Source organism: [Clostridium] aerotolerans DSM 5434 (assembly GCF_000687555.1).
Classification (GTDB): Bacteria; Bacillota; Clostridia; order Lachnospirales; family Lachnospiraceae; genus Lacrimispora; species Lacrimispora aerotolerans.
Genome location: NZ_JHWJ01000010.1, coordinates 115,343 through 173,013, shown reverse-complemented (window position 1 = coordinate 173,013; position 57,671 = coordinate 115,343). Strand labels below are relative to the sequence as shown.

The window sequence follows — 57,671 nt, the reverse complement described above, 5'->3', positions numbered from 1 at the left end:
AATGCCCTGCGGTCTTCTAGGACCTGGAGCGCCACCTGGGGAAGGGGACATCTTGCTATGGTTGGGTGAAGCACCGTGTGACAGGATATCTCATGCCCCTCATAGACTTCCTTCCACTCTTCCGGCTTTAGTCGGTTTTCCATATGAGTGAGGCCGGAATTTACGTGAAAGGTTCCCTTGATCCCATTGGCGTTAAAAATATCAACAAGTCTCTTATCTTCGATCCTTCCATCGTCATAGCTCATGGTAAGGACTTTATGCCTTCCACCTGGAAAGCAGGTATATATATTTTTCAATGCTCCCGTCATAATGCTCCGTCTCCTGCTACGTTCTCATAATTTAAAACTGCCGCAAAGAATGCAAGAGCCATTCCCTGCCCCCAGCCCTGAATCCATTTCTTTGATATATTCCGGTATCCATCCCGGTCCTTCATCACTGCAGTTCCGCCGGAAACATCAGTCAGTCTTCCATCTGGCGCTACATGGGATAAGACTCCAGTGATGGACTTTTCTATGTATTTGATGTGAAGCGGATTGCCCTTTAAGGTCATAGCAGCCGCGATTCCGGCTGAAGCAGACAGCTCCTCATAGGATTCTTCATCATCAAGGAGCGTTCTCCACAAGCCTTGTTCTGTCTGAAGGAGCTTAAGCGCAGAAAGTTGCTCATTTAAGCTTCCAACGATTTCTAAAAACTGAGGATACAAATAGCATTCCGGAAGAAGAAGGCCTACCTTACTCATGGTATAGGCCGCCCAGCAATTGGCTCTGCCCCAGTAAAAGCCTGACATGTGATCCTTTGTGATGTTATTGTAGCCATGATACCACAGCCCGGTCTTTTCATCCTGTAAGTACTGAATGTGCCAGTAGTACTGGTTTAAAGCGTCTGAAACCAGCTCCTCATCCTTTGTCATAATGCCTACCCGTAGCAGGAAGAACGCCGCCATAAAAAGAGTATCCGCCCAGCACTGCTCCGGAAAATCATTCCCTGCTGAAACCGTATGCTGGAGCACCTGATCCCCGAACCGCAGAGCATCTGTTCTTAGATAGGATACCTTGGAACGGATGATGTCCATATAGGCGTCCTCGTTTGTGGCCTCATATAGCGTAATCAGGCAATGTCCCATGGCACAGGTATTCACTGTCCACACTGGAAGGCCCAGCTCTATGAGCTCATCCACACGTTCCTTTAGAAAATCCAGATAATCTTTCTTTTTTGTAATCTCATACGCTTCTGCAATGCCGTAATAGGCTACGCCGCATGGCCAGTCCCAGGACATATCCATTCGTTTTGTCCGGTCCACGATCCGGTCCATGGCCCCCTCAATACTCGCTCTGTCAAATTTTAATTTCCCCATTTGTTATCCCTCCATATCTGTTCCCATTATAAATGATTTTAGATCTTCTGCCAATAACCCGGCGTAGCAATCAGCTCCTTTTTCTGATAAATGAACCTGATCTTCTATGTAAAGCTCCAGGGCATTTTCCTCCCCTGCTTGTATACAGTATTCTGATGACTTTTGATATAGATTGATAAAAGGAATTCCTTCTTTCCTTGCAAACCGTTCCATCTCTCTGGCGTATTCTGGAAGTAGTTCTTCTATCTCTCCTCTCTCTCCTTCTTTTCTATCTCTGGTAGGACAGATGCAGACAGGAGATACCAGTACAGGCAATGCTCCCTGCTCCCTTGCTGCCCTTACATAGATATTTAGATAGTCAGAGAACTCTGATACCGGCACATAGCGCTCTGGCTTATTTGCGGATGCATCATTATGTCCGAACTGAATGAGAAGATAATCCCCTTCCTTCATTCTCGCCTTTATGTCATCCAAACGTCCTTCCTTTACAAAGCTTTTTGTGGACCTTCCAGCCATGGCGCAGTTATCCACGATCAAATGTCTGCTTTGATACCAGGCCTCGTTGGAAAAACCGGAGTTTTTTTGCCTGCGGACCTCATAAAGGTTTCCTGGGTCCAGATGAGACATAAGCTTTTCCCCTATTCCCATGGTTTTTACCTCCTGGTTCCAATAAGTCTGGTTCGTGGAATCTCCGGCAATAAAAAGTACTGGTCTAGCCTTCATGTAGGGAAGTACTTGGCTCATATCCATATCGGAACCATAGTAAAACTTAGGATAGCATGGCTGGTTGTAACAGTTGTTCTGCCATGCCACACCACAACGGTACTGGGTATCCTGCATTAGGGTAAAGAGCTTGTGGTTTGTAATCTGGGTATTGGTATAGATTCTAATGGCACTGCTGTCTTCCGTCCGCAAAAGCAGCTCTTCCCTGAAATCTCCAAAGATATCAGCCACCAGACAAGGGTTACCTTTAGTTCCGTTATTGGTCTTAGTTCCTAATGGCTCTAACATGGTCTTATGGATAAAATCATTGATTACACCAGTGGGGGATTGTTTTAAATAATCCTCTCCGTCGGTAATCTGGGTGGTTAAATCACCGGACCATCGAATGGACATATTGGTACCGAGGGTCTCTTTTTTCAGCAGTCTTCCATGGCAGTCATAGGTACCGACTCCATTGACCCAGCACTGCAATCCCCTTACCTCTGGAATCACATCTCCCACCATGCACCTGCCTAAATCCTTTGTGGCATATTCCCCGAATATGACTTCTCCGCTTTCTGCATCCCGGAGAGCATATCCATAAGGTGCCTGCTCCGCGCCTTCAAACACATTGAAGATTTCATAGCCTGGTCGGTCCGGGTCAATATCAGCCACATGCATGGCATCTCCATGACCAAGCTTTGCCATTCTACCGTCCGGTAGCTTATCGTGAGAGCTATAGAGCAGACTTCCGTCATGGTCAATACAGGCTGCCCCGTATATAATTTCCATACAGCCGTCCCCGTCTACATCGCAGACAGACAAGGAGTGATTCCCCTGCCCCGCCAGAGAACCATAGACAGGATCTGTCCCTCTTCCACCGTGTGGGTTGTCATCAAATGGATTATCCATTGGCACAAATCCACTATCAACCGTCCATACCTTATGGAATCGGTTTTCAAAAAAGTCGTAGGCAGCTATGGCAGACCTGGTATAATATCCCCGGCAGATGATGAGGTAGGGTCGTTTTCCATCTAAGTAGGCTACCCCGGATAAAAACCGGTCCACCCTATTACATGGCTCGATTCGATTCCCGGAATAATCTCCCCAAAGAAGACCGTCATCTTCCCTGTCAAAAGGAAATGGAATGGTTTCTATCTCTCTTCCATCTCCGGAGAACATGGTTAAATACTCCGGTCCTTCATAGATAAATCCCTCAAATTCCCGAAGCTTATTTCTAGAACTTCTCCTGGGTGCATACTCATCCAGAAAATAATCTGCCAGACGTGCCCCTTCCTCCTGATTTAGTGGATAGAACGCCATCGGCGGTATGTGAAAGCATTCCTCTAAGGTTCCTGGCCAACGACCGCTTTTTACCTCCGGATGATCCTGCCACTGGCAAAAGGTCTGAATGAGATGTTCCCGGTAGTCAGAAGCGCTGCACACATAGGAATCACTGTGGCTGTATCCTTTTTTTCTATCCTCTTCTGGCATGGTGATATAAAAGGAGTTGGTTTCCTTCCCATCCTTCCCAAACAGAGTCATACGGGTTCCCGGAGCAGTTTTTAAGGCTATTTCCGCCTTACCATCTCCATTAAAGTCATAGCACATAAACTGGGTGTAATGAGCACCAGCCCTGATATTTGGTCCCAGATCCAGACGCCATAAGAGAGTTCCATCTAGTTTGTAGCAGTCAATATAGCAAGGCCCTGTATATCCTTTGATAGAAACGTCCTGAGAATTCGACGGATCCCATTTCACAAGGTATTCGTACTCTCCGTCACCGTCTATATCAGCCACCGACATGTCGTTGGCTGAGTAAGTGTATTCCTCTCCCTTTGGCGTCACTCCAGGTGATGGCTTTTTTATAGGAATATCAAGATATTCCTGATCCCAAGCTCTAACAGGATCACAGGCATTATCTTCCACCCCATTGATCACAGAAGCCACCTGGTATCTGTCTGGCTCCCTTCCTTCCCGGTCTAAATAGTTGGTGCTGTCCGTTACCTTTGCCACAGGCTTTCCTTCCCGGTAAACGACAAAGTCTGCTCCGGTCAGCCCCTGTTTCATTTGATTATATCCTGTCACTTCATGAATAAGGAATCGCCAGCTTAAGAAGATTCCTTCTCCTGTTTTTATCGCAACTAGCCCCCGGTTGATTGCCTCTATCTGTTCCTCCTCAAAAAAATGAACGGGAGTTACAAAGGTTTCCTCCTGAACCGTTCCCCTCTCATCAGACTGAACCACCAGGAAATAATGGGGTTTACTGGTCGCCCGCTTAAGCTGATAATGATCCATTCCTTTTGAATCACTCTCAGCCATCAAGCGGTAATTTTCTTTCTCTGTCTCCCGGTCCGACCAATAGACTTTTGCCTTTTTCACACCTTCCATCACTTCCCATGCAATGGTCACGGACTGCCTGGTCATGGCTGTTATTTTTATCATGATTCTCCCCCTTTTTAGGCTTTACGAAAACTGTCCGAGGACATGGTCTCCACTAATTCATCGGCTTCCATTAAGGTCTTTGGCAGCTCACTTCGGATAAACTCTAAGGCGCATATTACGTTTAAGCACCACTGAGCCACAAAGTTGGTACTGATCCATGGAATTTCAGTAAGCTCCTTATGATTTCCTTTGTTATTTTGCCTGATAATCTGGAATCCATTGTGATTTCCTTCACAAATCATGGCATGAAGCAGATGGCGCCAAGTGGTCTTACCAAGGGTTTCATCCTTTAAATACCACGCCCCAAAAGCTCCCATGGCTGCCGCCATAAAAGGAAGAGAAAATTCCCTGTCTCCAATTAATCCGCCGGATTCTTCTAGCTGCTGTTGTCTTGGCAGATAATAAAACCTTCCGTAATCTGCCATCATCTGCTTCCACTCTTCATCTCCCATTAAATCTGACATTTCCATGAAAATTTGGGGCGCTCCCATGCAGATCTGAAGGTGGGTACCTCCTGCTGCCCTCTCTCCGATGTAGCGAAGATGAACGGTCTCCGGATCAAATTCGAAATCAGGTCCTGATATCAGCTTTAAGGGGGCCTTTTTAATGTCCTCCATACCAATCTGGATTTTCTTTAAATACCGGTCATCTAAAAACCGTTCCCACTGTGTCAACCAATTGGCACAAAGAGAAGACCAGTCTGGACCGCTTCTTGCATGACTAGGAAAGACCATTTCTTCTTTCTTATAAAAATCTGCCAAAGGGTCCTTTTGAAGAAAGGTCATCTCATTGTCCTTTAACTCTGAAAAAATGTCCTCCAGCCTATAATCACCTGTCATGTAATAATAATACCGGTGGTGAGCAGCCATGGCAATGCGGGCTTCCTTACAGGGGCACCCCCAATGACGGACGTTGTGGCGAGATCCAAGTCCTTTGTATTTGCCCATATGGTACACATCCACCTCCGAGGCATGACGGGTCAGCTTCTCTGCCAGAGTGAATATCTCCGGACGCCCGGTTCGCAGGAAAGAAAGCCACAGCCATAAGGTGGGAACCAGCTCCGTATTATCCCAGGCATAGCCTCCCATATCGTAACGCCACTGATGACGCTCCGGGTCATAGGTATGCATGAAATCCCCATAATTAAATAGTCCGTACCAGTTTCTCTGCTCCACCTCATTTTGGTAAAACTGTACGGCACAGTCCAGCTGATCCTCAAGCCATGCCTCCACCTCAGTCTTCCGTTCCGGCAAAGACCAGTGACCAAATGCATTCAGATTATGGTAATATTCCGGTTCTCCTGCATACTGGGGTGGATTCGTGACTGCCTTGGAAAAACCTGATAATTCTTCTTCCGTAGGAATCATACTCTTATGAAATGAGATGGAATACTGGCTGGTGGAAGCAATTCCATAAGGAGTAGCACCTTTATAGTCATAGCCCTCGTAATAGACCTGATTATATCCTCTGTCCGTGTAATGTCTGAAATCCATGGCTTCTGCTCCGGGGCTATACAGCCAGATGGTTGCTTCTGCTTCTTCCTTCGTAAGTCCCCGAAAGGTATAACCCGACGGATAGGTCTGCCAGAAATCCCGAATAGAGCAAAGGACACTTCCATTCTCTCCTCCAAAGGCAGCCCCACCCATGGTCCTCTGTCCATGTAGACTATCCAGATAACAGCAGTCTGGGATGGCAGTCTTTTTCTTAATCCGGAAATGGCTGGGACTTTCCTGACAGAGATCATACTCATCCCAAAATGGCATATCCTGCATAACCTGTTCTACGGTTTCTAACTCACTGCCATTTAGCTCCAGGCGCTCACCTCTCATCTGAGCCTTATAAATCTCTGCCGGGACTCTGGGACGCCAGGTGAGAAGCTCTGCCATGGTCTCATGAAATATGCCGTTATCTCCTTCAAACATCACATGACGGTTATACATGGGGCCTGACAAGGGAACTTGAAATGTTAGGCCGATTCCTTTTAAGAAATCCTTATTCTCATCTCCGTCGTATAAAAAGGTATGGGTAAAGGAAAGCTCACTGCTGTTAAGCCCTACATACATTCGAATAATGAATGGAATCTTTTTATCACCGTCAGAAGATACGTGGCTTCCCCGGTATCTTATGACTGTTCTCAAAGGTCCTGTCTCTTCCAGTAATACCTCTTCCACCACTCCCAGATATTTCTTTTCCAGCCTTCCTTTTTCATTCCCTCTTGAAATGGGTACTTCCAATAAAAGAACGGGACAGGCTTTCCCGGCTCTTTTTACTCCATTTACAAGGACTTCATCAAAGAGACAATCTCCGGCATCTGGGATATGGATACAAAGGCTTCCTGCTTTCACTAAATAGCCATTCACTACTTCCTTTACCCGAAGGGCCACGCCACTGTCTTCAGACTCAAAACCAGCCTTTTCCTTTAACAGCACCTCAATGGTTTCCGTCAGTTCATCGGCACATGCAGTATGGGCTGACCATTTGACCGTGCCATCCGGCCAGAACGCTGTGATTCTTGACTGCATGGGAACTGTTTTGCCATCCTCATTTTTAAGCTCATATCCCGTTTCCTTGTTACACGTTCCCTGCTGCCACATACATCCCCATGTGGTATAACCTGTCTTCTGTCTGTTCCCTAGATTATGCAGCTTCACTTTTTCCTCCATCTGCGCCTGTTTGACGCTTCCATTCCTTTCGCACTACGATAAAACAGGCAGTACAGTCCCTGCAAAGGGTCTGTACCGCCTATGTTCAACCACCTCGCAGCATCTACTTCGCAGTATCCTGCTGATATAATTCATTGATTTCTTTTACCAGTCTGTCGCCGCCCCGGTCTAACCACTGCTTTGCTGCTGCATCAAAACCAGCATCGTCGATCTGTCCGCAGATGTACTGGGTTCTGGCATCGTCAATGATCTGCTCGATGTCAGTCCCGACTTCTGCATTGACTCCGGAGTTAGCCAGATATCCAAGTGCCGGGTTATAAATGGCAACTTTTTTATTCTTTGCAATGGCTTCTTCCTGAGCGATTGTGCTTTCCTGTTTCTCCAGGGTCGGACTGGTTGGATTTAAATTTGGAATATAAGCAATGACGGAATTTAATCCTACGTTTGGTGTCTGCTGTACTTCCAGCTTGTTTCTCATCACTACTTTGCCAGCTTCATTTTTATCGTAGGTAACGCCTTCCAGACCGTAATCAGCCAGAACCATCATCTCATCGTCACACATTTTGTCTAAGAAATGAAGACAGTTCTTTACATCATCTTCTGTTTTCGCTCCAGCCTTTGTGATCAGATAAAAGCCGTTAAATCCGCTGGTTGCAAGCGTTTTATCATTGACTGGTCCAACTAAGGTCATGGTAGCTGTTTTCGTAGGATCTACAACAGATTTCACATCGTTTTGGATGTAGTAATTCCAGATTCTCTTTGCTCCGTCCATAACATCAACAAATGCACCTGCTTCTCCCTTTTTACAGGCATCTCCAAAGGTTCCGGAGTCTACCGTTGCCCAGTCCTTACGGATCAGGCCATCGTCATAGATCTTTTTGATCCATTTTAAGGCTTCCCTGAATTCCTTTGTCTGGTGAACAGGAACCAGCTTTCCATCCTGCTCCACCCATTTGTTCCCGGTTCCGAACCAGGTCTGCATAATATCAACCGGACCTACATACTTGGTCATCTCAAGACCATAGGTATCATCTTTTCCATTGCCATCGGGATCTTCATAGGTGAATTTGTAAAGCATGTTATAAACATCTTCTGCCGTCTTTGGCGGCTCTGTAATGCCTACCTTTTCAGCCCAGTCGGTACGGTAGGAAAAGCCGTAGCGGCCGATTTCTCTGGCCCGGTAAAGAGCGATGACCTTACCATCTACAGTAACCGCCTTTAACACATTGGGATCTGCTTTGGAAAGGTTTGGATAGCTTTCTGTATCCTTTAAAAATTCAGTTAAATCCCAGAAAGCGCCTTTCTTTGCCGCATCTACCACATTGGCAGTCAGATCACCGCTGCCGGTAACGATCATAGGCATATTGTCTTTATCCATAAGGACGAGGCCAAACTTCTCCTTGTAGGTATCGTTGGCTTCTCTTCTCCACTCCACCTGGGTATTGGTATACTCCTCGTATTGTTTGATGACCTCATCGGAATGGTCATTCTTTAACTCGGTACCGTAAAACTGAGGAACCATAATGGAGATGCTTGCCTTTCCTCCCTCTGCCCCGGACTGCGCTGCCCCCGCAGACGTCTGCCCGGATTCTCCCGAAGTCTGTCCGGTCGTCTTGCTTCCACACCCCGCAAGTAATACCATGGACCCGGCAAGAGTCACTGCCATAGCTTTTTTCCACACCTTTTTCATCATAACACTTCTCCTTTTAACATTTTATTTATCCTTTTACAGAGCCAACCATAACGCCCTGTGTAAAGTACTTCTGAACGAAGGGGTAAATCAGCAGAATGGGGACGGTAGCAACCACGGTGGTCGCCATCTTAACTGCTTTCTGAGGCGGCATGCCAAAGGCCCCCCAGTCGAAACCACTGTCATTTGCCACACTGGAAGTGAGGAAAATGATTCTTCTTAATACAATCTGAATGACCTCCTTATTGCTGTCAGAGATATACATCATGGCATTGAAATAGGAATTCCAGTGGGTTACCGCATAAAACAGAGCCACGCTTGCAAGAACAGGCTTTGAAAGAGGCAGAATGATTTTAAGAAATGTCTGCCCGTCATTGCATCCATCCATTCTTGCGGCCTCTTCAAGCTCCATGGGAAGCCCCTGGAAGTAGTTCTTTATAATGATCATATTAAAGGGATTGATTGCTCCTGGAAGCCACAATGCCCAGAAGGTATTCTTTAGATGCAGCACGTTTGCCACCAGCATATACATAGGAACCATACCGCCTGTAAAGAGCATGGTGATGATTACCATGTTGGTGAAAAACCTTCTTCCCTTAAAATACGGTCTTGACAGCGGATAGGCAAGGGTGGCGGATAAGGTCATATTGATGATAACTCCCACAAAGGTAACAAATGCAGAATTCATAAGCCCTCTGATGGCATCGCCTGTCTTAAATATGTACTGATACGCATTTAAGGAAATGGTACGGGGAAACAGAAAGAATGCCCGTTCAGTCAGCTCCCGCTCGGTAGCAAAGGAGCCTGCCACAATGTATACAAATGGAAGCAGTGTGATCAGTGCAAATGCCCCTACAAACAGGTAAATCAGTATCTGTACCAGCTGATCTCCAGGACTTCTTTTTATCTTTAACGCTTTTGTCTTAGCCATTTTAAAACCTCCCGATCAATAAAATCCTGATTCTCCAAACATTTTCGCCAGCTTATTTGCCCCCAATACCATGATCATACTGACTACAGATTTAAACATGCCTGCTGCCGTTGCCAGGGAATAGCTGCCGTTTACAACACCCTTTGTATAGATGTAGGTATCAAACACATCGGACACTCCCCGGTTCATGGAATTTTGCATCAGAAAAATCTGCTCATACCCAGTATTTAATATGGTTCCGACACGCAGGATCAGCATAATGACAATGGTGGAACGGATCGCAGGAAGCGTAATATGCCACATCTTCTGCCACCGGTTGGCTCCGTCTACTTCTGCTGCTTCATAAAGCTGAACATCAACGCCAGACAGTGCCGCAAGGAAAATAATGGTTCCATAGCCGGTTTCCTTCCACATGCTCTGACCCACGATCATGGAAACAAAGAGCTTTGGATTAGACATAATATCAGGAGCATGGCTCCTTCCAAATATTTCTACCAGCCAGTGGTAAACCAGACCATCGGTGGTGCTAAATAGCTGGGCGGTTAAGGCTGCCACGATTACCATGGAAATAAAATGAGGAATATACACCATGGTCTGTGCCACTCTCCGAAACATCATGTTCTTGATTTCATTTAACAGAAGCGCCAGAATAATGGGTGCCGGAAAATAAAAAATCAAGTTCGCGATGGAGATTGACAATGTATTTGTTAAAACCCGGACAAAATCAGGCCCAGTGAAAAACTTTTGAAACACAGACAGCCCTGCAAATGGACTGTGAATAAATGCCCCCAGCATCGTATCTCCGTTATAAGGGCTGAATTCCTGAAATGCCATGATCAGTCCGCCCATGGGCAGATAACTGAATACCAGCATGTAGATAACTCCGGGAATTATCATAATATACAGCCACTTATGAGCTTGCAGCGCTTGCTTTATGGTTCCTGCCCTGGACTTCGCTTTTATAGGCATTGCGTTCTGACTCATTCTCTCTCCTCCTCCACTTTTTGGGGGACATCTCTTTTGCCTCCCCCCTTGGTGAAGTTATCGTACATCACACTTCCGGCTTTTGTAAATAATCATTATCAAACCTGTTTATTTCCATAAAAATAGCCCCGATCCCCTGTGAATCACAAGGTTTTATCGGGGCTTGTACCACTCGATTATCATTTTATTTCCAGGGCTTATCCTATTCTTTATGCTCTTTCCGGTAAGCCGAAGGGGTTGTCCCTACCTGGTTTTTAAAAAAGCGGATAAAATTCTGGACGTTATTATAATTTAATCTGGTTGAAATATCTGCGATAGAGTCTGTGGAAGTCAAAAGCATGTACTTAGCCATTTTAAGCTTTTCTTCATTGACCATGTCTGTAAATGACAATCCCTTTTCTTTCTTTAATACCCTGCTGATATAATTGGGATGGTAGCTTAAGGAATCGGCACATTCATTCAGGCTTATATTTCCGTTCTTGTCTTTGATCATTCTTGTTACTTCTTTAACAATATCAGAAGAGCCTGCAGCTCTCGCCTCAGAAAGGGCTGCCATCACAGGATTAAATATCTCTTCCATGATAAATGAGACCAGTTCCTTCTGCCCGTATACATTAGAAGCCCTAGTCAGAACGTTATACTGGTCACTTCCAAAGAGATCGGTAAGGGACAGGGAGGCTCTGGCCGGAATATCAAGGACAGCCGTAAGCAGCCTGGTAATATAGAACGTCCGCTCCATACCGGAAGCGCCTTTCATCTCCATTCTGCTCACAATCAGCTCCAGAAGCCTTCTTGCTTCTTCCTCATTAAAGCTGTCCACCGAATGGATCAGTTCATCCTCCATAATCATATCGTAGACATTGCCAGCCGGGTCCATGAGAGAATAATCATCGTAAAGGACCAGAGAAGAACCATTTTCATTGCGGTCATGGTTCTTGCTGTGAAGCGCCTCAGAGCATTCCTCGTAGGCTCTGCCTGTATGAGTCAGCTTATGAAAGGTACGGCTGATGCCAAATGCCACCGGATAACCGTAAATCTCCATCACATGGTCCTTGATCTGCTTATAGACAAGAGCTGTTTTATTATCCACCTCAAGATCATCATTTTCTCCAATGATAAAAAGAGCCATATGCCCATAGATGACAGGGGATACGAAAAATGCCTCTCTCACTCCTTCCGGCAGATTCATTAAGACCTCCCGGTTGATCTTATCTCTTTCTTCCCTTGTCACCGGCGGCTGCTTTTCTTCAAACTTACAGGATATAGCAATCAGCCGGTAAGAGCTCCAGGCTTCCATTCCATACTTTTTCATGGTCTCCTGTATCTTTTCCATGCTTAACTCACCCTTTAACAAATTGGATAAGAAAAGCTCCCGAATCTGCGCATTCTGGTCATCTACAAACTTTTGAAGCATGAGCACCGGCTTAGAAAAAGCGGCGGCAGATACTCTTAAGGCAATAAGAATAACTCCAAAAATACCAATCATAGCGATGGATGCAAGCACAAAGGGGATTCCTCCCCGGTTCATCTTCGCCGTATCCACGCCAGTGATGTAGGTAAGACCATTTCCTCCCGATTCCATGACGCTTAAACGGAAGTTTTTCCCTCCCCCAGAGGCATAAGTCCCGCTTTTTGCCCCTCCGCCTTCTAAAGAGGCACGATACGCCTTTGTAAGGGCTGGATTCGTCTCCATCAGCACTTTTCCATTGCTTAACACAGTCACATCGTAGCCAAGCTTTCGGTAAGGCTCAGATAGGTTCTCCAGCCGTTCCGTATCCAGACGGACCGTCAGTACGTAAACGGTACCCACACTGCTGTACTCTTCCTTTACAACAAGAAGCTCACCTGCCGTGTCCACAAAGCCGGATTCCTTTACCGTGCCCTCATAAGGGCTGGCGGTATCCATCCGGTTTAACCAGTAAAGGGACAGAGGGATCTCCTTTTGTTCTTCTAAAAAAGCTTCTACCTCTGATAAGTTTTTTAAATCCTTGATGGGATACATCCCGTATTTGTTTAAGACCCAGCCCTCTTTTACATTTATGAAGTTGTAAAAGCTCACATATTTCGAGAGAAAGTAATTTCCCTGAAGCATGTTTTGGGCCTGCTTTAATTCCTTATACTTGGAATAAGGTACTTCCTCCTGGTTCACCAGCCATTTGACTGATGTGCTGCCGGTGCTGTCCAAGTAATATTCCCGAATGGAGGAAAATACATTTTCATATTCGTTTGCAACACTTTTGCAGTAGGAATCAAGAGCCTGTCCGCTCTTACTGTTCTCCCCCTTAACATAGATATAGTAAGATACGATTCCCATAACAATCAGAGGAATTGTTACCAGCAAAAGAAACTGCAAAAACAAGCGGTTCTCGTATTTTACATTATTCTTCAATTTCTTTTGTCCTGCTCTTCCTGTTCTCGTTCCAATAGGCAATATCATCGCCCTCTGTTACCCCGTCTAAGATAAGATGAAAGCCAGCAGCCTGTATGGCCGCCTTACCTTTCCCTTTTACCTGATACCAGCCATCTTCTCTCTCTTCCCACTCGTCTCTTTCTCCCTGCCCATACCCGCTTAAGGCAGTAAACCTGATGGTCCTTGTGGTTACAGCGTCCTTCCATACCGCCTTCTGAGTCAGAAAAGAAGCCGAAAAGCTTCCTCTTGCTGCCTCTTTAAATTCTCCGTCTCTTTCCACTTCAATGACGTAGTCCTTTACGCATCCCTGGTGCATCCGGTCCTTTTGATCCGGCACCATTAGAAGTCCTGAGACAGCTAACGGCTCCTGTAAGCAGATATCCACGGAAATCGGATAATTCTCTTTTTCTATCCACACAGACGTGTTGGGATTCTCCTCCGATAAGGAGGACAGACTAGTGACCCCTGCCTCATTTTCCGGAACATAGCGGGCCCCTAATTCCTTCATACGGCCATTAGGGAAAAGGTGCTTTTCAATGGCTGCAACAGGAATCTCTTCTTTTGGCGCAAACTCCTCTGAAGCGGCATAGGACAAAAGAGCCTCCTTAAAGTGGTAGGCCGCCGGCCTTTTTTCAAAGCTCCCCTCCAGACTGGCGCTCACGAGAAGAAGCCTTCCATTCCCTACCCTTCCTTCTATTAAAAGTCCAAGGGACAGGTTCCGGTTCCAGTCATCAATGGCCCGTATCACAGGCTCGAAGCCTTCCGGCATCTCATCAAGCAAAAAGCCTCTGGAGCTTCCTAAGATATCCTCCCACTGCCAGCCACCGTGTTCCTCCGTGGGAAACCGGCGAAAGATGGGATGATCCGGATTCATCATAAGCCCAAGGCTTCGGCACCAGCCTGGTCCCATCTGGCTGTTCCAGAACACAGGGCGGATGGATAGAGGGGGGCAGTCAAAATCCAGCTGGGATAAAAACGGAGAAAATACCACTCTGCCACCGGATAAAAGAGCTTCCTTTGCCTCTTCCCATCGTCTGGTAAATAGAACATGTTCCCTTTCTTTTCCCTCTTTCTTTGGATAGACGTAAAGAGGCCAGCTATTTTCCGTCTCTTCCATAAAAAGAGTCAGCTTAAGCTTTGCTGGTTCTGTGATATAAGATAGGTCTAAAGAAAGAGTGCCAACCGGAATATTTTTCCCGGCAGAAGCAGTGACTTCTTTTAATTCCCCCTGCTCCATCACTAAAACTCCCTTACCCAGCTCTTCCTTTTCAAGCTTCCAGGTAATAATGCTATCCTTTAAATCTTTCTTTCCAAAATGGCACAGCTCCACCGGAATATTAACTGGTTCCGTATTCTTTATTACATAAGAAGATATCCTGGCTAATATCACGGTTTCCTGGTTGAACTGCTTAAACTCGTCCGCAGTCACATATCCTTTATTCTCCCAGAAGGGATCTAAAACACCTACCAGCGCAGTCCCCTGCCCCATGTAATCGTGAAGGTCCAGCATCTCGTACCCATAGATATGTGGAGTCCTTAAATTAGCCTCAAATTCTTCCTTGTACATCATCACCTGATTTTTGCCGGAGCAGCGGACAAAGGTCTGATTCAGTTCCAAAAGCTTTTTCGCCCTTGCATTCTCCCGAAACACCTTATAATTTCCGGGCTTAAGATACCCGGTAAATTTATCAATCACAGAGAAATCAGGGTAAGCACACCACTGACCCATCTCATGACTGATGACAGGCAGCCTGGCACCTTCCAGAGATGCTCTGTAATCTTTTCCCTTAAACCCTTCATGATTGCGGATATTTCCTCCCAGCAGCGGCCCATAAGCCGAACGATGGAAATAGATATAGTCTGTTCCTGTAATGTCCTTAGGAGGCACATCATAAAACCAGCCAGACTGAGCCGTATAAAGCCGCCTGCCTTCATAGCCCAGACTTTCATCAAAGCTTCTTGTCTCCTTCACCCATTGCTTTAATGGCCCATACCAGCTTCCAGAGGGCTCATTGGTGGGAGAAAACAGGGCAAAGGAAGGATGGTGACCAAACTGCCTAAGAATCCTTCTGGTCTCCTCTTTCAGCACCTCTTCCATAGGAATGCCATCATTAAATATATTCCACATACCGCACTCCGGCTGTAAATAAATCCCTTCCTCATCTGCCGCCAAAAAGGCTGCCTCCGGCGGACACAGGGAATGGCACCTTATGAAGTTAAATCCCCATTCTTTTATAAGCTTCATAAGGTTTTTCCACCACTTAAGGTCTGTGGAGGGGTATCCGGTAAGAGGATAATCACCGCCAAAATGAGTTCCCCGAAAATACTCCGGACGGCCATCAACAAATATCATGCCATCTTTCACTTCTATAGTTCTTTCATGGGCTGCTCCATAGGCTTTGCGTTCCCTGTCCCGTTTTTCTATCTCCCCACGGCTCAAAAGGAGAATATCTCCCGCCATCCCATTCCAGGAAGCGCCAAGGGCATCGGATACTCCATGGCCGTCCGGCCTGTAAGGGTACTGAAACCGGTTATCAATTAAGACGGTGAGGGTATGAGCGCCTTTTTTCAGCCTGCCAAGATTTATCTCGTGGGCCGTACAAAGAGAACAGTCACTTCCCTTGTATTCCCCGTCCACCCAGGCGTAAGACCGCCACCTGGTCAGTTCAATATGTAAATAAATCTCGTCCCCGGATTCTTCCCGAATCTCAATCTCCCGTTCATACCAGGCCAGTCCAATAAAATGCCTTGGAGGCTGACAGAGAAATGGAATGGATACCTCCTCATCCTGGGCGAACTGGTACTCTTCTCTTTCATACCAGAAGGGGTCATGAAGACCGCTGACCCACTGGGTATCCTTTTTAATCGTATCTCCATAGCCCTGCCCCTGGAGTATCCCCGGAAGAATGACAGGCCCATCGGCTTCTCGATCTGGTTTTACTGGCGGCTCTTCATGGATCTGCTCTGTAAATTGGTCACACCATAAACTCCAGTTTCCTGACAAGTCCATCAACATAGCTCATACACCTTAAAATTACGATATTCTGCAGTCAGCGGCGCCAATTGGCGAAAGCCAATTTTACCGCCCCTTATCAGCTCCCCAAATAAGGTATCATCGTCAAATTCAAATATCTCAAGACCGTTAATGGAAAACCGGATGTTGCGGCTGTATTTGCGGACCTCCATACGATAGAAATCATTGCAGTCATTTGCCCCTGGAATCGGATCTGCCCCCTGAGCCACAAGATGAAAGCCTCTGCTTTTTCTTAAATTGCAGGTATGAAAGCTCCTTTCATCCGGTTCCTTTCTTCTAAAATATGAAATATGAAAGGCATCCATATCTCCACTGTGATACTGGGGATATTCCCCTGTCCTTTTTGAAAGGGACGGGTCAAATAAATCCTTTCCCCCATTCCCGGAAGCCCCGAAAAACAAGATGCACAGTCCTTCATCAGTAATGGGCTTAAACTCCCAGGTTATCTTTATATTTTCCGGAAATTCCTCCGGGCACCATAGTACATAGTTTGCCTGCTGCCCCATCCCATGATCCAGTTCATTTTTCAGGCACATGGTATTATTTTCAAAGCTGATTCTGGCTTTCCCCTCCAGAATAAAACCTTTGATATCTTCTTCTTTGGAAAGGGGATTGTCATAGATCAGTTTCTCTTCAATCAGCTGAATATATCCTGCTGTATCATTCATTGTTATGCTTCCTCCAATCATTTGTTTTTTTACACTCCACTGGATAATTATACCTCTGCTGGATATTATTCTCAACCGTTTCAGAACGCTATTTTATCTTTCCAATCATTGCTAATTATGGTAGACTTATGGCATACATACATGGAGGAGGAAGCTGCATGCAAATGCAATACACCCAAACGATAAGCAACCAGAGCATTCTTGGAATTATACGCCGTTTTTGCAGCTACATAGACACAAGACTTACAGAACATGGCACTCACGTAGCCTATATCATTTTCAGAATGATAAGTAAAACAGGACAGTATTCCCATGAAGAGCTTCGGGACATCTGCTTTGCAGCACAGATTCATGACATTGGAGCATTTAAAACAGAGGAAGTTTCAAGAATGCTTCAATTTGAGACGAAAGACGTATGGAATCATTCCTTCTATGGGTTTCTTTTTGTCCATTATTTTTCTCCTTTAAAAGAGCTGGCACCGGCAATACTTCTTCATCACATCGGCTGGAAACATATGAAAGACCAGGATCATTTAAGCGATAAGCTAAAGGATCTGGCACAGCTCATACATATCGCGGACCGGATTGATGTTTCCATGTCCTTGGGGCACATGACCTGGAAAGATACCTTTCGTGCTTTAGAACAGGGAACGGAGACTATATTTGCCCCTCACATATTAGAACTGGCATCTCTTCTTGATTTTAAGGGCACCATTGACGAGGAATGGAGACAGGATAAAGAATACGCAGATTTTTTAACCCAAATTCCTTTATCCGGAGAAGAGATCACCGCATATCTAAAGATGCTTGTATTTATTATCGACTTTCGAAGCCATTACACCGTGACCCATACCATAGCCACCACCAGCATCAGTTACGAGCTTGGACGCCTGGCCAGTTTCACGGAGGAACAGCTGAACCTGGTCTTATGCGGGTCTCTGCTTCATGATTTAGGTAAGATTGCAATCCCCGTTGATATTTTGGAATCTCCAGGGAAATTAAACAAACAAGCCATGTCGGTCATGAGAACACACGTGGACCGGACCGAAGAAATCTTTGGGGGCCTCATTGACGATTCCATTGTCCGCATCGCCCTGCGCCATCATGAGAAATTAAACGGAACAGGATATCCAAAGGGCCTTACCGCCAAGGAGCTGACAAAGGAAGAGCGTCTGGTGGCGGTTGCAGACATCATAAGCGCCCTTACAGGAACAAGAAGCTATAAAGAGCCCTTTCCTAAGGACCGCATACGGACCATACTGATTAATATGAAACGAGATGGTTACCTGGATTCTGGAATTGTAGATATGGCGGTCTGGAATCTGGATCAGATTCTTGATATGACGAAAATACGGTGCCGCCCGGTTCTTAGCATTTATGAAAAGCTTTGGAAGGAGTACGACCAGTTCTTAGAGCTGAATTCCAGTCATGACAAAATACGGTTTGCCCTTTCCATTCAGGAGCCAATATCCCCAGTCCTATGGCCATAAAAATAGCCGGTATGGGAGGAAATTCCTCCTGATACCGGCCAACTTTTATTTAACAAATACTCTTACAAACTTCTTTTTGCCACGTTTTACAACGACGCCTTCTCCGGAGAGCTGCTCTTTTGTAAAGAGAGTCTTTACATCGGTCACTGCTTCTCCCTCTACGGTTACGCCGCCCTGTTCCACGTTACGTCTTGCCTCGGAACGGGTTGGTGCCAGACCAGACTTTTGTACGATGGTAAGAATATCAACGCTTCCATCTACAAAGTCAGCTTCTTCCATCTCCCATGCAGGCATATCTGCCGCATTGCCGCCGGCAAACAGCTCTTTTGCACTCTTTAAGGATTTTTCCGCTTCCTCTTCTCCATGAACCAGCTTCGTCAGCTCATAAGCAAGAATCTCTTTTGCCTGATTTAACTGGCTTCCCTCCCAGTGATCCATCTCATTGATCTGCTCAATGGGTAAGAAGGTGAGCATGCGGAGGCATTTTAATACATCGGCATCGGCTACATTTCTCCAGTACTGGAAGAAATCGAATGGAGAAGTCTTTTCCGGATCAAGCCACACGGCGCCAGACTGAGTCTTACCCATCTTCTTTCCTTCGGAATTTAATAGAAGGGTAATGGTCATGGCATGTGCGTCCTTGCCTAATTTACGGCGAATCAGCTCGGTACCGCCAAGCATGTTGCTCCATTGGTCATCACCGCCAAACTGCATATTACAGCCGTAGCGGTTAAACAGCTCATAGAAGTCATAGCTCTGCATGATCATGTAGTTAAACTCCAGGAAGCTGAGTCCCTTTTCCATACGCTGCTTGTAGCATTCTGCCGTAAGCATACGATTCACAGAGAAATGAGGTCCTACTTCGCGAAGCATATCAATATAATTAAGCGCCATCAGCCAGTCTGCATTGTTGACCATAAGGGCTTTCCCTTCTGAGAAATCAATAAAACGGCTCATCTGCTTTTTAAAGCACTCACAGTTGTGCTGAATGGTCTCAATGGTCATCATCTGGCGCATATCGCTTCTTCCGGAAGGATCACCGATCATAGCGGTTCCGCCGCCCAGCAATGCGATCGGCTTGTTACCAGCCTCCTGAAGACGCTTCATCAAACACAGTGCCATGAAATGTCCTACGTGAAGGCTGTCAGCCGTTGGATCAAAGCCGATGTAAAATACGGCCTTTCCTTCATTGACCATCTTGCTGATCTCTTCCTCATTGGTTACCTGGGCAATCAATCCCCTGGCTTTCAGTTCTTCGTAAATTGTCATAGCTATTCTCCTTAAATAAATAAAAATAAACCCCGTCCTATCAAAAGGACGAGGTTAAAATCTCGCGTTACCACCTTAAGTTCATAAGCAGCTCACACTGCTTACCTCTTTAAGTACCTGCTTCGATACTCTAGCACGTTAACGGGTGCAGGAATCCGTCACAGCCTACTGGGCAATTGCCGTTGGGTGTGAAGCTCAAAGATGTATTCACAATCCGTTTCCCATGCGCCTCTCATCTTCCGGCTGCTTTCTGTATGGTCCTTCGCACTGCTACTTGTTCTTTTCAACGCTTTTATGGCGTATGAAGTTAATGATTAGTATATGTTTTTTTCCACGGTTTGTCAAGGTATTTCCTTCAAATGTCCTTTAAGTTCTTTTTGTGCCGGTACATATCGATGTCAGCATTTAAAATCGTATTATTCAGGTCGTCGCCCAAACGGTATTCTGCCACCCCATAGGAAAAACAGGGACGAATTCCCTGAATCTCTTCACACTGCTCCTGGGCGGCTTTTAAGACTTTTTTCATCTCATCCGCATTTAACCGGTTGCTTAAAAGGACGAATTCATCTCCCCCAAAGCGGTACAGCCACATGTGCTTTCCTTTTGTCTTTAATATGGCGGAAGCAACGCTGCAGATTGCCGCATCTCCGCTGGAATGGCCAAATTCATCATTGATATTTTTTAAGTTGTCAAGATCGATCATCGCCATAGTGCATTCTGAATGACGGTTGATTTTCTCCAGCTGTTTTTCATAGGCAATCCGATTATAGGTGCCGGTAAGCGGATCGTATAAGATCTTCTGTGTGGTCATAAGCAGAAAATATAGAATAACGAAGGCCTCCGAAGCACTCCATACCATAAAATGCAAATGAAACACAATCTCTGCCATGATGGCAAGTCCAATCACAACCAGAAAAAGAAGTAAAAACAGAGTCTCCGTCTTGCGGTTTGGCTTTCCCCTCTGCCTTGCGGAACAGAAAATCAGAGAGGAAAGGTAAAAGCCAGAAGCCACAAAGGTAATAAAGAACAGGGGACCTCTTGTATATATATTTTCTCTGCTAACATGAAAAATAAACCCCATCCAGATACTTAAAATGGAAAATACAATATTTATGACCATAGGCAGATAAAACCATGCGGGAAACCGTTTGGAATCTTCCGTCTCGTAGATCAGCACAAGGATCATGGGCAGGCAGGGACTTATGGCAAAATTGATAAACGTTGTCAAGGTTCTAAGTTTAAAGCCCTCTACCGTAGATAAGCCGCTGAAACAATAATCTGCCCAGGTATCTGCTATCACCAGAAAGATCAGGCCGACTTCCCAAAGAAACAGCCTTTTGATTCGTTTTGAAAAAAGCTTGTCTGTAATCACCATTACCGCAAAAACCAAAAGAGCAATGGCAGGGGCATAATATGATTGCAGTGCATCCAAAAACATGGGATCCTCCTGAACAATAGAATTAATACATATGTCCATCGTAGCACCTAATCCGATCTTTTACAATTTAATAATCTTTCATTTATATGAAAATTTGTTTATTATTCCGTATTTCCCTAAATAAAAGAGGAATTCCCCTGCCGCATGAAGCAGCAAGGGAATTCCATTTACATATCTAGCCCTTTACCCAGGCACCGTTTTCACCCACCCGGTGACCATCTGGAGTGACTGTATTCATCAGGCATTCGCCGTTCTGGCTTAAATAATACCAGTTGTTATTGACAAGGACCCAGCCTGTTGCCATGGATCCATCCAGATTCATATAGTACCATTTTCCTTCGGTCATCACCCAGTCTGTCTTCATGGCTCCGCTGGTCTCCATATAGTACCAGACACCCTGAACCTGATTCCAGCCGGTTGTCATATATCCCGTTTGTCCGAAATAGTACCAGACACCGTTTACCTTTGCCCATTCCTCCTTCGGATAGGTACCGTCTGCCTTTTTCAGTCGCCAGCCGGACTGATCCATCTCCCAGTCTCCCTTTGTCTCATTGGAAGACGTCTTGATTCCATAATCCCGGCCAGAGTCAGAATCTCTGTCTTTTCCTGGTTTTACAGGCTCTGGATTTGGTTCTGGCTCAGGATCCACTGGATCTACAGGATCCGGCGTATCCACACCGATTCCTGGTAATTTTGCTCCGGCACCTGCTTTATCGATCTTACTTCCCTTTACAGGACGTAAGAAATCACCGAATTGAATTCTTCCATCCTGACGGTAAAAGCAATCTGCCGGATTTAAAGATCTAAAGTTCTCTTGCCCCACTGCATTGGTTCCGCTTTGGTAGAGATAATTATTCTCTATCACCTTTGCAGATATCTTATCGTCGTAAACCTTCTTTAAGGAAGCACTGAATGCTGCAGTTCGGAATGAAACGTTATTTCTAACTGTACCATCAGCTGTCAGTTCCCCATTTGCCCCTTTTTTATAAGGACTTGGACGCATAATATAATTAAAACGGACGTTATCAAATGATGTATTATTTTCAATCGTCAGTTCTCCCGGATTAAAGTTATCTGTGATTCCATCCAGGTTGTTATGGAATGCTACGCTGTTCCTTAAAATATGAGGTACCTCGCGGCCCTCTCCGCCTAGCTTAAATCCATTGTTACCATTGTTATAAGCCACGCAGTTTTCAATAATGGTTCTTCCGTTGGGGCCATCTGCAAGAGTGTTGTAGGTATCCCAGCCATCATCTGCATTGTCGTGAGAAACACAGTTTAAGAACCGGTTGTCATCTCCTGAGCCGGATTTTGATGCAAATCCGTCTGCATTGATTCTGGAACCGTCCACATTGTCAAATGCTTCACAATTTTCTACCAGGTTGTAGGAAGGCCATAAGCTTCTGCTTCCTCTGCTCTTTGTTATGGTAAGACCAGCGTCGCTTGATGTATTATGAATCAGGGAATCCTTTAATACATTATGGCTTCCGTGAATCATAACGCCTCTGCTTCCTTCGATCTTTTGACCATCCACATCAAGTCCGGTCACGTCCCAATAATCCGCGTCAAGCACAAAGATTTTACTGCTGCCGGTAACTTTTACAGCGCCCTGAGCAGTTAAAGCTTTTCTTGCGTCTTTATTTCCAGAAGAGGCCATTGGTATGGTGAATGAATGATAGGTTCCTTCTGCCATATATATGGTTCCTCCCGGTACCAGACGGTTGATAGCTTCTTTTATGGACAATGGATTTTCCTTGGTTCCAGCGGCCTCATCAGTTCCTTCTGGAGATACATATAATTCCTTACCATAGTTATCCCTTTTCACCTTTAGAGTCGCTGTTTTTTCTTTCCCTGCATCTGCCCCTTCCGAAGGTACAAAGCTTAGCTTAAATTCTGCTTCCTGTCCGGAAATTACAGCTGGGCAGGAAAACTGTACGCCTCCTGTCACAGGTGCCTTTGAAACCAGTACCGCGCCATTCTGGCTGACAGTCATGGTTCCTGACTGGTTGGTTAAGGCCTGTACGGTATAATCTGAGCTGTTGGTGTATGCCGCAGAAGCGATATACAGAGAAGCCGTATCATTATCTGGAGCCACGTAAGCTGGAGATTCATCCTGCTTTACAACGTCACTTATATCCAGAGAGATATTTCTTACGGACATTCTGGCATTTCTGGAGGCGAAAAAGCCCACATACATGGTCTCTTTATCCAGATGAGATACGATGTTCGGTGTTACATTCTTATCCTCAAAGGTGTAAGAGGTAAGAACATTCCCCTGCTTATCAAGGTGGTAGACAAAGAATCCCTCATCTGTCCGTTCCAGTCTCAGTTTCGTTTCTGTGCCATAAAAGTTTGATGTAAATGGCGCATCTGCTGGCGCATATTTTTCATCCGCTTTTGAAACTGACTTTTCGAAGGTTGCTGTTGTTTTAACTGTTTTTAAGTTTCCAGCCGGGCTGTTAACCCCATAACGGGCTGCTGCAAGTAAATTAATATCTGCATTCAGAGCTTTCCCTGCTGCCTGCAGGCTTAACATAACCATGTTGGAGGCTGCAGGATACTCTTCATACCCTTCCTCTAAAGGCTCTTTTCTAGGACTTCCATTCACGTCCCTTACCATCAGGCCTGCACCCTCCTGAAGGTTTGTCTTTGAGCCTTCCTCCGGCCCTAACTGCTCCACTGTAACATCTGCTGTCAGGGAGAAGTTCTTACTGGTTGGTACTTCCGTATAATAAAAAGTCAATCCATCATGCCCGGTCTGGAGTTTTCCTCCTCTGGATTCTATTACGACATCCTGAGCCGGCTTTCCTTCCAGGTTAAGCGGGGTGCCAGAACCGATAGGCCAGGTATAATTTGTTCCCACTTTGTTCGGCAGCATGTTGGATTTAAAATCCATATCCGTAGACTGTCCAAATGCCGAGGACTTCCACAACTGCTCCCCTTCCGAGCCGTCCCAGGTGATTTCCGGTCCGCTGTTGGTCCAATGGAATGGTCCCGTACCAGTTAATGCCTTGCCCCAAGCGTCAGAAGCTTCCACCCGGAAGGTGTGAGGAATCTTCATATCCAGCCCGGTCACTATGTAAGTTGTTTTGTCCGTGGTATATGTTCCATTTACATGATTGAAGTAATCTCCCTCTTTTGTGTAAATCGGCTTTCCGTCTGCATATACCCTGTAACCATGGATTCCGGACTCATCCTTTGGCGCCTTCCAGGTAAGCTTTATGGACTCTCCAACAGCACTTGCCTTTAACGCATTGGCTTCCCAGACTGGTGCATGGTAATCATAATTCTTTATCGTCTCAACCGTAGCCTCTTTGTATTCAAAGCTTTCTCCGGCGTCTGAAAATGCCTCAATGATAACCTCATTCTCATTTTCCATCATTCGGCCAACGGTCATACTGATTGTAGCTTTCTCCGGTTCTTGAAGCTGATAATTATAGATGGTAGCTACCAGATCCCCATCCACAAATGCACGGTAGCCGCGGACTCTGGCATCAGCTGCTTTGGCTGAACTTAACTTTGCAGTCCCCCAGGTATAGCCCATGTTGGAAAATACCACATTTTTGTCTTCTGGCTCCTTAAGCTTCTTATCTTCTCCCGATGATGTGTTAATTTCAAACCGGGGTCCCGGAATCTTATTTCCTGGTCCGTCCACTGCGTAAACCACAAATACATACCTGGTATCCGGAGAGAGTCCAGTCATATCTGCTGTGGTCGCTGTCACTGGACGGGTGATATCCACCAGTTCATCGCCTACATAGGTCTCCACAATATATCCAGTTACTTTTCCAGTCCCTGATACCTGCTCACCATCTTTGGCTGCGGGCCATTTTAAGTTCACTTCATGGGCTCCACTTGGTTTTATGGCCTCTGAAGCACTGGCAACGGTTGCCGTATCATCCGGCCAAACCGGTTTTGCCATGGCATCATAGGCATTTTCAGACAGAGTCGTGGTTCCTGTGAAGGTTACATCATTGCTAAACTTAATATTTCCCCAGGCTCTTTCATCTGTTTCCGCTGGTGCATCCTTTGACCAGCTAAGTCCCACGTTGTCAAAGGTCACATTGGAAGCTCCCACGATTCGCTCTGAGTTTTTCGTAACCTTTATGTTGGTAAAAACAATATCCTGGAAATACAAATCATGGTGAGTATGCCAGGTTTTATATGGAGAATCATAATCAACATCTGCCAAAATATCTACGGTTAACTTGTTAATGGTATCAGCTGTGATGTTGTATGCGCTGATATCGTAAAACTCTGCCGGTTTGTCCGCCGGCTCCACCGTAGTAGCCTGATTGGCATCACTGTATGTGGTATTAAAACTAAATACCTGATCCGCATCACCTACTGCACAATCCCGGATTCTTACATTGCTGATACCGCCCCCGTTAACCGGAGCGCTTTTAAACCGGAATGGCGTATCACTATGATTCATTACATTGTCTTCAACCAGCATATCTTCGATTCCAGCACCGGTATGGCTGCCAGCAGCAATCGCTCCGCCGTGGCATTCCCGGAGGAAATTGTTAAAGGTCCAGATGCCGCTTGATGGCTTTTGCTCTGTATCCTGTACACCTTTTCCCATGCCTGTTGCAAAGTTGATGCCATCATCTCCTGTATCGAAGAAGTTATTAAAGACCATGGCATTCTGGGTATTTCCAAGCTCAATTCCATCCGCGTTGTTTGCATCGTATGTAATGTACTTTACATTATCAGAAACCACATTTTCACTGTCCAGCACTGCTATGGTATGGAACGCTGGGTTTTCTGCTGTAATTCCTTCCATGTAAACACCGTTTACATTTCTCAAAACCACCAGATTGGGTCGTGTGGAATAAGCGGTGGATTCATCATATCCCTTGCCCCTTGCATTGTTATAAGCACTTTTTGCAAGAACTCCAAGGCTTAGATCACCCTTATCCTTCGGCTGTGCCACCCACCCCTTTAAGGCGTATTTCTTTAAGCTTTCTAAGCTCCAGTCAGGATCAGCAGTCTGACGCTTCTGGTAAGAAGCTTCGTATCCATCACCAGCTACTTCCTGCTTTGCGCCATACTTCCAGCCGTTTCCATAAATCGTACCCTTACCTACGATACGGATGTTCTCAAATCCACCGTTCTCATCCGCACTGTAGGTGTTAATCAGTGCCCAGGATCTGGTATCCGTGGAATAGGGATAGAGAAGATAGTTCTGGTCGTAATGTGCCACGTCCGGTGAGCCAAAAAGTATTGCTCCTTCTCTCAGTTCCAGAGTCATATTACTCTTAAGATACAGAGAACCTGACATATAGATTCCTTCAGGAATTACTACTTTTCCACCTTCGCTGCAAGCATCAATGGCTGCCTGAATGGCTTTGGTGTTCTTTACCACAAATGCAGAAGACTCTTCATTAAGGGATGTAAAGCCTCTCTCTACCGGTTCAGCTCCGTAATCCCTGATATCAAATATCTCTGGTGTACTTGTTGTGGAACAGGTAATGGTTGCCATATTGCCCATTTCATCGCCGGAAGCATCCGTTGCAATTACAGAAACTTCATAGCTGGTATCCGGAGTCAGACCAGTGAGGCGGAAGGAATGGATATCAACATTTACCATGTCAATGCCTGCATTTTCATAGTGATCATAAAATGCCTTCATGTAAGTAGCTGCCCAGTCTGCATGCTGTGCAAAATTACTTCTGGCATCCCCCACTTTTACCCCGTTTAGATAAACATTATAATTGGCCACTTTTTCATAATTTTCTGGCTTGTCCCAGACAAGAGACATGGAAGTATCATCATAAGCCAGAGTAGGAATTCTTAGTCCTGTCACATCAACACTCCCCTCCGATTTTGTAAATCGGCTCTGTGTGCCCATGAGAGACATCGCCTGAGACGGTGTTGCAATCTCATCAAAAGACACCGAGGCCTCTGACGGCGTTGCCGTATTGTCTTGAAGAGATACAAATGCTTCGGACGGCGTCGCCTCCAAGCCCGTAACCGGGACTTGTAACCGGCCTGCTTCTGATGGTGTGGCAGGATTTTCTACATCCTGCTCAAAAAAACGTTCTGCATAAGCAATTTCTCCCCCTGACACTGTAAAAGGCAGCAATAATGCTGCCGTTAAGAACAGCGCCAATGCTTTTTTGCATCGTTTCCTCAATACTTTCATACAGGTTTCCTCCATAATAATAGTGAAAGCGCTTACACCAAACATTCTAACTGTTTCTATCTTATTATTCAACCACTGATTGCAATTAGAATAATTTTCGTCAATAATATATAGCAACAACTGTGTATAATTAACAAATATTATATTAAAAATTAAAATTACCGAGTGATAATTCCTATATTTTCCAATTGTGTTTCGTTAAAAAATATACATTTTTTCACTAGTTAAGCGCTTACATTTTTCGACAGGTCCCATGAATGAAGCAAAATCAGCTAAACAATCTTTAAGGCTTAAGCTTATCCCACATTAAGATTACAGGATTATACTAGAACCAGTTCGAATAAAATGGAGGAATACTATGATTGAGGAAATTTTAAAGTATAACGATACCTTTGTTAACAGCGGTTTTTATAAACACTTTAATAACAACAAATATCCCAAAAAAAGGTTGGCCTTGATTACATGTATGGATACCAGACTGGTGGAGCTTCTACCTGCTGCACTGGGTGTTCGAAGTGGAGATGTGAAACTCATAAAAACGGCTGGAAGCATGATTATAAATCCCTTTGACAGCACCATCAGAAGCCTCTTAATTGCAATTCTGGAATTTGGTGTAGAGGAGGTTATGGTCATCGGCCATACCGACTGTCTGTCCGCCACCATCTCTTCCGAAACCATTATCACTCACCTGGTCCAACGGGGAATTGAGCGGGATACCATTCAGAAGCTTAAGGAAGACGGGTTTGACTTAGACTCCTGGCTTCAGGGAATGGATAATATCAAAACCGCAGTGAAGCAGTCAGTCACCCTGTTAAAGACCCATCCCCTCATGCCCTCTAATGTAATCATTCAGGGCTTTATTATGGATATATCCTGCGGCAGGCTTTCCCCTGTCTCTTAAATACAAGAAGGTTCCACTATCAATAGATAATGGAACCTTTTCCTATACATTATTTATGAGACCTGATAGAACTTTCCGTCTGCTTTTATCATTGCTTTTAACACTCTGTCTTTTAACTGGACCATATAACGTTCTCTTGCTAGTTGGTAGCGAATCAGCTGCACTTCCTCTTTTTCTCTTAAATCTATTCTATTTTTTTCACCAAAGCTTTTGATTTCCTGGTCAGTAATCTGGCTCATTAAGACATTCTTTATCATGTTCTCCTTTGCTTCGCTATAGATATAGTCATAATAGATCCTGGCATCGTATACCTTAGGGCCATAGATTCTTTCCCCAGCATCCATTGCCTGCTTTCTTGCTTCATTCTCTTTATTTACTTTGTTCAGGAAGGAAGCAAATGAGATATCTTCTACGACGTTGTTCTCCTTAAGCATTTGCTGTTCAACTTTTGCACAAGCAGCTCTGTTCCTGGTTCCTTTTTCCTCTTCTGCCATTCCACCTGTGTAAACCTGGGACAAAAATAAATACTCCTCTTCATATATCCTGTCCCCATTTACGAAAAGCACAGGCTTTTTTTTGAAAACCAGTTAAAAGAAAGAAGTTAATGCATAATAGAAATGCGGTCCCAAATATATAGAAATTCTTCTTCATGGCAGCCTCCCTTTACATAACCTGCTACTGAAAAGTGATAACAGGATTCCAGTTTATTTCATCTCCTGCATTGGAGCCATTCTGGTTTACAATGAAATAGATCCAGTCTCCCGAAGACACATTGGTGGTTAGCTGATGGGCCATGCCTGTGGTATCAGAACCTCCAATGGATTGCCAACCATTCTCCGGCCATAGATTTTGAGTGTTCTTTAAGATTTTAACCTTGACTCCATCATAGCCCTGACTTACCTTCTTTGGATTTCCTTTTATGGTGACACTACCGGAATGAGATGCCTTCCATGCAACTACGGTATCCGAAGTATCCGGATGAAGCTGCGCCGGTGCCCAGATTAAGCTGTACTGTTTTTTACCTTTCCACCGATTGACACTGCTATCCCATGTCATTTGCTGATAACCGGTGCTGGCTGTCTCCAGATAATACCAGCCCCGGCTTCCCTGTACACTGGAAAAATCAGAAGTCAGACTGTATTTTTCCACCACATTATAAGTGATAAGAGGATTCCAGGAAGTTCCGTCATTGTAATTGTTCCCGTTCTTATTGAGGACAAAGTAAATCATCTCGTCCTTCTTTACTTGTATGGTGACATTATGGGAAACCCCTGTGGAATCCGAACCACCAATAAACTGCCAGCCGCTTCCTGGCCAGACCTGTGTGGAGCCTTTTAAGATTTTTACGTTTACTCCGTCATTTCCAAGATTGGCTTTTTTCGGATTGCCTACGACCTGAACCGTACCGGCTTTGGGCGCTTTCCAGGCAAGGACCGTATCATTTCCGTCAGGATGCATGCTTCCAGGTGCCCAGATGAGATTAAAGGCTCCGCTGCCTTTCCATTTCTTCTGAGAATCGTCCCATGTCATATTTTGATAAGAGCCGTTTGCCGCCTCCATGTAATACCAGCCCCGATTTCCCTGAGTCATGGAAAAGTCCCTGGCAAATACGTACGTATCTTCATCATTAAGTCCGGCTCCCATATTCTGGTGCGCCCCAATATCATAAGAGCCCTTATTCAGTTCATTTCCCCAGAAATCCTTTCCTCCGTTATCCGGGATATAGACTCCTTTTCCAATGGCCGGGGAGGTGGACTGGATTTTAAAATGGTCTGCAAATGCCATCCCATCCTGCGCCGGGCCAGGGCTTACCAATTGAGGATTGGCTGAAACTGCGTACATATCAGCCGGATTGGCATCACATGGGTAATACAGGTTATTCTCATACACCGAGGAAGCCCAGTCGGGTGAAGATTCAAAATAGAATATATTATTATAAAATTTGTGATTTTTTCCCGCATTGCCAAAACAGGCGTCAAGCTTTCCCTGGGATTTGTAAAAGGTATTGTTATAAAGTTCGGTCGGCATATCTCCTGCCCGAATGATATACCGTTCATCATCCACGCTCACATTATAACGAAGCACTGTCTTAATATGATTGGGGTCTTTATTGATTCCTGCACAATCAAGCCAGAATCCGCCCTGATTTCCATGGGTGTAATTATACTGAAAGGTTGTGACACCTCCGGTTCCCCAATCCGTATCAAAAGCAGTTCCATCACTTTCAAACAAAACAGTCCTTGCCACCTCGTTATACTGAAATAGAGCATCGTCTGTCCCACAAGTCCACAGGCCTGCAATAATTTTAGTATCCGAAGAATTACCAAGAGCCCCTGCATCGTAGCATAGATTATATTGAATCAAGGGGGATACACAATTGGCCACGATCATTCCATCCGAGCCGGTTCTGCTGATGGTATTCCCCTCGATGACCACGTTCGTATGATACTGGTCCACAATAAAATCTTCTCTCTGGTTAATACGGATTCCGCTGGTCAGCACGTCATGAACGTAATTCCCTTTTATTAACACCCCATCATAATGAACTGAGGGGTTGGACCTGCCGGGCATACTGACATAGATGCCGGAATTCCAGTACATGCTCTTATAGGTATCCAGGGATCTTCGGTTCTCTCCAGTTACATCGTGGACCTCACAGTCTTCTATGGTAATCCCATGAGTAATTCCATCAGTTTTTCCATTAATAAAAATTCCCTGACGAATACCTCTCTGCGCTGCCCGATTGGTCACTTCAAAATTTCGTATGGTCCAGTATTCCTGTGAGTCCAGCTTAATTGCTGCTTCCGCTCCATTTCCTTCAATCAGAGGCTTATCTCCCACTCCGTACTGATCCAGAATAATAGGCGCTCCGCTGCTTCCCGAACCTAGAGGGTGAAGCATACCCGTCCATTTTCCACCTGCTTTAAAGCAAATTTTATTGCCCGGTAAAAAGGTAGTAGCATTTACCTTATCCAGGGTTTTCCATGCCGCTTGTTCTGTCGTACCGCTTGCCTTATCATTTCCATTTACATCGTCTACATAATAGACGGTAGCACCAGACCCCTGCCATGCTGCACTCTGTGGTTCCTCTGCATACACGTGGCTTCCAGTCAGGGTAATACTCATACATACTGCTGATAAAAATATCAATGCTTTTTTCATTTGCCCCTCCAGCCTTTCCATTCGTTACGTAACATAAGGTTTCCTCTTATTGTAACTCAGCCTCTCCCCATGGCCTCCCTCCTCTCTTCTATACGACTCACTCCAGAGCTTCTAGCCTTTTACGGCACCCGATGTCATACCGGATATAATATGCCGTTGCAACATCAGATACACGACCGCTACAGGAAGGGTGGATAATACCACATTTGCAAATACCAGCTGCCAATCTGAATTATGGTTTCCAAAGAAATTATATACGGTCAAAGGAAGGGTGTAATTCCTGGCGCTGTTCAAAAAATAAATGGAGATTCCAAAATCATTCCATACCGCCATAAAGTTAATAATAACAGCCGTTATTGTTACCGGCTGAAGCAGCGGGAAAATAATCTGAAAAAACAACTGGGTATGGCTGGCTCCATCCATCCAGGCGGATTCGTCAATTTCAATGGGAATGCTTTTAATAAAACCAGTATATAAAAAGACCGTAAAGGACATATTGGCAACAATCAGTACGAAAACAGCTGCTATCTCATGGGTCAGATCAAGGAAGTTGCAGACAAAGTAGGTAGGTATGATCTGAAGAGGCAGCACAAGTCCAAAAATAACGGTCATATTGATCACTTTTGAGAAACATGTTTTTCTTCGTTCCAATACAAAAGCCATGGTGGAGCACAACACAATCAAAAAGAAGACACAGATAACAGTAATTACGGTACTGTTTACAAGCCCTCGAAAGATTCCTCCCTCCCGTACCATCTCTATATAGTTCTCCGCGATGTGCCAGGTGGTGGGAAGGGCTAAATTCATTCTTGCCGCCTCTGTCCCATTCTTAAAGGAATTGATGATAACCATAAATACCGGAACCAATATGATCAGAGCACAAAGGCAAAGTACCAGGTTTAAGATTGCCTCACGTATTTTTCGTTTTCTCACATCTCTACCTCCCTGTTGGCAATGTATTGATATGCCGGTATGGCGATTGCTGCAATGACCACTGCCAGTATGATACTTGCGGCACACCCTTCTCCAAGCCTTCCTGCACCAAAGGATTTATAGATTAAAGTCCCAAAGACTTCTGTCGCAGAGCCAGGGCCGCCCTGGGTAGTGGCCTGGATTAAGTCAAATACCTTAAGCCCTCCAATGATGCTTAAGATCAGCGCATTGTTAAATGCAGGCAAAAGAAGGGGAAAGGTTATGTACTTAAACTTCGTAAATCCACCAGCTCCATCAATCTCTGCCGCTTCATAATACTCTCTGCCAATGGTCTGCATCCCTGATAGGAGAATTACCATGGTAAAGCCGGACCATTTCCAGATTTCAATGGCACAGACAGAAAAGATTGCCAGATGAGTGTCCACAAGCCATGACTTCGCAAGAATTCCAAGTCCCATTGCCTGTAATAAACTATTGACCAATCCGTTTGATGGGTGCATGAGTGAAGAAAAAATAAGTCCAACTGCAACGGTATTAATGACTGCCGGCAAGAAGAATATGGTCCGTAATGCGTTGGTCAGTGCCATCTTCCTGTTTAAGGGCACGGCAAGAGAAAGACCGATTCCCATTTTAAACATGGTGGTAATCAAGGCAAATATAAATGAATTAACAATGGCTCGCCTCATATTTGGCTGAATGAACACGTCTGCATAGTTTTGCAGACCACCGAACCGGGCGGAGGATAAATTAAAGCCTAGAATCTTGACAAAAGAAAGGGCCAGCCCTCCCACAGCAGGGAGAATAAAAAACAGGATATAAAGGAAAAGCCCGGGAATTGCCAAGATGTATGAATATCTTTTACGTGTATTTGAATGCATGATCTGCTCCTTACCTGTTACGGAGAAAACAGAAATACCAGATACGGTAAAAGTATGGGTTTACTAATACGAATATCTGGTATCTCTTTCTACCGCATCTTTAAACTATTTCCAGTTAGAATCGCCCTGCGCTTTTGCATTGCGTTCTGTTTCTGTGTCCAGTGCCTGCGCCACTTCTTTCGCATCCTTTAACATCCCGGTGTAATAGTTTAACAATGGCTCACTTAAGTTTCCGTAAGAATACTTGTTGATCTCTTCCCAGTCTGTCATGGATTTTCCGCTGTCCATAAGCTTCTTTAAATCTTCCGTTGCCTTAGGAATATCGCTGGTAACATTTTTATTTAAATATACCCCTGGCTGGGCATCGGCATAAATCTGCTGTGCCTTTTGGGAAGCTATGAAGTTAAGTGCCTTTTTCCCAAGCTCTGCATCCTTACAATTGGTAGTCAGTGCCAGGGAATAGGGGGTGAACATATTGATGTAATTGTCACCGCCTGGAGTTGGAATGGCAAAGGCTCCGATGTCATCTATCTTATCCGGAAACTTTTTATTGATGTTATCCGCACACCAGGTGCCGTTGATATACATGGCACACTCTCCATTTGCCAGGGCCTGATGGGCATTGTCCACGGTATCCGATAAGTAGGTTTCATTCACATAGCCAAGATCAATGAGATCCTTTGTCCTCTCAATGGAGCCTACAAAATTGGTACAATCTGCGTATTTCAGTTTGTTTGTATTGATCTGATCCATAAGACCGAAGGTATCCGTTCCTTTTTCAGCTGCATCATTTAACAGACCGCTGATGGTAGGTGGCTGAACGCTCCAAGCGTCCTTACCGGAGTAATAGACCGGAGTCACTCCTTTCGCCTTTAATTTCTCACAAACTGCCAAAAGCTCATCCCAGGTTCCTGGTATCGCAGCACCTGCTGCTTCAAACACCTTTTTATTGTAGAACACACCGGATAGAACCACGGAATCAATGGGGACCGCATATAGCTTCCCTTGATACATAAAGGTGCCATCCAGTGCCTTTTTATCATACTCAGAGACACAATCCAGTCCCGTTAAATCCACCAGCTTATCAAGGCCATTGGCATAGGATTCCACCCATTGGGGCTTATAGACCTGAATGATGTCAGGAAGGTCATTGGTGGCAAATTTCGTCTGAAGGACCTGATCTCCCTGGGAGCCTCCCTGTATTTTTGATATCTCAAGCTTAAAGCCAAGCTCACTGGAATTCTCGTTGATGTACTGCTCCAATGCCTGCCAGCCTGCTTTATACCAATCCGTATACATGAGAACGCTTAAAGTCTTAACCTCCGGGTTTCCCTTTGCTGCCGCACTCCCAGCCCCCGAAGCTGCACTGTTTCCCCCGCATCCGGAAAGACTGGCAACCATGGAAAATGCCAGACTCATTGCCAGCCACTTTTTACTTTTTTTCATATTGAATACCCTTCCTTTTATTTTCACTTGAATTAACCGGTTATTTCCTGAACCAATCATACCATTTTATTCCAGGGAAATGCATTGCACTTTTTTCCACTTTATAGGATTTTTTTACACTTTTTTATGTACAACTTGACAGATATCCCCTAAAATTTTATGATACTTTTATAATACATTACCAAAAATGGAGGCGCAATGAAAACCCACTTTAAAAGCATCCGGTATAAGTTCATTTTTTCCATGACACTGATCTTTCTTCTGTTTGCGGCAATGGTACTTGGTGTCTGGTACCAGGCATTAAAAAAAGAAGCAGCCTCCACTGCCATACATAATTCGGAACATTTACTTCAAGTCTCAAACACCATATTTGAGAATCAGGTGCAGGATATTATTAATGTGGCTGCTCTTACTTCCGTCCGGTCCAGCAACTCTCTGTCCACCAACATTATCACCATATTATCAAGAGATGACTTAAGCGATGCTGACATTGTAAATTACCAGAGAACTGCTTCTGATTACTTAATCAGCCTTTGCAGCTTTAAGAATAATCTAAACGGCCTTATGCTAAGCGATTTTAACGGAAATACCATTACATACGGCCTTCCCTCTTCCTTTGAGACCTTGAAAGAGAATCAATGGATCTCCATTATTAAAGACAGTGATAAAGAACTGATTTTCATACCTCCCCATTTCCCTCACAAATGGTACAATACGAAAAATGATATGGTCTTTTCCGTATTAAAACCGGTTTACGGCTTTAACAATCAGAAGATTGGATTTGTGAATGCGGACATCAGTGCCAGTCTGTTTGAAGAGTGCTTTGATACCAGCTCCACCTCAGCCTCCTCGCTGTATGTAATCAATCAGGTGGATGGAAATGTACTGTTTCATCCAGCATTCAATCTACTAAATACAGAGCAAAATGAGCCGGCACTTCCAGAGATTATTGACGGAATCAAAGATAATTCAGGCCATTTTTTCATCACCAGCGATACAGGCGATCGAATGCTGGTGGTATACCATACCTCAAGGCTGACCAATTGGACAACCTTAAATGTAATTCCTGAAAGAGAAATCGTATCAGCATTTACAAAGACGCTCCACAACATCATTCTCATCACGCTCCTCCTTGTGGTCCTTATGATCGCATGTATCTTTCTCATCACCTCTCTGCTGACGAGGAAAATACGGCTTCTTGCCAATGCCGTAAGACACATAGACGGTGACTGCCTGGATTTTCCCATAGAAATACATACTCAGGATGAGATCGGTGCTTTATCCAGCCAGTTTAAAGCCATGCTGAACCGAATCCGCCATCTCCTTTTACAGGTAAAAAAAGAAGAGGAATCAAAGCACCGTGCGGAAATCGCAGCACTTCAATTCCAGATGAATCCTCACTTTTTATACAACACCTTAAATACCATCAAATTTCTGTCCGCTCTCCAGGGGGCAGACAACATCGCAAAAGTGGCAGAAGCTCTCTCCTCTCTCATGCATACCAACATGGACGGCAGATCTTTTATTCATGTAGAGGAAGACCGTGACTTTCTGACCTCCTATCTGGAGATTCAAAATTACCGCTATACCAATACCTTTCAATACCGCATACAAGTCTCAGAGGAGGCAGGTTCTTATATGATTCCAAAGCTGCTGGTCCAGCCCCTGGTGGAAAATGCTATAAAGCACGGCTTAAAAGACAAGGTTTCCGATGGAATTCTCATGGTGGATTATCTCGTTGATGACGGCTTCTTAACAATCATTGTGGAGGACAATGGACAGGGAATAGAGGAAGAACGGATTCATGAAATATTAAATCACAACCAGAATGAGAATGCCGGACACATAGGCATTCACAATATCAGAGAGCGCCTTTCCATGTACTTTTCATCCAGCTTTGAGATGGAAATTATCAGCCAGCCAGGAATCTTCACCCGGTTTGAATTACAGCTTCCCATAATACAAGAAAACGAGGTGGCACATTATGTATAACATATTAATTGTAGATGACGAACTTTTGGTCCGTACCAACATCAAACTGCTGCTCCAGAACTTTTCTCAGGAATTCATGGTCTGTGGGGAGGCTTCCGACGGGCTGTCCGCACTGGACAAGATCTCCCAGACCCATCCTGATATTATTCTTTCCGATATGCGGATGCCAAATATGAACGGCTTAGAGCTTTGCCAGAAAGTAAAAGAATTGTATCCGGAAACTTTATTCGTTGCCCTGAGCAATTACGACGATTATACCTATGTCCGGGGCGCACTGAAAAATGGGGCTATGGATTACGTTTTAAAGCATAAGCTGAACGAATGCTACTTACTCTCCCTGCTAAGCGAACTAAAAAAAAGGTTGAATACCCATAACAAATCAAAGGCATTTCCTGACCGTACCATTTCTGCCCTCAGAGAGAAATTCGTAATTGATCTTTTAGGAGGGGCCTTATTATCAAAAAAAGAGATAGAAGCTAATATCCGTTCTCTGGGAATCTCTCTCTCCCTCACTCAGGTGATACCCATTATCCTGTCGGTTGATGATTATGGAAGAATCGAACACCTAAATAACTATAACCAGCGGAATATATTAAGCTTTTCCATCTGCAATATAGGAAATGAACTGTTAAGCAAATACCCTACCGGGATCCTGGCCCATATTGAGCGGGAAACCTATTGCATCCTTTTATCCTTTGCTCATGAAGCCAGTCAGGCAAAAACAGAAGAGACCATCAGCAGCCTGTTACATCAGCTTTCCACCAATTATAAAAACTTCTTAAATATCTCTGTAAGCTTTTGTGTGGGAGAGCGTGCCAGCCATATTATTGACGTGGGACACGCCTATACAAAAGCCTTAGAGACCATGCGCCTGGCATTTTACTCGGGGAAGCAGTCCATCCTCCATTCTAAGCCTGTTACCAATGCCTCTGCCAGCTTATCCGGGCTTGATTACTCCATAGAAAAGATACTTTTAACTCTGGTATTAAAAGGAGAGTACGAAAAAGCAGAAGGAATCATCAACAAATTATTTCAGGATATGATTGAACAAAAGGAACCTCGTTCCAATGTTCAGATGAAATGCGCAGACCTGCTGAGCATTATCACCAGAATCTCGAAAAAGAATCAACTGGATTTAAATCGAATCATCACGGACAAAGTCTCCCCGGACCAGATATTTACCCAATTAAGTACCCTGCCCCAGCTATGGGAATGGTTCCTCCATTGCTTTTTTAATATGTGTAAAGAAATACAGCTTCAAATGCCCGGCGATTCCAATTATGTAAAATCTGCTATCGCATATCTCAACCGGGATTACGCAAAGCCCATCTCCCTTCAAAGCATTGCCGATGAGATTGGAATCAGTATGGGATACTTAAGCACCATTTTTAAAAGCGAAACAGGACAGGGATTTACCGATTATTTAAACTCCTTAAGAATCGCTTCTGCTATACATCTTCTGGAGCTTGGAGAAAGAGACTTTCATAAGATTGCGGAGAAATGTGGATTTCAGGACTATGCATACTTCTTTAAGGTGTTTAAAAAGCGAATGGGTATCACACCGAAAAATTATTTAAGGACTCAGCTATACGGATAATCCAATCATTACACAAAGAAAAGACGACGGAATTTCTTCCGTCGTCTTTTCTACATTTTATTTTTAGGATTCTAATAAATAGACAGTCAGCTAAATTAGTTGTCTTTTTTTGGTGCAGTTAATTTTAAAAGCACCTGGGAAATTCCATAGAGCAGAATCATTACAACGAAGATACCGCCCATGCCTACGCCCATTAATTCTAAAGCTTTTACCATAATATCTGACATAATTACCTCCATCCCCTATCAGGGAAACTACATTTTAATCAATAGTTGCGTTAGATTACATGAAGAAGGAAAGCAGAAGTCCACCAGCTACTACTGAAGCGATCTGACCGGAAACGTTAGCACCGGCTGCATGCATCAGGATAAAGTTAGTAGGATCTTCCTTAGTCGCCATCTTCTGAATTACACGGCTACTCATAGGGAATGCGGAGATACCGGCTGCTCCAACCATTGGATTAATCTTCTCTTTGCGGAATAAGTTTAAAAGCTTAGCAAAGATTACACCGCCTGCGGTATCAAATACGAAACCTAACAGACCGAATGCAATGATTAACAGTGTCTTAACGTTTAAGAACTCGCCAGCTGTCATCTTTGTAGCAATTGTAAGTCCAAGTAAAATACTAATAATATTTACTAATTCATTCTGTGCAGATGCACTTAAGCGGTCCAGCACGCCGCACTCACGAAGAAGGTTTCCGAACATAAGGAATCCGATCAGCGGAAGGGACATAGGAGCTGTAAAACCAGCAACAAATGTAATAAGTAATGGGAATAAAATTTTCGCTGTCTTAGAAACGTCTTTTGGTTCATATTTCATATGAATCATACGCTCTTTTTTGGTTGTCAGCGCTGTAATAACAGGTGGCTGTATGATTGGCACAAGAGCCATGTAAGAATACGCCGCCACAGTAATCGGTCCTAATAAATTTGGAGCCAGTTTACCAGCTACAAAGATACTGGTTGGGCCATCAGCCGCTGCAATAATACCCATAGAAGCAGCCTCTGGAAGAGTTAATCCTGTAACCGCTACAATTAAAACTACGGTTGCGAAGATACCAAACTGTGCAGCAGCACCAAACAACATCATAAAAGGGTTCTGCAGTAACGGTCCAAAATCAATCATTGCTCCAATTCCGATAAAAATAAGAAGCGGGAACAATTCTGTTGAAATTCCGGCATCAAACAACACGTTCAGAACACCTTCTACTCCGGTACTTGGTTGTGTAATAATACCGGACATCGGGAAATTAACTAAAATCGTGCCTAGTCCCATAGGAACTAAAAGTGTCGGCTCATACTCTTTTTTGATACCCAGATACATCAGGGCGCAGCCAATTAACATCATAACGGCCTGCTGCCATGTAAACGAGAGTAGCCCTTCTAATAATATGCTCATTTTTGTCTCCAATCTAAATCTCTGCCTGTATTAACTTTAAATAAATAATGGACATGCTCCTGTAATAGCAGCTACAGCAACCATGATAACGAAGATGCCGAGTGCCCATTTTGCGGATTCTTTCTGCCATTCACCCATCTCAAGCCCTGTCATGTTTAACAGAAGGTAGATAAATGCTACCAGTGGGCTTAATAAGTGGAATGCCTGGCCTAACAGTGATGCTACAGTCATGTTCAGTGCAGAGTAGCCATATTTTGCTCCTGCCTCTGCGAATACTGGTAAGATGCCATAGTAGTAAGCATCATTTGATAAGAAGAATGTACCAGGTGCAGAAACAATTGCTGTTACAAGTCCCCACCATCTTCCAAGAGAGGTTGGAAGGGCACTAACCATACTATGAGCTAATGCATCGCTCATACCTGTGTTTCCGAACAGACCAGAGAACATACCTGCACCAATTACCAGGATAACTACCTGTAATGCATCTCCTGCGTTGTCCTGAATACGATTTTTCTGATCTTTAATCTTTCTATAGTTTACCATAAGTCCAATGACTAAAGCAACTAAGAAAAGGAAAGAAGATGGAAGTTTATCCATAACTAAAAGAACAACAGTACCAATGGTTAAGATAGCGTTGAACCAGATCAGTTTAGGACGCTTTAAAGCCTCTACTTCTGGGTCAGACTGAGTTGTCTGTGCAAGCTCACTTGCGGAAAGCTTCTGAATACCAACTCTTTTTCTTTCCTTAAGACCAAGGTAGAAAGCAACGCCCAGCATGTAGATAACGGATACAACCATACCTGGAGCAAGAGCTGCAAGTACAGGGCCGCCTTCCACTTCCATAACTGCCATAGCACGTGCAGTTGGGCCTCCCCAAGGGAGTAAGTTCATAATTGTGTTCATCAGGATAATCAAAACGCCCAGATAAAGCATCTTAATGTTGAGCTTTTTGTAAATCGGGATAAACGCTGTACAGCAAATAAGTGTTGTAGTTGTACCGTCACCATTTAAGGAAACAGCTGCAGCTACGATTGCAGTTCCGATTAAAACTTTAACTGGGTCACCGCCAGCAACGCGGATAACAGTGTTTACAATCGGATCAAACAGACCAGCATTCAGCATGATAGAGAAAAACAGGATTGCGAAAAGCAGCATGAATGCGGTTTTGGAACTCTTTACCAGTCCGTCCTGAGACATCTTTCCAAGAGCTACGATCTGATCTCCAATGGATAAAGCATCAGCAGCATCTTTTTCAAGATATTTGGCAATAGGTTCCTTCATTACTCCGGTGAATACACCGATGAGTGAGAACACCAGTGGGACACTGATAAGTGCCGTAAACGGGTGCAGCTTTTTGGTCATGACTAACGCCAAGAAAACAATTATCATGAGCCATGCTAAGATAGTAATCATATAAATGATCCCCCTTTTAATATAGATGCATAAGTATCATGTAACAATATTAAACGGAGTTTCTTAAAGAGTAATAAAAACTTACTTAAAATTTTTTAAGATTTTATATTATTTTTAGATTTTTGTAATAATTCTAAATTCTTCTTCGTAAAAGTCATCTCCGCTTAACTATCTTTAATATTTCCATAATTGGAATAATTGATACAGCAATTATGATGGCGGCGATATATTCTTTTAAAGAAATGAATTCAAAATGAAATGCTTCTCTTAAAAATGGCACATAAATTACGGCTGTGGTCAGTACAAATGATACGCACAGAGAACCTGTTAAGAAAACATTTCTTGTTTTCAGCTTAAATACGGATTCCGTTCTGGAGCGCATATTAAAGGAGTGGAACATCTCAAGCAAGGAAAGGGCTAAGAATGCCATGGTCATACCGTCCTTACTTTCTGCAACCTCCCATACACCGCTTTCCATATAGTGACCAACAAAGTAAGCCAGTAAGGTGAGAAGGGCGATTACAACACCCTGGAATATGGTCTCGCCACCTACTCCATCAGAGAAGATGCCATCTTTTGGATTTCTTGGCTCTCTCTTCATGATGTCAGACTCTTCTGCCTCCATACCAAGTCCAATGGCCGGGAAACAGTCTGTAATTAAGTTGATCCAAAGTAAATGAACAGGCTTTAAGATTGTAAATCCTAAAAGGCTTGCAATAAAAACAGCAATAACCTCTGCTAAGTTGGAAGATAACAGGAACTGAATGGCTTTTCTGATGTTGTCGTAGATACGTCTTCCTTCTGCCACCGCTGATACGATAGTAGCAAAGTTATCATCAGCAAGCACCATGTCAGCAACGTCTTTCGTTACATCGGTTCCAGTGATACCCATACCCACACCTATATCAGCTTCCTTAATGGAAGGAGCATCATTGACACCGTCACCGGTCATGGCTGTAACCTTGGAAAGCTTCTTCCAGGTCTTAACGATACGAACCTTATGTTCCGGCTGAACTCTCGCATAAACAGAATAGTTCTGAATGGTCTTTTCCAGTTCCTCGTCAGAGATCTTTGATAATTCAGCACCGGTAATGGCCATTCTCTCATGATCCAGAATTCCAAGTTCCTTTGCAATGGCAATCGCAGTGTCTCTGTGGTCACCAGTAATCATAATCGGTCGGATACCAGCTGCCTGACATTCTTTGATGGCTTCCTTAACCTCCGGACGTACTGGATCGATCATTCCGGAAAGTCCTAAGTAAACAAGGTTGCGTTCTAATATCTCAGGTTCGGTGGAAGACGGCTGGCTCTCCCAGATTCTCATGGCACCGCAAAGAACACGAAGTGCCTTATCTGCCATGGCTTTGTTTTCCTTTAGGATACTGTTTCGGATCTCCTCCGTCATATCGACTTCCACTCCGCCGATAAATGCCTTGGTACAACGTTTTAACACTTCATCCGGCGCACCCTTTGTAAACTGGATAATGGTATTGTCCTCTTTTTTATGGATGGTGGACATCATCTTTCTCATAGAATCGAAAGGAGCTTCGCCGATACGAACGAACGTATTCTTCAGCTCACTTTTATCAAGCCCATGTTTATAGCCATCGTTGACAAGAGCACACTCGGTTGGCTCTCCCACTGCATCCTTACTTTCAGGATCTAACTCTGCATCAGAGCAAAGCGCCATGGCAGTCATAAGCATGTTCTCATCATCTGCGGCATGCTGTACGACCGTCATCTTATTCTGAGTAAGAGTTCCTGTCTTATCGGAACAGATGATCTGAGTACAGCCAAGAGTCTCTACTGCGGTCAGCCTTCTGATGATGGCCCGCTTTCTTGACATCTTGGTAACACCGATGGACAAAAGAATGGTAACAACGGCTGCCAGTCCTTCTGGAATCGCAGCAACAGCAAGTGAAACCGCAATCATAAAGGTATCAATCAGTTCCCGTAAATGAATGCCACTGCCGGAAAGTCCGATTCTGGTCAGATTAACTGCAAACATCAGTCCGCAGATAACAAGTACTAAAATAGAAAGAATTTTTGATAACTGGTTTAATTTGATCTGAAGAGGTGTTTCTTCATCTTTAGCTGAATTTAAAGCATGTGCGATGTGACCGATTTCTGTTTCCATACCGGTATAACATACAACAGCCTTTCCTCTTCCGTATACCACGGTGGAACCCGTATAGACCATGTTCTTACGATCGCCAAGGGCAACTTCACCGGAACCGTCTCCAACCACTGATTCAATCTTTGATACGGATAAGGATTCACCAGTAAGTGCAGCCTCTTCCACCTTTAAGCTGGCGCTTTCTAAAATTCTCGCATCTGCCGGGACGGAATCTCCTGCTTCTAATAGAATAATATCACCAGGAACCAGTTCCTCGGACTTTACTACAAGAAGTCTGTCGTGACGGATTACCTTTGATGTGGACGCTGCCATTTCCTGCAATGATTCAATGGCTGATTCTGCTTTGGATTCCTGATATACACCAAGCACCGCATTGATAACCACAACCAGTAAGATAATGATCGTATCGATCATACTTTCTCCCACATAAAGGGAGGTCGCTCCGGAAATGAAAGCTGCTGCAATCAGAATAATAGTCATGAAATTAGTAAGCTCTTTTAAGAACTTATGAATGAGACTCTCTTTCTTTCCTTCTGTTAACTTGTTCAATCCGTACTTCGACTGTCTTTCCGCAACCTGGGCGTCTGAAAGACCCTGGTGTGATGTTTCTAGTTTACCTAGCACATCTTCGGATTCCATTAAATATTCTTTCTGCATTTCTTTCTCCTATAAGAACTATTTTTGATTTAATGCTAATCCGGCTTTCTTTCCCGAAGCCTTCTCTTTTCATAGAAAATGCTTCGGTAGGATAAGCCTCTTTTACTATACCTTGTACCATTGGATTTTGTCAATAAATACCAAGTAATCCAGAAAATTTTTGTTATAATTGCATCTTGCTTTCCCTTTTTTTTCAAATCATTCTACATTTTTTCTATACAGTTCTTAACTGCTTTTAATATTGCGGAGTCAGAAACTGGTTTATCGATATAATCATCGATGATTTTTCGCCGCTTGGCTTCCACAATTTCCTTGGTCACCCGGTCCGCCATGATAATACGAATCAGTCCTGGGTAGGTTCCTTTTAAGGACATGCAGAAATTAGCACCGCTCTTTCCTTCCACATACTGTTCACTGATGACAGCGTCCACCTCCTGCTCCTTTAAAGTTTTCCTGGCTTCTTCAAAATTCATACATGAGAAGATGGTCACTTTAAGCTTGCTGAAGTTTTTCTCCAGAAGTTTCAGTACTTTTGGATTGTCATCAATAATAAGCAGCCTTAAATCTCCGTCCCGGTCTCCTTCTACCGTCGGATTCCCTTCGTGTTCCTTTTGTTCATTGACCGGTAAAAAGATATGGAATATACTTCCTACGCCAACACTGCTCTCTGCAAAGATATGGCCCTTATGGGAATGAATGATCTGTTCTACTAAGGATAATCCCAGTCCTGTTCCTACTCCATTTTTCTTGGTGGTAAAGAAAGGATCAAAGATCTGCTTTAATATCTCCTCACTCATTCCTTCCCCATTGTCAAAAATACTGATGCGGATATAGGAATCCCATTCCCCGGATACAGAGGACTGTTTATACTGCTCTAATTCATAAGGCATAACAATTTGAGATTTAATAAAAATCTTACCTTCCTTGTGGCCGATGGCATGGATGGCGTTCACACAGATATTTAAAATCACCTGATTGATCTGTGTTTCATTGCCAAGGAAGCACTCCTCGTCAAGCTTGATATCCTCTTCTACCTTTACATTGGGCGGACAGACAGAGGTCACCATCTTGGCGGCCCTTTTAAGAACCTTGCCTGCATTTACCGTTTTATATGCCGTCTCCATGTTTTTTCTGCTGAGAGAAGATATCTGTTGTATAATTTCCTTCGCCTTTGATGATGCCTCATATATTTCCATGGCATTCTCATAGCCATCAGAGGTTTCGTCAAGCTCCAGCATCAGAAGCTCTGCATATCCCATAATCGGTGTCAGGAGATTGTTAAATTCATGCGCGATTCCTCCGGTCATGGTTCCCATGATCTGCAGTCTTTGCTGGTGCGCAATGGTCTCCTCACTTTGATGCATCTCTTCCAATATGTTATTAAGATCCAGCAGATAGGTAATTTCTTCCCGGTCCTTTCTCTTTTGAAGCCATAAAGCTCCGATGTAAAATACCATTCCAAGAACCACGGCCACAATGCCAACAGAAACAAGTCCCAGCTTGAAAAATCCTGCGGCCACAGGGATATAAATATCATTATAATCAATGACCGCACTCATGACCAGGAATCCCTTCCCAATATACACGGGACAGAATGCACTGATTTTTTTGACCTCCGGAACCCCAGGGTCTGCCCACCAGTAAGAATAATATTCCGCGACTCCAGTCTCTCCCCGATTCTGCCTGTCTATCATCTGTTGCAGACTGGTTAAATCTGCATCGGGGAACATGACCTGTCTGCCGGTTATTACATTAATCCCCCATTGGCTTCTTTGAGGGTGTGTCAGTATTGTACCCTCGGAATCCTTAATGAGCACATATCCATTGGTGCCAAGGCGTATATTAGATACCAGGGTATCGTTGTAGCTTTTGGTGTTAATTAAAATAGATACGGATTTGCCATCCTCAATTTCCTTTTTCACCACCAGATAGATCTCGCCGTTTTCCAGCCTGCACTGCCGAAAGCTGGTGTCCTCATCAATCTCTGTGACTGAATACGTATCCACGATACCGAAGCCGTGAATACTTTTTAAGAGATTGCCGTCCTTATCTTCTAAAATAGCATCGTAGACATAACGGGTATGATAATTGACATACTCCTCCAGAACGGACCAGGTCTTTTCCCCTGTTTTTTTGTATTTTTCTTCCTCCATGGCACAAAGCGAATTGACATCAGCCTGATATCCTTCAATAAATGCTCTTAAATTATCCCCCATACTCTGGGTAGTTAAAAGCATCTGCTTTTTCTGATTGTCAATTATTGCCTCTTTGTATTCTTTCCATATGCTGAACACCAGGCAGGAAAAGATACCGAGCACAATAATCATGGCCAAAGACATGATAAATGCTCTTCTTTTTTTAATTTCCATTAAAATGTTCATCAATATTCCCTTCGTTTGTCTTTTCGTCATTGACTTGTCTCCAGGTTAATACTATAATATTTTTAGAGTAATTTCGATATATTTCTACAAAAATTTTAATTTTGGGGGAATCTATGTCTGATAAAGTATTAATAGTGGATGATGATCCGGCAGTTTATAAGCTGCTGGAAAAAGTCATGCACAGCAATGATCTAGAAACCACTGTTGCAGACAGCGGCCTCGCTGCTTTAAATTTATTAAAAAACCATTCCTACGATATCATTCTTATGGATGTTATGCTGGGGGACATGGAAGGCTTTGAGGTCATTAAGAGAATTCGCAGCCAGGGCGACCAGACCCCTGTTATGATCGTTAGCGGGAGAAACGAAGATTACGACTCCCTCTATGGACTTTCACTGGGTGCTGACGATTATATTACAAAGCCATTCCGTCCATTGGTTCTTGGTGCTAAGGTTAAGGCATTGATACGCCGAAATAAAAACCAGATTTTAGACAGCTCAGAGCTGATTGAATGCGGCCCCTTCTCTTATAACACTTCCACCATGCGGTTCTATAAAAACGGGGAAGAAATTGTACTTTCCTCCAAGGAAAGCAGTTTGATGCTTTTATTTATCAAACGTCCCAATCAGGTTTTTACCAAGGATATGATTTACGAGCACGTATGGGGAAACAGCATTGCCATAGACGATAACGCCATTATGGTATATATCAACCGTCTGCGCAGTAAAATCGAAAAAGACCGGCAAAAGCCGGCCCATATCGTAACAGTCAGAGGTCTAGGATACCGGTTTATCCCATAGGCCTCTGGCCTTTTTTTATGTCAAACTCGTAACTTCCGAGAATTCCTTTGATCCGTCCCACAACAGATCTGCCAGAAATATGGTGACAGCCAGAAGATCCGCACAGCCTCCTGCACTGATATTTCTATCTATAAAATCCTTATCCATACGTTTCAGGATAGAAACTGCCTCTTCCTGATACGCCCCTCCAGAAGCAAGAAATTCCTTTGCCAATTCTTTAACCTCATGTAATACCTCCGGGTTATGCCTGGCGATGATATTAGAATCATCTACCTGGCTCATCAGAGCAAATAAGGTCTGAAGCTTAACAAGATTAAAATCTCTGCCTTCCGAAATTCCCTCTGCCATCACAGGAAGGGAAATGGACCGTATGGACTGGTAGCCGCTTATGGCTTCTCCTCTGGCACCCATGGTGCCGTATTTTTGCAGATTTTTCTCTCCATTGCTGGTGAAGTCACGCATCCCATGAACTTCTTTTAATAAGGTATCCCGTACCATAGCCTGCTCCATTTCCATCAGAGAGTCCATAGTTACGGTATTATCCCTCTCAATGCAAGCCCCCACAGCCGCACTGAGTATTCCCATATTAAAAATCAGTCCCTTGTGAGTATTCACTCCAGCAGTTGCACGGTACATGGCCTTTTCTGCATCAAGGCCAATCCCTCTGATATTTGAAAATATCAAATCAGGGCTCTCCTTATGCTTTATGCCTTCCTGTGCCATGGCTGCAAAAAACGGTCTGAGAGCGTCCGCACTCCGCTCAAAGGTGGATACATCCATATCCTTATGAGCGCCATTGGAATATAAATCCACCAGGCCAGGCTTGGGGGAGGTATAGACCTCCTCCAGCAGAGCCCGGTAAGCCACATCTCCGATTTTTTCGGCATTTATATCTTTTTTATCCATATTTGTCTCGGAGAAAAGCTTCATATTTATTCCTCTGAAAATTCGAACGTTTTGATCTTACGCACAACGTCCATAACAGTACCGTCGCGGCCTTCGATGATTCCAACCACTTTATCATCAAACTGAACGCGCTCTGGCTCTCCAACGATGGAGTAAGCAATGTCTCTCAGCTCTTCAATGGTCTTGAATGGAAGATTAACATCTTTCATGCATTCGATTAAATCCTGTCTTTTCGGGTTGATTGCAATTCCATAATCAGTAACAACTACGTCAATGGACTCACCCGGTGTTGTAACAGTTGTTACGTCGGTACAGATTGCAGGAATTCTTCCCTGGATCAGAGGAGAAATAACGATGGTACATTTTGCTCCTGCTGCTGTATCCGGATGTCCGCCCTGAGCGCCGGTAACAACACCGTCAGAACCTACAACTACGTTACAGTTAAAGTTAACATCTACTTCTAAGGCTGCAAGGATAACGAAATCCAGCTTGTTAACAACAGCGCCCTTGTTGAAAGGATCTGCGTACTCGCCCGCACTGATACGGTAGTGTCTCGTATTAATTACGGACTCAACCGCACTTAAATCGAAGTCCTGAGTATCTAAAAGTGCATCAACCTGATCATTTTCCAAAAGATCACACATAGGTTTTGTAAGACCACCCACGCCGAAACGCATGCGGATATTTCTTTCCTTCATGATCTTAGCAAGGGATACGGTAGATGCGATAGAGGCACCGCCGACACCAGTCTGATAAGAGAATCCATCTTTAAAGTAAGGTGTATTCACTACAAATTCAGTACAGTAATCAGCCATCATAAGCTTACGCATGTCGCTGGTTGGCTTCGCTGCTCCTGTTGCGATCTTATCCCGATTACCGATTTCATCTACAACTACTACATAATCCACCTTTGTCATAGAGATATGAGCCGGGAAGTTAGGGAACGGAACGAGACAGTCCGTAATAGCGACTACCTTATCTGCATGGTCTGCATCAACCATGGAATAGGAAAGAACACCACAATCAGACTTTCCGCCAATACCACGGCAGTTGCCGTAATCATCACAGGTAGGAGCTCCGATAAATGCAACGTCAATTCTTACTTCGCCAGTTTCGATAGCACGAACTCTGCCGCCGTGAGAACGCATGATTGCAAGCCCCTGTAATTTGCCTTCAGAAATAGCCTGACCAATCTTTCCTCTAACACCGGAAGACTGAATGCTGGTAATGGTACCGTCTTCGATTAAAGGTAATAAAGGATCGTGAGCCTTTCCAAGAGAGCTTGCACAGATGGTGATATTCTTAATTCCCATGTTATGAACCTGTTCCATAACCATGTTTACGATATAGTCACCTTCTCTGAAGTGGTGATGGAAACCAAAGGTCATACCATCTTTGATGTTGCACTTTTCAAGCACTTCACGAATGCTGTTTACCAGCTTGCTTCCTTCACTATTAATGACACATTTTGTAACAGCGCCGTCTTTTTTATATTCATATCCATCAAAATGATGGTTTCCCATAAAGGGTTGTTTGCCTGTTATTTCTAAGATTTCTTCTGGAATATCTCTGCCTACTGCATTAATCATCTTATAAATCTCCTTTATACACACCGGAGGCCTTGGCCAGATCTATGGTTCTCTTAGCTCCGTCATAGAACGCAATGTCAATCATCTTTCCATCAACGGTAAATACTCCAATGCCCAATTCCTTTTTCTCGTCGATCTCTTTTACAACTTTTTCTGCAAAAATGATGTCCTTCTGGGTTGGGGTGAAAATCTCATGTACTACCGGAATCTGACGTGGGTTAACGATGGATTTGCCATCAAAGCCCATCAAATGAATGGTCTCAACTTCTTTACGGAATGCTTCCATATCATCAAGGTTGGTGAATACGGTATCAAAACACTGAACCTTTGCTGCTCTGGCTGCAATGATCATGCTCTGTCTTGCACCCATTAACTCTACGCCGGTTCCTGTAATACGTGTCTGTAAGTCTTTGGTATAATCTCCGCCGGACAAAGCAATACCGAAAAGTCTGTCAGTTGCTTCGCAGACATCAAGAGCCTTCATAACACCTCTGGCAGATTCGATAGCTGCAATGATAAGAGTTCTTCCTTCCGGAATGTTAAAGTCTTTCTCTGCCTGAAGAATCTCTGCCTCAACGATACGAACTTCTTCTGGTGTCTCTGTCTTAGGAATACGAATTGCGTCACAGCCGCCTGCAACTGCACAGCGGATATCTTCTTTCCAATAGGGGGTATCAAGGCCATTGATTCGAACGACACGCTCGCAGCCTCTGTAGTCAATTTCCTTTAACGCATGGTATAAGGAGAATCTTGCTACATCTTTCTGATTCTCTGCAACTGCATCCTCTAAATCAAGCATGATGGAGTCCGGTTTATAAATATACGGATCCTTTACAAGACCTGGTTTCTGGGCATTTAAAAACATCATGCTTCTTCTAAGCCGTTTTTTATTCGGATTCATTACTTTCCTGCGCCTCCCCAAAGATTATTCTCAAAATGGTCTGTAGCACGGCTTACCGCGCCCTCCACTCGTGCCTTAATGGTACAATCCAGGGCTCCTTTGTCAATAATGGCAATTTTTATATTGTTAATTCCCATATTGTTAAGAGTCTCCATAACCACTTTACGGATCTGGTTCCCGTACTGGTTAATAACTGCGCTTTCAAGCGCAAAATCGATTTTACCATTGCCCGGCTCTACGGTTACCTGACAGTCGCTGGATTCTAATGTTCCTGCCAAAGCTGGTTTTGTTATCTCCATTTTGCTTAAAGCCTCCCTTTTTTTTCGTATGATTTTATTATAATTATGGAATCTTAAATAGGGGGAAAAGGAATCTTAAAATTTATTAAGGCAGAAAGCGCTGTAAAATCAATGTATTTATCTGAAAACATTGATATCACAGCACCCTCTTCCAGATATATCCTGAATCCGGATTTAACGTGCCTTTTTCAGCCATGAGCTTATTATGTCCTCGACACGTGCATATAATTCGTCTATTGTATGGCTCCGGCTGCGTCCGCAGCTCTTTGCATCCTGACCGCATAAAAGACATCTTCTGGCCGGCGCACCAAGCTGCTCTCTGCTGATGCCATTTCCTTTGTTATCATAAACATCCATATCAAAAAGTCTTCCCAGAGGATGGGTTTCTTCTATATCAATTGTCATTTGTTTGATGAAAACAGGGTCATCGCTTTTTACGGCAAAAATTTTTAAACAACCCTCTTTTTTTATCACTTCCCGTTCTCCTTCCAGCACAAGCTCACGAGCGTCTAAGGCATTCTTAATGGCTTGTCCGCCTGCAAAAAAAGCTTCTAAGATACCAGGGGAATTTTTCTTCGGTCCAGGTATGTTCATTCCCAGGGCCACGATAACAGCTTCTTTATGAGCTTCCCTCATCTCATCCTGCATCTTTACTTTGTCTTCACGGAAGGAGAGCATCTCTTCCAAGGTTACAAGCTCTTGTTGGTTTTCCATCATAAATCTCCTTTCCTATCTTTCTGATTTTTGCTGCCAAAGGTATTACCATTAAAATCCACACAATTGGTTCTGCCACAATAATACCCATATAGTTTAATACCGGAGCCAGGAACATGGCAATAGCCACCTTTCCCACAAGCTCGATAAAGCTTGACACCACCGGCGTCTTATGATCTCCGGCTCCCTGGAGGGTGTTTCTGAAAATAGATATGGAGGCAGCCACCATATAAAACAGGGAATTGATCCTCAAATAAAGGGAAGCTGTTTTTACCACTTCCTTATTATAGGTACCGGTTACCATCTGAATCAGACGGGGCGCTGCCAGATAGCTTAAGAGTATCATGCCCACGGACCAGATAAAGGTCAGTGTCAGAGCCGTTTTAAGCCCCAAACGAATTCTGTCGGCTCTGCCTGCTCCCATATTCTGACCGCAGAAGGTTGCCATGGTGACCCCCATTACGGAAAAAGGAAGCATAAAAAATTCAGTGATTTTCCTGGCTGCTGTATGAGCCACAATGATTTCCATGCCAAAGGTATTAATGACCCTTTGAAGAGACAGAGTCCCGAAAAACACCAATGACATCATAAGAGCCATGGAAAGGCCGGAAGCATATAGCTCCCTGGCCTCTGATAAGGTGATTTTAAAATCCTTCAAACGAAACCGGAACACAGGATACCGCTTTACCATATAGAACAGGCATAACAAGGCGGCGACCGACTGGGAAATAACGGTGGCAATGGCTGCACCACCTACTCCCATCTCAAAATGATACACAAATAAGATGGCGAGAGCTATGTTTAACAGGCTGGAGCCCATTAAAAACATAAGGGGAGCCGCCGTATCTCCCACGGACCTAAGGATATTGGCGCATGCGTTATAAAGCATGGTCATGACCATTCCAAGGAGAATGATCCTGATATATGCCTTGGCATCGGATAAAAGTTCCTGGGGTACATTTAACAGCTTTAAGAAGATATTTAATCCGCCCACGCATATGAGAGTAAGAAAAAGGGAGGTCAGGGTTCCCAGGAGAAGACCTCCTGCAGAATACCGCCTGACTCCCTCTTTTTCCCCGGCTCCAAAGCTTTTTGCAGTGAGCAGTGCAAAGCCTCCGGTGAGCCCGGATAAAAAGCCTATAAATAAAGTACTGATGGAGGTAGTCGCCCCGACGGCTGCCAGAGCACCTTCTCCTAAAATACTTCCTACGATTCTTGTATCGGCCAAGCTGTAAAAAAGCTGAAAGACATTGCCAAGAGCCACCGGCACCGCAAATGTCAGCATGATTTTAGTTGGATTTCCTTTTGTTAAGTCTTTCATGACTTTTCTCCTTTATGTGTACTGCCACGAAATCCAAGAGTATGTGTTTACAAAGACTGAGATCTGGAAAAATCTGCAAAACCCTGAGTCAAAGGATAAGGGGCACTGTTTTTAAGTGGAGCCGTTATGGTTCCCTTTACATAAAAGCTAAAGGCCGGCCGGCGGTTGTTTGCCTTATTTAAATTCTTAATAAGCCTCTGGCTTCTTCCCAGTTCTCCTATGTATACCCCATTCTGATTATAAATCTCCGTTCCATAAAATCTGCCCAGGATGGTTCCGTCGCATGCCACCAGATAATCTTTCTGCCGGACGCCTACATAGCTGCCTTCCCAACTCCAGTATCTTACCATTCTTTCAACACCTTTCCTGTTTTATTATGTAACATCATACACCATTCTTTGCAAAAAAGAAACACTCCTGACTTAAGACATTGATAAATTTTAAACCTTTACTGGATTTTTCTTTTCATCTGTTATATAATACTGCAAAATACAGAATATACGCATATACAGGAGGACATTATGGGATTTCAATATATTAACAACCTGCCAAGCCCGGAAGAAATCAAGGATCGCTTTCCACTTCCGGCCGAATTTAAAGCCCTTAAGCAAGAGCGGGACCAGGCCATCAGCGACGTATTTACTGGGAAAAGCGACAAATTCCTTGTTATCATTGGACCCTGTTCTGCTGATAATGAGGACTCTGTATCAGATTATGTGAATCGGCTCACAAAGGTACAGGAAAAGACAAAGGACCGTCTGATCCTGATTCCAAGAATCTATACCAACAAACCAAGAACCACTGGAGAGGGCTACAAGGGCATGCTTCACCAGCCAGACCCGGAAAAAAAGCCGGACATGCACGAAGGCCTCATTGCCATTCGTAAAATGCACATGAAGGTATTAACAGAAACTGGCTTATCCACTGCTGACGAGATGCTCTATCCGGAGAACTTAACATATCTTGACGATGTTATGTCCTACATTGCCATTGGTGCCCGTTCTGTGGAGAACCAGCAGCACCGCCTCACTTCCAGCGGATGTGACGTGGCAGTCGGCATGAAGAATCCAACCAGTGGAGATATGTCCGTTATGTTAAACTCTGTGGTGGCCGCCCAGCAGCCACATGATTTCACCTATCGCGGCTTCGAGGTAAAAAGCAGCGGAAATCCGCTGGCCCACACGATTTTAAGGGGTGCTGTCAATAAGCATGGACAGTGCATTCCTAACTATCATTTTGAGGATCTCTTCCTTCTTCATGAGATGTATGGAAGGCGCAATCTGGCAAATCCAGCCTGTATCGTAGATGCCAACCATTCAAACTCCAATAAGAAGTACAAGGAGCAGATCCGTATCTCCAAGGAAGTTCTTCACAGCCGCAGACATTCCAAAGAGATTCACACCCTGGTAAAGGGCCTGATGATCGAAAGCTATATCGAGCCCGGCGCTCAGAAGGTCGGAGATGGCTGCTACGGAAAATCCATTACAGACCCTTGTCTTGGCTGGGATGATTCCGAACGTCTGCTTTATGAAATTGCTGATCTGATCTAAGAAGCACATTGGATAAGGGACTGCTGCAATATAGTCTTAAGGAAATATAATATAAAAAAGCGTCTTGATCCGGATTCTAACTCTCCGTATCAAGACGTTTTTTCATGTTTCCATATGTTATTTATATCATTGCAATCATAGATTCATATTGCAGCAGACGCTTACAGGCCAAGAACTGCTGATACAGTGAAATACAAAATCACCACAACGCCCAGTACTATTCTGTAATATCCAAAGAATTTAAAATCATGCTGTCTGATGTAACCCATTAAGAACTTAATGGCGTACACAGAAACAACAAAGGCAACTACCATACCCATGATGAGGTAGAATACCTGGGCGCCGCTGAATACGGAACCATTGACCAGATATTTAACTATTTTTAAAAGGCTTGCACCAAACATAACCGGGATTCCAAGGAAAAAGGAAAATTCTGCAGATGCCGCTCTGGAACACCCAAGTATCATGGCGCCAAGGATGGTGGAACCGGAACGTGACGTTCCCGGGATAAGAGCCAGAAGCTGGAACAGTCCGATATAAAGAGCTGTCTGGAAGGAGATATCTCCTACCTTCTGCACGTCAAAGGTTTTATACTGGTTCCTGTTTTCAATGACCAGAAACAGAACACCGTAAATAATCAGGGTGGCAGCAACCACATATCCATTCATCAGGTACTCATCAAGAATATCATCTACCAGCAAACCAATTACCGCAGCCGGTATACAGGCAAGCACGATCTTGCTCCACAAAACCAGGGTGGCTGTTCTTTGGGCTGGTTTCTTCCTTAAGGAAAAGGGATTCAGCTTATCAAAGTAAAGCACGACCACTGCAAGAATCGCTCCCAGCTGAATGACCACCAAAAACATGTTTTTAAAGGCTGCCGGCTGGTTTAGATGAATGATTTCATCCACCAGGATCATGTGACCGGTACTGCTGATTGGAAGCCACTCTGTAAATCCTTCTACAATTCCCAGTACCAGAACTTTTAAAATTTCTAAAATATTCATTGCATTTCCTCTGCTCTATTTTATATTTTCTATCTGCCAGTCAATCGGCTCCACTCCATTGGCCTCTAAAAAGGCATTGGCCTTGCTAAAATGCTTACAGCCGAAAAATCCCCGGTATGCGGAAAGCGGACTGGGATGAGGCGCTTCCAGTATTAAGTGTTTGGGATTATTAAGCATTGCTTTTTTATTCTGGGCAGGACGGCCCCAAAGAAGAAATACGATGGGATGGTCCTGTTCATTTAAAATACGGATGGCTGCATCGGTGAACTTCTCCCAACCGATTCCCTGATGGGAGTTGGCCGCATGGGCACGAACGGTAAGGACCGTATTCAAAAGCATGACCCCCTGATCCGACCATTTCTTCAAATATCCATGACTGGGAATCTCACACCCTAAGTCTTCCTTAAGCTCCTGATAGATATTTACCAGAGACGGTGGAATATCCACTTCAGGCTTTACGGAAAAGCAAAGGCCGTGGGCCTGACCATGATTGTGGTAAGGATCCTGACCTAAGATCACTGCCTTTACCTTGGAAAGAGGCGTGAACTGAAACGCATTGAAGATATCATCAGGCTCCGGGAAAACAAGCCCTTTCCCATATTCTTCTTTCACCTTCTGATAAAGTTCCCTGTAATACGGCTTTTTAAACTCCTCACTTAAGGGGGACAGCCAGTCATTGTCAATTGCTCCCATGTTTTCTCCTTTGCATTAAATCCTAACTGGTATCTCTAAATCTTTTAAATACCGTTTTAATTCCATAATTTCCATTTCTTTGTAGTGAAACAGGGAAGCTGCCAGTGCGGCATCTGCCTTCCCTTCGGTTAAGGCATCACGGAAATGCTCCATGGTTCCGGCTCCCCCAGAGGCGATCACAGGAACAGAAACATTCTCTGCTATGATGCTGTTTAACTCGTTGTCATAACCCGCTTTTGTACCATCGCAGTCCATACTGGTCAAAAGGATCTCTCCTGCGCCAAGACGGTCTGCCTCTCTTGCCCATTCAACTGCATCAAGTCCGGTGTCAACTCTTCCGCCGTTTTTATAAACGCTCCAGCCGCTTCCGTCTTTCCGCCTTCTGGCATCAATGGCAACCACCACACATTGGCGCCCAAACTTATCTGCGGCGTCAGAAATGAGCCTTGGGGTATTGATTGCAGATGAATTGATGGATATCTTATCGGCACCTTCTCTTAAAAGCATCTTAAAGTCGTCTACCGTACGAATACCGCCGCCTACGGTAAATGGAATGAACACCTTCTCCGCCACCCGGCGCACCATATCCACTACTGTATTTCGGTTATCTGAGGAGGCGGTGATATCTAAAAATACCAGCTCATCCGCTCCTGCCTTATCGTAGGCTGCTGCAATCTCAACGGGATCGCCTGCATCCTTTAAATCCACGAAATTTACTCCCTTTACCACTCTTGCGTTATGTACATCCAGGCATGGTATGATTCTCTTCGTTAGCATCCGGCACCTCCTTAAGTAAGTTCTATGAAATTTTTCAAGATATGAAGACCTGTATCACTGCTCTTTTCCGGATGGAACTGGCAGGCAAATAAGTTATCTCTCTCCACGGAAGCACCAAAGGTCAGACCATACTCTGCCGTTGCTGCCACATCGGATTGCCGCTTAGCTTCTAAATAATATGAATGGACAAAATAAACATATGCACCGGAATCGATACCTTTAAAAAGTCTTCCTTCCGGCTTGATCTTAAGACTGTTCCAGCCCATATGGGGCACCTTTAGACCAAGGGTATTTGGAAAACGAAGGATTCTGCCGGGCAGAAGGCCAAGACCCTTTACTCCTTCTGATTCCTGGCTGCTTTCAAAAAAGAGCTGAAGCCCCAGACAGATGCCAAGAAGGGGTGTCCCATTCTCCGCCACCTTTTGTATCACTTCCACCAGTTCATATTGGTGAAGCTTATCCATAGCTTCCCCAAACGCTCCCACTCCTGGCAGAATTACTTTATCCGCAGAAAGAAGGATTTCCTTATCCCTTGTTACGACAGGGCTTTCTCCCAGAGAAATCAGGGCTTTTTCCACACTTTTTAAATTTCCGGCATCGTAGTCAATTATCGCAATCATGGCAGCCACCTCTTTACGCCTTTTTTCAACATTTTAGCACAGTACCCTGTAATGTACAACGCAAAAAATAACTATAAACTTCGAAAGAATTCCAAAGAATTTTCAGAAACTGCATCGGCTTTCCCTTTTACGGTATCAGAAAGCTGGGAAAAGGAACCGTGGATCCGGTATAAATGAGCCTTATTATTAATAGAAGCTGTTTTTTCAAACGGCCACCGGATGACGGTAGGTGTCTGAAATCCCACCCCCAGTTCCAGAAGCAGAAGCTTCTTATTTAAGGTAGCAGAAAGCCAGTAGGTATACGCATTCCACTGAGGAAGATATCCTTCCTCTATGTATTTCTCTGCCTTTATGGTATTCCCTGTGAGGG

General features: G+C 44.2%; 41 protein-coding genes and 1 other annotated feature (2 of these 42 running past the window's edge). Of the genes, 6 read left to right on the top strand and 35 right to left on the bottom strand.

Going from position 1 to position 57,671, the window contains the following annotated elements:
• The 10 genes from T546_RS0114505 to T546_RS0114460 all read right to left on the bottom strand — a co-directional run.
• A protein-coding gene (locus T546_RS0114505; RefSeq protein ID WP_034599406.1) for a polysaccharide deacetylase family protein crosses the window boundary here: on the bottom strand, window positions 1-308 show its start. 502 nt of this gene lie to the left of the window's left edge; 308 of the gene's 810 nt are visible here — the first part of the coding sequence; its start codon is at window positions 306-308; its stop codon lies off the left edge, out of view.
• Window positions 305-1,354 carry a glycoside hydrolase family 88/105 protein gene (locus T546_RS0114500; protein WP_026892231.1) on the bottom strand — a complete coding sequence of 350 codons (1,050 nt, stop codon included), beginning with the start codon at window positions 1,352-1,354 and terminating at the stop codon, window positions 305-307. Before T546_RS0114500 ends, T546_RS0114505 begins: the two co-directional genes overlap by 4 nt.
• Before the next feature lie 3 nt (window positions 1,355-1,357).
• Window positions 1,358-4,501 (bottom strand): rhamnogalacturonan lyase family protein, encoded by a 3,144-nt coding sequence (locus tag T546_RS23660; protein ID WP_034599403.1) that lies wholly within the window; start codon window positions 4,499-4,501, stop codon window positions 1,358-1,360.
• A gap of 14 nt (window positions 4,502-4,515) precedes the next feature.
• Complete coding sequence (locus T546_RS23655; protein WP_034599400.1) at window positions 4,516-7,164, bottom strand: exo-rhamnogalacturonan lyase family protein; 2,649 nt, start codon at window positions 7,162-7,164, stop codon at window positions 4,516-4,518.
• Between the two features lie 103 nt (window positions 7,165-7,267).
• Window positions 7,268-8,857 carry a type 2 periplasmic-binding domain-containing protein gene (locus T546_RS0114485; RefSeq protein WP_026892230.1) on the bottom strand — a complete coding sequence of 530 codons (1,590 nt, stop codon included), beginning with the start codon at window positions 8,855-8,857 and terminating at the stop codon, window positions 7,268-7,270.
• Between the two features lie 25 nt (window positions 8,858-8,882).
• Window positions 8,883-9,785 (bottom strand): carbohydrate ABC transporter permease, encoded by a 903-nt coding sequence (locus T546_RS0114480; protein ID WP_026892229.1) that lies wholly within the window; start codon window positions 9,783-9,785, stop codon window positions 8,883-8,885.
• Between the two features lie 15 nt (window positions 9,786-9,800).
• Entirely contained in the window at window positions 9,801-10,769 is a 969-nt protein-coding gene (locus T546_RS0114475; protein ID WP_034599395.1) for an ABC transporter permease, read from the bottom strand.
• Between the two features lie 202 nt (window positions 10,770-10,971).
• On the bottom strand, window positions 10,972-13,158 hold the full coding sequence (locus T546_RS0114470; RefSeq protein WP_026892227.1) for a helix-turn-helix domain-containing protein: 2,187 nt from the start codon (window positions 13,156-13,158) through the stop codon (window positions 10,972-10,974).
• Complete coding sequence (locus tag T546_RS0114465; RefSeq protein WP_026892226.1) at window positions 13,148-16,195, bottom strand: hypothetical protein; 3,048 nt, start codon at window positions 16,193-16,195, stop codon at window positions 13,148-13,150. Before T546_RS0114465 ends, T546_RS0114470 begins: the two co-directional genes overlap by 11 nt.
• Complete coding sequence (locus tag T546_RS0114460; RefSeq protein WP_026892225.1) at window positions 16,189-16,881, bottom strand: DUF1961 family protein; 693 nt, start codon at window positions 16,879-16,881, stop codon at window positions 16,189-16,191. The genes T546_RS0114465 and T546_RS0114460 overlap by 7 nt, the downstream gene beginning before the upstream one ends.
• A 158-nt stretch (window positions 16,882-17,039) precedes the next feature.
• On the opposite strand from T546_RS0114460, the gene T546_RS0114455 reads away from it, so the two are divergent.
• The gene (locus tag T546_RS0114455) at window positions 17,040-18,371 is read left to right on the top strand and encodes an HD domain-containing phosphohydrolase (RefSeq protein WP_026892224.1); all 1,332 of its coding nucleotides are present in this window, start codon (window positions 17,040-17,042) and stop codon (window positions 18,369-18,371) included.
• Between the two features lie 45 nt (window positions 18,372-18,416).
• Here the strand turns inward: T546_RS0114455 and tyrS are convergent, their stop codons facing one another.
• The 3 genes from tyrS to T546_RS24690 all read right to left on the bottom strand — a co-directional run bounded on the left by tyrS (window position 18,417) and on the right by T546_RS24690 (window position 27,226).
• A complete protein-coding gene (tyrS, locus tag T546_RS0114450; RefSeq protein WP_026892223.1) occupies window positions 18,417-19,640 on the bottom strand; it encodes a tyrosine--tRNA ligase in 1,224 nt (407 codons plus the stop codon).
• Window positions 19,641-19,681: 41 nt separating this feature from the next.
• Window positions 19,682-19,936 (bottom strand) — a binding site (T-box leader).
• Window positions 19,937-19,995: 59 nt separating this feature from the next.
• Entirely contained in the window at window positions 19,996-21,078 is a 1,083-nt protein-coding gene (locus tag T546_RS0114445; RefSeq protein ID WP_026892222.1) for a GGDEF domain-containing protein, read from the bottom strand.
• A 175-nt stretch (window positions 21,079-21,253) separates the two neighbouring features.
• Window positions 21,254-27,226, bottom strand: a complete 5,973-nt coding sequence (locus T546_RS24690) for a fibronectin type III domain-containing protein (protein WP_051629863.1) — start codon at window positions 27,224-27,226, stop codon at window positions 21,254-21,256.
• Window positions 27,227-27,584: 358 nt separating this feature from the next.
• Between T546_RS24690 and T546_RS0114435 the strand changes: the two genes are divergently transcribed.
• Window positions 27,585-28,127 (top strand): beta-class carbonic anhydrase, encoded by a 543-nt coding sequence (locus T546_RS0114435; RefSeq protein ID WP_026892221.1) that lies wholly within the window; start codon window positions 27,585-27,587, stop codon window positions 28,125-28,127.
• A 53-nt stretch (window positions 28,128-28,180) separates the two neighbouring features.
• On the opposite strand, the gene T546_RS0114430 is transcribed toward T546_RS0114435, so the two are convergent.
• The 5 genes from T546_RS0114430 to T546_RS0114405 form a co-directional block, all read right to left on the bottom strand.
• Entirely contained in the window at window positions 28,181-28,645 is a 465-nt protein-coding gene (locus tag T546_RS0114430; RefSeq protein WP_026892220.1) for a hypothetical protein, read from the bottom strand.
• Window positions 28,646-28,802: 157 nt separating this feature from the next.
• Complete coding sequence (locus T546_RS0114420) at window positions 28,803-31,289, bottom strand: right-handed parallel beta-helix repeat-containing protein (RefSeq protein WP_026892219.1); 2,487 nt, start codon at window positions 31,287-31,289, stop codon at window positions 28,803-28,805.
• Between the two features lie 111 nt (window positions 31,290-31,400).
• Window positions 31,401-32,222, bottom strand: coding sequence for a carbohydrate ABC transporter permease (locus tag T546_RS0114415; protein ID WP_026892218.1), 822 nt, complete (start codon window positions 32,220-32,222; stop codon window positions 31,401-31,403).
• The gene (locus T546_RS0114410; RefSeq protein WP_026892217.1) at window positions 32,219-33,100 is read right to left on the bottom strand and encodes a carbohydrate ABC transporter permease; all 882 of its coding nucleotides are present in this window, start codon (window positions 33,098-33,100) and stop codon (window positions 32,219-32,221) included. Before T546_RS0114410 ends, T546_RS0114415 begins: the two co-directional genes overlap by 4 nt.
• Before the next feature lie 105 nt (window positions 33,101-33,205).
• Window positions 33,206-34,546, bottom strand: coding sequence for an ABC transporter substrate-binding protein (locus tag T546_RS0114405; RefSeq protein WP_034599428.1), 1,341 nt, complete (start codon window positions 34,544-34,546; stop codon window positions 33,206-33,208).
• A 198-nt stretch (window positions 34,547-34,744) separates the two neighbouring features.
• Here T546_RS0114405 and T546_RS0114400 point away from each other — a divergent pair, with 198 nt between their 5' ends.
• Window positions 34,745-36,538 carry a sensor histidine kinase gene (locus T546_RS0114400; RefSeq protein WP_026892215.1) on the top strand — a complete coding sequence of 598 codons (1,794 nt, stop codon included), beginning with the start codon at window positions 34,745-34,747 and terminating at the stop codon, window positions 36,536-36,538.
• A complete protein-coding gene (locus tag T546_RS0114395; RefSeq protein WP_024835058.1) occupies window positions 36,531-38,135 on the top strand; it encodes a response regulator in 1,605 nt (534 codons plus the stop codon). Before T546_RS0114400 ends, T546_RS0114395 begins: the two co-directional genes overlap by 8 nt.
• 95 nt (window positions 38,136-38,230) lie before the next feature.
• On the opposite strand, the gene T546_RS26135 is transcribed toward T546_RS0114395, so the two are convergent.
• The 5 genes from T546_RS26135 to T546_RS0114370 all read right to left on the bottom strand — a co-directional run bounded on the left by T546_RS26135 (window position 38,231) and on the right by T546_RS0114370 (window position 46,154).
• Entirely contained in the window at window positions 38,231-38,362 is a 132-nt protein-coding gene (locus tag T546_RS26135; RefSeq protein ID WP_278246308.1) for an OadG-related small transporter subunit, read from the bottom strand.
• Window positions 38,363-38,417: 55 nt separating this feature from the next.
• Window positions 38,418-39,536 carry a sodium ion-translocating decarboxylase subunit beta gene (locus tag T546_RS0114385; RefSeq protein WP_026892214.1) on the bottom strand — a complete coding sequence of 373 codons (1,119 nt, stop codon included), beginning with the start codon at window positions 39,534-39,536 and terminating at the stop codon, window positions 38,418-38,420.
• A 36-nt stretch (window positions 39,537-39,572) separates the two neighbouring features.
• A complete protein-coding gene (locus T546_RS0114380; protein WP_026892213.1) occupies window positions 39,573-40,949 on the bottom strand; it encodes a CitMHS family transporter in 1,377 nt (458 codons plus the stop codon).
• 154 nt (window positions 40,950-41,103) lie between these two features.
• Window positions 41,104-43,743 carry a cation-translocating P-type ATPase gene (locus T546_RS0114375; RefSeq protein ID WP_026892212.1) on the bottom strand — a complete coding sequence of 880 codons (2,640 nt, stop codon included), beginning with the start codon at window positions 43,741-43,743 and terminating at the stop codon, window positions 41,104-41,106.
• Window positions 43,744-43,946: 203 nt separating this feature from the next.
• Complete coding sequence (locus T546_RS0114370; RefSeq protein WP_242842241.1) at window positions 43,947-46,154, bottom strand: ATP-binding protein; 2,208 nt, start codon at window positions 46,152-46,154, stop codon at window positions 43,947-43,949.
• A gap of 83 nt (window positions 46,155-46,237) precedes the next feature.
• Here T546_RS0114370 and T546_RS0114365 point away from each other — a divergent pair, with 83 nt between their 5' ends.
• On the top strand, window positions 46,238-46,924 hold the full coding sequence (locus T546_RS0114365) for a response regulator transcription factor (protein WP_024835053.1): 687 nt from the start codon (window positions 46,238-46,240) through the stop codon (window positions 46,922-46,924).
• 15 nt (window positions 46,925-46,939) lie between these two features.
• Here the strand turns inward: T546_RS0114365 and citG are convergent, their stop codons facing one another.
• The 7 genes from citG to T546_RS0114330 all read right to left on the bottom strand — a co-directional run bounded on the left by citG (window position 46,940) and on the right by T546_RS0114330 (window position 53,004).
• Window positions 46,940-47,830, bottom strand: coding sequence for a triphosphoribosyl-dephospho-CoA synthase CitG (gene citG / locus T546_RS23645; protein WP_051629866.1), 891 nt, complete (start codon window positions 47,828-47,830; stop codon window positions 46,940-46,942).
• Window positions 47,831-47,856: 26 nt separating this feature from the next.
• A complete protein-coding gene (gene citF, locus T546_RS0114355) occupies window positions 47,857-49,419 on the bottom strand; it encodes a citrate lyase subunit alpha (protein WP_026892210.1) in 1,563 nt (520 codons plus the stop codon).
• 1 nt (window position 49,420) lies between these two features.
• Complete coding sequence (locus tag T546_RS0114350) at window positions 49,421-50,320, bottom strand: aldolase/citrate lyase family protein (RefSeq protein ID WP_026892209.1); 900 nt, start codon at window positions 50,318-50,320, stop codon at window positions 49,421-49,423.
• On the bottom strand, window positions 50,320-50,619 hold the full coding sequence (citD, locus tag T546_RS0114345; RefSeq protein ID WP_026892208.1) for a citrate lyase acyl carrier protein: 300 nt from the start codon (window positions 50,617-50,619) through the stop codon (window positions 50,320-50,322). The genes T546_RS0114350 and citD overlap by 1 nt, the downstream gene beginning before the upstream one ends.
• A gap of 174 nt (window positions 50,620-50,793) precedes the next feature.
• Window positions 50,794-51,333, bottom strand: coding sequence for a citrate lyase holo-[acyl-carrier protein] synthase (gene citX / locus T546_RS0114340; protein ID WP_026892207.1), 540 nt, complete (start codon window positions 51,331-51,333; stop codon window positions 50,794-50,796).
• Window positions 51,281-52,654, bottom strand: coding sequence for an MATE family efflux transporter (locus T546_RS23640; RefSeq protein WP_051629859.1), 1,374 nt, complete (start codon window positions 52,652-52,654; stop codon window positions 51,281-51,283). Before T546_RS23640 ends, citX begins: the two co-directional genes overlap by 53 nt.
• A 47-nt stretch (window positions 52,655-52,701) precedes the next feature.
• The gene (locus tag T546_RS0114330; RefSeq protein ID WP_026892206.1) at window positions 52,702-53,004 is read right to left on the bottom strand and encodes a hypothetical protein; all 303 of its coding nucleotides are present in this window, start codon (window positions 53,002-53,004) and stop codon (window positions 52,702-52,704) included.
• Window positions 53,005-53,175: 171 nt separating this feature from the next.
• Here T546_RS0114330 and T546_RS0114325 point away from each other — a divergent pair, with 171 nt between their 5' ends.
• Entirely contained in the window at window positions 53,176-54,204 is a 1,029-nt protein-coding gene (locus T546_RS0114325; RefSeq protein ID WP_026892205.1) for a 3-deoxy-7-phosphoheptulonate synthase, read from the top strand.
• 161 nt (window positions 54,205-54,365) lie between these two features.
• Here the strand turns inward: T546_RS0114325 and T546_RS0114320 are convergent, their stop codons facing one another.
• The 5 genes from T546_RS0114320 to T546_RS0114300 all read right to left on the bottom strand — a co-directional run.
• The gene (locus tag T546_RS0114320; protein WP_026892204.1) at window positions 54,366-55,211 is read right to left on the bottom strand and encodes an undecaprenyl-diphosphate phosphatase; all 846 of its coding nucleotides are present in this window, start codon (window positions 55,209-55,211) and stop codon (window positions 54,366-54,368) included.
• Window positions 55,212-55,226: 15 nt separating this feature from the next.
• Complete coding sequence (gene ung, locus T546_RS0114315; RefSeq protein WP_026892203.1) at window positions 55,227-55,904, bottom strand: uracil-DNA glycosylase; 678 nt, start codon at window positions 55,902-55,904, stop codon at window positions 55,227-55,229.
• A gap of 15 nt (window positions 55,905-55,919) precedes the next feature.
• Window positions 55,920-56,681, bottom strand: coding sequence for an imidazole glycerol phosphate synthase subunit HisF (gene hisF, locus T546_RS0114310; RefSeq protein WP_026892202.1), 762 nt, complete (start codon window positions 56,679-56,681; stop codon window positions 55,920-55,922).
• A gap of 11 nt (window positions 56,682-56,692) precedes the next feature.
• Window positions 56,693-57,301, bottom strand: coding sequence for an imidazole glycerol phosphate synthase subunit HisH (gene hisH, locus T546_RS0114305; protein WP_026892201.1), 609 nt, complete (start codon window positions 57,299-57,301; stop codon window positions 56,693-56,695).
• 71 nt (window positions 57,302-57,372) lie between these two features.
• Window positions 57,373-57,671: the final stretch of a hypothetical protein gene (locus tag T546_RS0114300; protein WP_034599386.1), read on the bottom strand. Its footprint extends 316 nt past the window's final position; the window shows 299 of its 615 coding nt (coding positions 317-615); its start codon lies off the right edge, out of view; the stop codon is at window positions 57,373-57,375.

Excerpts from the sequence above, each read along its gene's own strand:
- T546_RS0114500 (WP_026892231.1), bottom strand. The coding sequence starts at position 1,354 with ATGGGGAAATTAAAATTTGACAGAGCGAGTATTGAGGGGGCCATGGAC.
- T546_RS23660 (WP_034599403.1), bottom strand. The coding sequence starts at position 4,501 with ATGATAAAAATAACAGCCATGACCAGGCAGTCCGTGACCATTGCATGG.
- T546_RS23655 (WP_034599400.1), bottom strand. The coding sequence starts at position 7,164 with ATGGAGGAAAAAGTGAAGCTGCATAATCTAGGGAACAGACAGAAGACA.
- T546_RS0114485 (WP_026892230.1), bottom strand. The coding sequence starts at position 8,857 with ATGATGAAAAAGGTGTGGAAAAAAGCTATGGCAGTGACTCTTGCCGGG.
- T546_RS0114480 (WP_026892229.1), bottom strand. The coding sequence starts at position 9,785 with ATGGCTAAGACAAAAGCGTTAAAGATAAAAAGAAGTCCTGGAGATCAG.
- T546_RS0114475 (WP_034599395.1), bottom strand. The coding sequence starts at position 10,769 with ATGAGTCAGAACGCAATGCCTATAAAAGCGAAGTCCAGGGCAGGAACC.
- T546_RS0114465 (WP_026892226.1), bottom strand. The coding sequence starts at position 16,195 with ATGTTGATGGACTTGTCAGGAAACTGGAGTTTATGGTGTGACCAATTT.
- T546_RS0114460 (WP_026892225.1), bottom strand. The coding sequence starts at position 16,881 with ATGAATGATACAGCAGGATATATTCAGCTGATTGAAGAGAAACTGATC.
- T546_RS0114455 (WP_026892224.1), top strand. The coding sequence starts at position 17,040 with ATGCAAATGCAATACACCCAAACGATAAGCAACCAGAGCATTCTTGGA.
- tyrS (WP_026892223.1), bottom strand. The coding sequence starts at position 19,640 with ATGACAATTTACGAAGAACTGAAAGCCAGGGGATTGATTGCCCAGGTA.
- T546_RS0114445 (WP_026892222.1), bottom strand. The coding sequence starts at position 21,078 with ATGTTTTTGGATGCACTGCAATCATATTATGCCCCTGCCATTGCTCTT.
- T546_RS24690 (WP_051629863.1), bottom strand. The coding sequence starts at position 27,226 with ATGAAAGTATTGAGGAAACGATGCAAAAAAGCATTGGCGCTGTTCTTA.
- T546_RS0114435 (WP_026892221.1), top strand. The coding sequence starts at position 27,585 with ATGATTGAGGAAATTTTAAAGTATAACGATACCTTTGTTAACAGCGGT.
- T546_RS0114420 (WP_026892219.1), bottom strand. The coding sequence starts at position 31,289 with ATGAAAAAAGCATTGATATTTTTATCAGCAGTATGTATGAGTATTACC.
- T546_RS0114410 (WP_026892217.1), bottom strand. The coding sequence starts at position 33,100 with ATGCATTCAAATACACGTAAAAGATATTCATACATCTTGGCAATTCCC.
- T546_RS0114405 (WP_034599428.1), bottom strand. The coding sequence starts at position 34,546 with ATGAAAAAAAGTAAAAAGTGGCTGGCAATGAGTCTGGCATTTTCCATG.
- T546_RS0114400 (WP_026892215.1), top strand. The coding sequence starts at position 34,745 with ATGAAAACCCACTTTAAAAGCATCCGGTATAAGTTCATTTTTTCCATG.
- T546_RS0114395 (WP_024835058.1), top strand. The coding sequence starts at position 36,531 with ATGTATAACATATTAATTGTAGATGACGAACTTTTGGTCCGTACCAAC.
- T546_RS26135 (WP_278246308.1), bottom strand. The coding sequence starts at position 38,362 with ATGTCAGATATTATGGTAAAAGCTTTAGAATTAATGGGCGTAGGCATG.
- T546_RS0114385 (WP_026892214.1), bottom strand. The coding sequence starts at position 39,536 with ATGAGCATATTATTAGAAGGGCTACTCTCGTTTACATGGCAGCAGGCC.
- T546_RS0114380 (WP_026892213.1), bottom strand. The coding sequence starts at position 40,949 with ATGATTACTATCTTAGCATGGCTCATGATAATTGTTTTCTTGGCGTTA.
- T546_RS0114375 (WP_026892212.1), bottom strand. The coding sequence starts at position 43,743 with ATGCAGAAAGAATATTTAATGGAATCCGAAGATGTGCTAGGTAAACTA.
- T546_RS0114370 (WP_242842241.1), bottom strand. The coding sequence starts at position 46,154 with ATGACGAAAAGACAAACGAAGGGAATATTGATGAACATTTTAATGGAA.
- T546_RS0114365 (WP_024835053.1), top strand. The coding sequence starts at position 46,238 with ATGTCTGATAAAGTATTAATAGTGGATGATGATCCGGCAGTTTATAAG.
- citG (WP_051629866.1), bottom strand. The coding sequence starts at position 47,830 with ATGGATAAAAAAGATATAAATGCCGAAAAAATCGGAGATGTGGCTTAC.
- citF (WP_026892210.1), bottom strand. The coding sequence starts at position 49,419 with ATGATTAATGCAGTAGGCAGAGATATTCCAGAAGAAATCTTAGAAATA.
- T546_RS0114350 (WP_026892209.1), bottom strand. The coding sequence starts at position 50,320 with ATGAATCCGAATAAAAAACGGCTTAGAAGAAGCATGATGTTTTTAAAT.
- citD (WP_026892208.1), bottom strand. The coding sequence starts at position 50,619 with ATGGAGATAACAAAACCAGCTTTGGCAGGAACATTAGAATCCAGCGAC.
- citX (WP_026892207.1), bottom strand. The coding sequence starts at position 51,333 with ATGGAAAACCAACAAGAGCTTGTAACCTTGGAAGAGATGCTCTCCTTC.
- T546_RS23640 (WP_051629859.1), bottom strand. The coding sequence starts at position 52,654 with ATGAAAGACTTAACAAAAGGAAATCCAACTAAAATCATGCTGACATTT.
- T546_RS0114330 (WP_026892206.1), bottom strand. The coding sequence starts at position 53,004 with ATGGTAAGATACTGGAGTTGGGAAGGCAGCTATGTAGGCGTCCGGCAG.
- T546_RS0114325 (WP_026892205.1), top strand. The coding sequence starts at position 53,176 with ATGGGATTTCAATATATTAACAACCTGCCAAGCCCGGAAGAAATCAAG.
- T546_RS0114320 (WP_026892204.1), bottom strand. The coding sequence starts at position 55,211 with ATGAATATTTTAGAAATTTTAAAAGTTCTGGTACTGGGAATTGTAGAA.
- ung (WP_026892203.1), bottom strand. The coding sequence starts at position 55,904 with ATGGGAGCAATTGACAATGACTGGCTGTCCCCCTTAAGTGAGGAGTTT.
- hisF (WP_026892202.1), bottom strand. The coding sequence starts at position 56,681 with ATGCTAACGAAGAGAATCATACCATGCCTGGATGTACATAACGCAAGA.
- hisH (WP_026892201.1), bottom strand. The coding sequence starts at position 57,301 with ATGATTGCGATAATTGACTACGATGCCGGAAATTTAAAAAGTGTGGAA.